At 72.9% G+C, this 56,573-nt stretch carries 51 protein-coding genes (2 of these 51 only partly in view); 28 read left to right on the top strand and 23 right to left on the bottom strand.

The window, feature by feature from the left end:
- The 6 genes in view from IF02_RS0119840 to IF02_RS0119865 are tightly spaced (at most 32 nt apart) and all read left to right on the top strand, a layout consistent with a single transcriptional unit that may run on beyond the window.
- Positions 1–772, top strand: partial view of an efflux RND transporter periplasmic adaptor subunit gene (locus tag IF02_RS0119840; protein WP_030158793.1) — the 3' portion only. Its footprint begins 572 nt before the window's first position; only the last 772 of its 1,344 coding nucleotides appear in the window; its start codon lies off the left edge, out of view; it ends in the stop codon at positions 770–772.
- Positions 769–1,560, top strand: coding sequence for an ABC transporter ATP-binding protein (locus IF02_RS0119845; protein ID WP_037836673.1), 792 nt, complete (start codon positions 769–771; stop codon positions 1,558–1,560). The genes IF02_RS0119840 and IF02_RS0119845 overlap by 4 nt, the downstream gene beginning before the upstream one ends.
- The gene (locus IF02_RS0119850) at positions 1,557–2,804 is read left to right on the top strand and encodes an ABC transporter permease (RefSeq protein ID WP_030158797.1); all 1,248 of its coding nucleotides are present in this window, start codon (positions 1,557–1,559) and stop codon (positions 2,802–2,804) included. Before IF02_RS0119845 ends, IF02_RS0119850 begins: the two co-directional genes overlap by 4 nt.
- A 32-nt stretch (positions 2,805–2,836) precedes the next feature.
- Entirely contained in the window at positions 2,837–3,682 is an 846-nt protein-coding gene (locus IF02_RS0119855; protein WP_051696368.1) for a DUF5666 domain-containing protein, read from the top strand.
- A 19-nt stretch (positions 3,683–3,701) separates the two neighbouring features.
- Positions 3,702–4,427, top strand: a complete 726-nt coding sequence (locus tag IF02_RS0119860; RefSeq protein WP_030158801.1) for a response regulator transcription factor — start codon at positions 3,702–3,704, stop codon at positions 4,425–4,427.
- Positions 4,427–5,899 carry a sensor histidine kinase gene (locus IF02_RS0119865; protein ID WP_030158803.1) on the top strand — a complete coding sequence of 491 codons (1,473 nt, stop codon included), beginning with the start codon at positions 4,427–4,429 and terminating at the stop codon, positions 5,897–5,899. Before IF02_RS0119860 ends, IF02_RS0119865 begins: the two co-directional genes overlap by 1 nt.
- A 78-nt stretch (positions 5,900–5,977) precedes the next feature.
- Here IF02_RS0119865 and IF02_RS0119870 read toward each other — a convergent pair whose 3' ends face one another.
- The 4 genes from IF02_RS0119870 to IF02_RS0119885 form a co-directional block, all read right to left on the bottom strand.
- The gene (locus IF02_RS0119870; RefSeq protein WP_030158804.1) at positions 5,978–7,078 is read right to left on the bottom strand and encodes a substrate-binding domain-containing protein; all 1,101 of its coding nucleotides are present in this window, start codon (positions 7,076–7,078) and stop codon (positions 5,978–5,980) included.
- A 272-nt stretch (positions 7,079–7,350) separates the two neighbouring features.
- A complete protein-coding gene (locus tag IF02_RS0119875; protein ID WP_037836675.1) occupies positions 7,351–7,971 on the bottom strand; it encodes a GNAT family N-acetyltransferase in 621 nt (206 codons plus the stop codon).
- 62 nt (positions 7,972–8,033) lie between these two features.
- Positions 8,034–9,608: a serine/threonine-protein kinase gene (locus IF02_RS0119880; protein WP_158708516.1), complete on the bottom strand. Its 1,575-nt coding sequence runs from the start codon at positions 9,606–9,608 to the stop codon at positions 8,034–8,036.
- Between the two features lie 134 nt (positions 9,609–9,742).
- Entirely contained in the window at positions 9,743–12,310 is a 2,568-nt protein-coding gene (locus tag IF02_RS0119885) for a discoidin domain-containing protein (RefSeq protein ID WP_234318266.1), read from the bottom strand.
- Between the two features lie 197 nt (positions 12,311–12,507).
- Between IF02_RS0119885 and IF02_RS0119890 the strand changes: the two genes are divergently transcribed.
- The 4 genes from IF02_RS0119890 to IF02_RS0119905 all read left to right on the top strand — a co-directional run bounded on the left by IF02_RS0119890 (position 12,508) and on the right by IF02_RS0119905 (position 15,739).
- The gene (locus tag IF02_RS0119890; protein WP_158708517.1) at positions 12,508–13,119 is read left to right on the top strand and encodes a hypothetical protein; all 612 of its coding nucleotides are present in this window, start codon (positions 12,508–12,510) and stop codon (positions 13,117–13,119) included.
- A gap of 172 nt (positions 13,120–13,291) precedes the next feature.
- The gene (locus IF02_RS0119895) at positions 13,292–14,125 is read left to right on the top strand and encodes a hypothetical protein (RefSeq protein ID WP_037836678.1); all 834 of its coding nucleotides are present in this window, start codon (positions 13,292–13,294) and stop codon (positions 14,123–14,125) included.
- Positions 14,122–14,793, top strand: a complete 672-nt coding sequence (locus tag IF02_RS0119900) for a class F sortase (RefSeq protein ID WP_030158814.1) — start codon at positions 14,122–14,124, stop codon at positions 14,791–14,793. Before IF02_RS0119895 ends, IF02_RS0119900 begins: the two co-directional genes overlap by 4 nt.
- Positions 14,794–14,941: 148 nt before the next feature.
- Positions 14,942–15,739, top strand: coding sequence for a hypothetical protein (locus IF02_RS0119905; protein ID WP_037836679.1), 798 nt, complete (start codon positions 14,942–14,944; stop codon positions 15,737–15,739).
- Between the two features lie 83 nt (positions 15,740–15,822).
- Here IF02_RS0119905 and IF02_RS0119910 read toward each other — a convergent pair whose 3' ends face one another.
- Positions 15,823–16,512, bottom strand: a complete 690-nt coding sequence (locus IF02_RS0119910) for a class I SAM-dependent methyltransferase (RefSeq protein ID WP_051696370.1) — start codon at positions 16,510–16,512, stop codon at positions 15,823–15,825.
- Between the two features lie 70 nt (positions 16,513–16,582).
- Here IF02_RS0119910 and thpR point away from each other — a divergent pair, with 70 nt between their 5' ends.
- Positions 16,583–17,179 carry an RNA 2',3'-cyclic phosphodiesterase gene (thpR, locus tag IF02_RS0119915; RefSeq protein ID WP_030158817.1) on the top strand — a complete coding sequence of 199 codons (597 nt, stop codon included), beginning with the start codon at positions 16,583–16,585 and terminating at the stop codon, positions 17,177–17,179.
- Positions 17,180–17,504: 325 nt separating this feature from the next.
- Entirely contained in the window at positions 17,505–17,936 is a 432-nt protein-coding gene (locus IF02_RS0119920; RefSeq protein ID WP_420708184.1) for a C40 family peptidase, read from the top strand.
- 7 nt (positions 17,937–17,943) lie between these two features.
- Here IF02_RS0119920 and IF02_RS0119925 read toward each other — a convergent pair whose 3' ends face one another.
- Positions 17,944–18,789: a DUF3626 domain-containing protein gene (locus IF02_RS0119925; RefSeq protein WP_030158821.1), complete on the bottom strand. Its 846-nt coding sequence runs from the start codon at positions 18,787–18,789 to the stop codon at positions 17,944–17,946.
- Between the two features lie 114 nt (positions 18,790–18,903).
- On the opposite strand from IF02_RS0119925, the gene IF02_RS0119930 reads away from it, so the two are divergent.
- A complete protein-coding gene (locus tag IF02_RS0119930; RefSeq protein ID WP_030158823.1) occupies positions 18,904–19,452 on the top strand; it encodes a DinB family protein in 549 nt (182 codons plus the stop codon).
- A 115-nt stretch (positions 19,453–19,567) separates the two neighbouring features.
- Here the strand turns inward: IF02_RS0119930 and IF02_RS0119935 are convergent, their stop codons facing one another.
- Positions 19,568–20,428 carry an NmrA family NAD(P)-binding protein gene (locus IF02_RS0119935; protein WP_030158825.1) on the bottom strand — a complete coding sequence of 287 codons (861 nt, stop codon included), beginning with the start codon at positions 20,426–20,428 and terminating at the stop codon, positions 19,568–19,570.
- 114 nt (positions 20,429–20,542) lie between these two features.
- Between IF02_RS0119935 and IF02_RS0119940 the strand changes: the two genes are divergently transcribed.
- Entirely contained in the window at positions 20,543–21,505 is a 963-nt protein-coding gene (locus IF02_RS0119940) for an AraC family transcriptional regulator (protein WP_051696371.1), read from the top strand.
- Positions 21,506–21,543: 38 nt separating this feature from the next.
- On the opposite strand, the gene IF02_RS0119945 is transcribed toward IF02_RS0119940, so the two are convergent.
- Both IF02_RS0119945 and IF02_RS0119950 read right to left on the bottom strand, forming a co-directional pair.
- Complete coding sequence (locus tag IF02_RS0119945) at positions 21,544–21,984, bottom strand: SRPBCC family protein (RefSeq protein WP_051696372.1); 441 nt, start codon at positions 21,982–21,984, stop codon at positions 21,544–21,546.
- A complete protein-coding gene (locus IF02_RS0119950) occupies positions 21,978–22,766 on the bottom strand; it encodes an SDR family oxidoreductase (protein WP_030158830.1) in 789 nt (262 codons plus the stop codon). The genes IF02_RS0119945 and IF02_RS0119950 overlap by 7 nt, the downstream gene beginning before the upstream one ends.
- A 225-nt stretch (positions 22,767–22,991) precedes the next feature.
- On the opposite strand from IF02_RS0119950, the gene IF02_RS0119955 reads away from it, so the two are divergent.
- Complete coding sequence (locus tag IF02_RS0119955) at positions 22,992–23,594, top strand: TetR/AcrR family transcriptional regulator (protein WP_037836682.1); 603 nt, start codon at positions 22,992–22,994, stop codon at positions 23,592–23,594.
- Positions 23,595–23,641: 47 nt separating this feature from the next.
- Here IF02_RS0119955 and IF02_RS0119960 read toward each other — a convergent pair whose 3' ends face one another.
- On the bottom strand, positions 23,642–24,985 hold the full coding sequence (locus IF02_RS0119960) for a M14 family metallopeptidase (RefSeq protein WP_051696373.1): 1,344 nt from the start codon (positions 24,983–24,985) through the stop codon (positions 23,642–23,644).
- A gap of 165 nt (positions 24,986–25,150) precedes the next feature.
- On the opposite strand from IF02_RS0119960, the gene IF02_RS0119965 reads away from it, so the two are divergent.
- From IF02_RS0119965 to IF02_RS0119975, 3 genes are all read left to right on the top strand, one after another.
- Positions 25,151–26,773: an FAD-dependent monooxygenase gene (locus tag IF02_RS0119965; protein WP_030158836.1), complete on the top strand. Its 1,623-nt coding sequence runs from the start codon at positions 25,151–25,153 to the stop codon at positions 26,771–26,773.
- 203 nt (positions 26,774–26,976) lie between these two features.
- Positions 26,977–30,885 carry a Pls/PosA family non-ribosomal peptide synthetase gene (locus IF02_RS0119970; RefSeq protein WP_030158838.1) on the top strand — a complete coding sequence of 1,303 codons (3,909 nt, stop codon included), beginning with the start codon at positions 26,977–26,979 and terminating at the stop codon, positions 30,883–30,885.
- A gap of 37 nt (positions 30,886–30,922) precedes the next feature.
- Entirely contained in the window at positions 30,923–32,335 is a 1,413-nt protein-coding gene (locus IF02_RS0119975; protein WP_030158840.1) for a M1 family metallopeptidase, read from the top strand.
- A gap of 18 nt (positions 32,336–32,353) precedes the next feature.
- On the opposite strand, the gene IF02_RS0119980 is transcribed toward IF02_RS0119975, so the two are convergent.
- Positions 32,354–33,415, bottom strand: coding sequence for a saccharopine dehydrogenase family protein (locus IF02_RS0119980; protein WP_030158842.1), 1,062 nt, complete (start codon positions 33,413–33,415; stop codon positions 32,354–32,356).
- A 98-nt stretch (positions 33,416–33,513) separates the two neighbouring features.
- Here IF02_RS0119980 and IF02_RS0119985 point away from each other — a divergent pair, with 98 nt between their 5' ends.
- Positions 33,514–34,461 carry a helix-turn-helix domain-containing protein gene (locus IF02_RS0119985; protein ID WP_030158844.1) on the top strand — a complete coding sequence of 316 codons (948 nt, stop codon included), beginning with the start codon at positions 33,514–33,516 and terminating at the stop codon, positions 34,459–34,461.
- Here IF02_RS0119985 and IF02_RS0119990 read toward each other — a convergent pair.
- The 3 genes from IF02_RS0119990 to argG form a co-directional block, all read right to left on the bottom strand.
- The gene (locus tag IF02_RS0119990) at positions 34,428–35,615 is read right to left on the bottom strand and encodes an epoxide hydrolase family protein (protein ID WP_030158846.1); all 1,188 of its coding nucleotides are present in this window, start codon (positions 35,613–35,615) and stop codon (positions 34,428–34,430) included. The genes IF02_RS0119985 and IF02_RS0119990 overlap by 34 nt on opposite strands.
- A gap of 26 nt (positions 35,616–35,641) precedes the next feature.
- On the bottom strand, positions 35,642–37,366 hold the full coding sequence (locus IF02_RS0119995) for a serine/threonine-protein kinase (RefSeq protein WP_030158847.1): 1,725 nt from the start codon (positions 37,364–37,366) through the stop codon (positions 35,642–35,644).
- A 171-nt stretch (positions 37,367–37,537) separates the two neighbouring features.
- Positions 37,538–38,986 (bottom strand): argininosuccinate synthase, encoded by a 1,449-nt coding sequence (gene argG, locus IF02_RS0120000; protein ID WP_030158849.1) that lies wholly within the window; start codon positions 38,984–38,986, stop codon positions 37,538–37,540.
- A 477-nt stretch (positions 38,987–39,463) separates the two neighbouring features.
- Between argG and IF02_RS0120005 the strand changes: the two genes are divergently transcribed.
- Positions 39,464–40,219 (top strand): TetR/AcrR family transcriptional regulator, encoded by a 756-nt coding sequence (locus tag IF02_RS0120005; RefSeq protein WP_106977317.1) that lies wholly within the window; start codon positions 39,464–39,466, stop codon positions 40,217–40,219.
- A 308-nt stretch (positions 40,220–40,527) separates the two neighbouring features.
- Entirely contained in the window at positions 40,528–40,995 is a 468-nt protein-coding gene (locus tag IF02_RS0120010) for a helix-turn-helix domain-containing protein (protein ID WP_030158853.1), read from the top strand.
- A 24-nt stretch (positions 40,996–41,019) separates the two neighbouring features.
- Here IF02_RS0120010 and IF02_RS0120015 read toward each other — a convergent pair whose 3' ends face one another.
- Positions 41,020–41,961, bottom strand: a complete 942-nt coding sequence (locus tag IF02_RS0120015) for an NAD-dependent epimerase/dehydratase family protein (protein WP_030158855.1) — start codon at positions 41,959–41,961, stop codon at positions 41,020–41,022.
- A 62-nt stretch (positions 41,962–42,023) separates the two neighbouring features.
- Between IF02_RS0120015 and IF02_RS0120020 the strand changes: the two genes are divergently transcribed.
- A complete protein-coding gene (locus tag IF02_RS0120020; RefSeq protein WP_030158857.1) occupies positions 42,024–42,608 on the top strand; it encodes a TetR/AcrR family transcriptional regulator in 585 nt (194 codons plus the stop codon).
- A gap of 46 nt (positions 42,609–42,654) precedes the next feature.
- On the opposite strand, the gene IF02_RS0120025 is transcribed toward IF02_RS0120020, so the two are convergent.
- Entirely contained in the window at positions 42,655–43,461 is an 807-nt protein-coding gene (locus IF02_RS0120025; RefSeq protein WP_078622198.1) for a DUF2993 domain-containing protein, read from the bottom strand.
- Positions 43,458–45,668 (bottom strand): MMPL family transporter, encoded by a 2,211-nt coding sequence (locus IF02_RS0120030; RefSeq protein WP_051696375.1) that lies wholly within the window; start codon positions 45,666–45,668, stop codon positions 43,458–43,460. The genes IF02_RS0120025 and IF02_RS0120030 overlap by 4 nt, the downstream gene beginning before the upstream one ends.
- A gap of 100 nt (positions 45,669–45,768) precedes the next feature.
- Here IF02_RS0120030 and IF02_RS0120035 point away from each other — a divergent pair, with 100 nt between their 5' ends.
- Positions 45,769–46,428 carry a TetR/AcrR family transcriptional regulator gene (locus IF02_RS0120035; protein ID WP_051696376.1) on the top strand — a complete coding sequence of 220 codons (660 nt, stop codon included), beginning with the start codon at positions 45,769–45,771 and terminating at the stop codon, positions 46,426–46,428.
- 5 nt (positions 46,429–46,433) lie between these two features.
- Here the strand turns inward: IF02_RS0120035 and IF02_RS0120040 are convergent, their stop codons facing one another.
- Positions 46,434–46,871 (bottom strand): hypothetical protein, encoded by a 438-nt coding sequence (locus IF02_RS0120040; RefSeq protein WP_030158865.1) that lies wholly within the window; start codon positions 46,869–46,871, stop codon positions 46,434–46,436.
- 169 nt (positions 46,872–47,040) lie between these two features.
- On the opposite strand from IF02_RS0120040, the gene nadE reads away from it, so the two are divergent.
- The 4 genes from nadE (at position 47,041) to IF02_RS0120060 (ending at position 50,647) form a co-directional block, all read left to right on the top strand.
- Positions 47,041–47,871, top strand: a complete 831-nt coding sequence (gene nadE / locus IF02_RS0120045; RefSeq protein ID WP_030158866.1) for an ammonia-dependent NAD(+) synthetase — start codon at positions 47,041–47,043, stop codon at positions 47,869–47,871.
- A gap of 131 nt (positions 47,872–48,002) precedes the next feature.
- Positions 48,003–49,169: a serine hydrolase domain-containing protein gene (locus tag IF02_RS0120050; RefSeq protein ID WP_234318269.1), complete on the top strand. Its 1,167-nt coding sequence runs from the start codon at positions 48,003–48,005 to the stop codon at positions 49,167–49,169.
- Between the two features lie 129 nt (positions 49,170–49,298).
- Positions 49,299–50,018, top strand: a complete 720-nt coding sequence (locus tag IF02_RS0120055) for a hypothetical protein (protein WP_030158868.1) — start codon at positions 49,299–49,301, stop codon at positions 50,016–50,018.
- A 131-nt stretch (positions 50,019–50,149) separates the two neighbouring features.
- Positions 50,150–50,647 carry a hypothetical protein gene (locus tag IF02_RS0120060; protein ID WP_420708181.1) on the top strand — a complete coding sequence of 166 codons (498 nt, stop codon included), beginning with the start codon at positions 50,150–50,152 and terminating at the stop codon, positions 50,645–50,647.
- Here the strand turns inward: IF02_RS0120060 and IF02_RS0120065 are convergent.
- Together IF02_RS0120065 and IF02_RS0120070 are read right to left on the bottom strand one after the other, a co-directional pair.
- Positions 50,641–50,934, bottom strand: coding sequence for a hypothetical protein (locus IF02_RS0120065; protein WP_158708518.1), 294 nt, complete (start codon positions 50,932–50,934; stop codon positions 50,641–50,643). The two genes, IF02_RS0120060 and IF02_RS0120065, sit on opposite strands and share 7 nt — an antisense overlap.
- A gap of 52 nt (positions 50,935–50,986) precedes the next feature.
- Positions 50,987–51,433, bottom strand: coding sequence for a MarR family winged helix-turn-helix transcriptional regulator (locus IF02_RS0120070; protein WP_030158872.1), 447 nt, complete (start codon positions 51,431–51,433; stop codon positions 50,987–50,989).
- Between the two features lie 125 nt (positions 51,434–51,558).
- Between IF02_RS0120070 and IF02_RS0120075 the strand changes: the two genes are divergently transcribed.
- Entirely contained in the window at positions 51,559–53,121 is a 1,563-nt protein-coding gene (locus IF02_RS0120075; RefSeq protein WP_037836686.1) for an MFS transporter, read from the top strand.
- A gap of 55 nt (positions 53,122–53,176) precedes the next feature.
- Here the strand turns inward: IF02_RS0120075 and IF02_RS32510 are convergent, their stop codons facing one another.
- From IF02_RS32510 to IF02_RS0120090, 3 genes are all read right to left on the bottom strand, one after another.
- The gene (locus IF02_RS32510; protein WP_051696377.1) at positions 53,177–53,707 is read right to left on the bottom strand and encodes an LppU/SCO3897 family protein; all 531 of its coding nucleotides are present in this window, start codon (positions 53,705–53,707) and stop codon (positions 53,177–53,179) included.
- A 101-nt stretch (positions 53,708–53,808) separates the two neighbouring features.
- On the bottom strand, positions 53,809–54,348 hold the full coding sequence (locus IF02_RS33210; RefSeq protein ID WP_051696378.1) for a DUF4232 domain-containing protein: 540 nt from the start codon (positions 54,346–54,348) through the stop codon (positions 53,809–53,811).
- 66 nt (positions 54,349–54,414) lie between these two features.
- A protein-coding gene (locus IF02_RS0120090; RefSeq protein WP_158708519.1) for a CHAT domain-containing tetratricopeptide repeat protein crosses the window boundary here: on the bottom strand, positions 54,415–56,573 show its 3' portion. Its footprint extends 1,342 nt past the window's final position; 2,159 of the gene's 3,501 nt are visible here — the last part of the coding sequence; its start codon lies beyond the right edge, outside the window; it ends in the stop codon at positions 54,415–54,417.

A 56,573-nucleotide genomic window follows, 5' to 3' on the forward strand; every position in this document is an offset into this window, starting at 1 on the left:
CGCCGGGACGGTCGCGTCCGTCTCGGCGAAGGTGGGCGACACGGTCTCCGGTACGAACGGCAGCGGCAGCGGCAGCGGCACGGGTGGCGGCAATGGCGGCTCCGGATCCAACTCCGGCTCCTCCGGCGCTGCTTCCCCGGCCTCCCTCTCCGGGTTCGTGGTCCTCACCAACCCGTCCGGCATGCAGGTGACGGCGAACTTCTCGGAGGCCGACGCCCTCAAGCTGAAGCCGGGCCAGCCGGCCACGGTCACCCTCAACGCGATGACCGGCAAGGTCCTCAACGCACAGGTCCTGTCGGTCAGTTCCCTGCCCACCGGCAGCGGTTCCTCCTCCGGCGGCGGCAACTCGGGCGGCGGCGGGAGCGCCGTGCAGTACGCGGCCACCCTCACGATCACGAGCCCCACCGACGACCTGCGCAGCGGCCTCAGCGCCAGCATCCAGGTCGTCATCGGCGAGGCGTCCGGCGCCCTCTCGGTCCCGACCGCCGCCGTGTCCGGGACCGGTGCGAACCGTAGCGTCACCGTCGTCAAGGGGGACGGCACCGCCGTACGGACGCCGGTCACCGTCGGCCTCGAAGGCGACAGCACCGACCAGATCCTCAGCGGGCTGACCGAGGGCGAGCAGGTGCAGCTGGCCGCGGTGTCCTCGACCGGCAGCGGGGGCTTCCCGGGCGGCGCCTTCCCCGGTGGCGCCGGAGCGGGCGCCACCCGCAGTCGCGGGACCGGCGGGGGCGGCTTCCGCACCGGCGGGGGCGGGGGTGGGCGCGGATGACGCCGCCGGTGATCGAGGTGCGCGCGCTGCTCAAGACGTACGGGCACGGCGACGCCGCCGTACGTGCGCTCGGCGGTCCGCGCGATCCCGCCACGGGCCGCCAGCCCGGTGTCGAACTCCTCGTGGAGCAGGGTGACTTCGTAGCCGTCATGGGCAGCTCGGGTTCGGGCAAATCGACGCTGATGAACATCCTCGGCTGTCTGGACGTCCCCACGTCGGGCCGCTACCTCCTCGACGGGATCGACGTGGGCGGCCTGGACGAGCACCAGCTCTCGCTGGTCCGCAACCGCAAGATCGGCTTCGTCTTCCAGTCCTTCAACCTGGTGCCCCGCACGAGCGCCGTCGCCCAGGTGGAACTGCCGCTGGCTTACGCCGGGGTGAAGGCCGCCGAGCGGCGCCGGCGCGCGGTGGCGGCACTCACCCTGGTGGGCCTCGCCGACCGCCTGGACCACCGGCCCAACGAACTCTCCGGCGGCCAGCAGCAGCGCGTGGCCGTGGCCCGCGCGCTCGTCACCGCGCCAGCGATGCTGCTCGCCGACGAACCGACCGGAAATCTGGACAGCCACAGCACAGAGGAGGTCCTGGCCATCGTGGACCGGCTCAACGCGTCGGGCCGTACCGTCGTCCTGATCACCCACGAGGACGAGGTGGCCCGGCACGCCAAGCGCGTGCTGCGCCTGGTGGACGGGCAGATCGTCGAGGACGTCCGGCAGGCGCCCGTAGGCGGTCCCCCTCCCGCGGTGTCCGAGCCGGCGGCGCACGCCGCCGTGGTCGGAGGCCTGCGGTGAACCCGTTCCAGACGCTGCGCTTCGCCTTCGGCGGCCTCGCGGCGAACAAGGTGCGCTCCGCGCTGACGATGCTGGGCGTGCTGATCGGTGTCGCGGCGGTGATCCTCCTCCTGGCCGTAGGCAACGGCTCCTCTCAGGCGGTGAAGGACTCCATCGAGAAGCTCGGCACCAACGCCCTGACCGTCTCCTCCGGCAGCGGATTCGGCGGCTCGCGCTCCGGTTCCGGTTCTGGTTCTGGTTCCGGCAACGGCAACGGAAGCGGCACGAAGCCGCTGACCGTCGAGGACGCGCGGGCGCTCGCCGACCCCTCGGCGGCTCCGCACATCGAGTCGGTCGCGCCCGAGGTCACCACCTCGCAGACCGCCCTCTACGAGGGCACCTCGCACACGGTCGGCCAGGTCGTCGGCACGTACCCGGCGTACTTCAAGGCCTCCAACAGCAAGGTGGCCAAGGGCGACTACTTCAGCGCCGACGACGTACTGGCGTCCCGCAAGGTCGCCGTCATCGGCTCGACGACCGCCGCCGACCTGTTCGGCACCGCCGACCCGGTCGGCCGCAAGATGGTGCTCGGCGGTACGCCGTTCACCGTCGTCGGGGTGCTCGCCGCCAAGGGCGGCACCGGGTTCCAGGACCCGGACGACGTGGTGGTCGCCCCGCTGCCCACCGTGCAGAACGCCTTCACCGGCTTCGGCTCGGTCAGCCAGATCCTCGTCGAGGCCACGTCCGCGGAGGCGACGGCCGGGGCGCAGAGCGAGATCACCACCGTCCTGATGGGGCGGCACGGCATCAAGGACCCGGCCGCCCTCGACTTCCGGGTGTCCAGCCAGGCCTCGCTGCTGACCACGCAGGCGTCGACGAACAAGACGTTCACCGTGCTGCTGGGCGCGGTCGCCGCGATCTCCCTGCTGGTCGGAGGCATCGGGATCACCAACATCATGCTCGTCACGGTGACGGAGCGGACCCGTGAGATCGGCATCCGCAAGGCGATCGGGGCGCCCCGGGGCGTCATCCTCGGCCAGTTCCTCGCCGAGTCGACCCTGCTCTCGCTGATCGGCGGCGGGCTCGGCGTCGCGGCCGGGCTGATCGGCTCGCACTTCACCATCGTCGGCATCAAGCCGGTCGTCATACCGGAGTCGGTCGTCGGCGCCTTCGCCATCGCCGTGGTGATCGGGCTGTTCTTCGGCGGATACCCGGCCAACCGGGCCGCGAGCCTGCGGCCCATCGAAGCACTGCGGCACGAGTGAGCCGGCACACGCGGGAACAGGGAGAAGCTGACATGGCACGACGCCGCACCGAACTGGAGAAGCAGCCCGAGGCCGGCGACGACCGGTACGCGCCGTTCGCCGAGGTGTTCACCGCATCGGCGGCCGGGGAGGACCGCTTCCCGGAGGAGCTGATCGTGGAACACCCCGTCGCGCAGGAACACCCCGTCGCGCCGGGCCCCGGCGGCGATCCCGAGGGGATCCTTTCCGAACCGCCGGACACCCGGGACATCTCGGCGGAGCTCGCCGCTCCGCCCCGGCCTCGGCTGCCCTGGCTGACCCTGCTGCTCTCGGGCGGGGTGGTCGCCGGGCTCGCCTTCACCGGGGGCGCCCTGGTCGAGAAGAGCCACCTCCAGGGTTCGTCCGGGGCCGGATCCGGAGGCCGGAACTTCGCGGCCGGGGCGGGCGGCCAAGGACGTACGGGCTCCGCCCGGGGAGGCAGCGGGGCCGCCGGCCAGGGGCAGGGCGCCACCGGACAGGGCCGCACCGGAGCCGGAACCGGGAGCGGGACCGGGACCGGGAGCGGCCAGAGCGGACCGCGGCAGGGCTTCGGCGGAGCGACGGGCGGCCCGGGCGCCGGGGCCGGAGTGACCACCGGTACGGTGAAGCTCGTCGACGGCACCACCCTCTACGTCACCGACGTCCAGGGCAACGTCGTCAAGGTCACCACCGACACCGACACCCAGATCACCCAGGCCAAGAGCGGCAAGGTGTCCGACCTCCAGCCGGGTCAGACCGTCACCGTGCGCGGCAGCCAGACCCCCGCCGGCGACGTCGCCGCGACGACCGTCGCCCAGGGCGGCGCGGGCGGATTCGCAGGCGGCGGCGGATTCGCAGGCGCGGGCGGCGGCCGGGGCTGAGCACGAGAGGGAGGACCCCATGGACACGGCCACGCCCGAGGCGAGGCTGCTCGTCGTCGACGACGAGCCGAACATCCGGGAGCTGCTCTCCGCCTCGCTGCGGTTCGTGGGCTTCCGGGTCACCTCGGCGGCGAACGGCGCCGACGCCCTGGCGGCGGTCGCCAAGGAGCGGCCCGACCTGGTGGTGCTCGACGTGATGCTGCCCGACATCAGCGGATTCGCCGTCGTACGCCGTCTGCGCGAGGCGGTCGGCAGCGGATCCGGGGCCGACCACCTGCCGGTGCTCTTCCTCACCGCGAAGGACGGCGTGGACGACAAGATCAGCGGACTCACGGCCGGCGGCGACGACTACGTCACCAAGCCGTTCAGCCTGGAGGAGCTGATCGCCCGGATCCGCGCGATCCTGCGCCGCACCGGCGCCCCGACGGGCGAGGGCCGCCTGGTCGCGGGCGACCTCGAACTGGACCCGGTGGGCCACCAGGTGCTGCGCGGCGGCCGGCCCGTCTCCCTCTCCCCCACCGAGTTCAGACTGCTCGCGTACCTGATGACCCACGCCGACCGCGTCGTCTCCAAGATGCAGATCCTGGAGCACGTGTGGGCGTACGACTTCGGCGGCGACCACAGCATCGTCGAGTCGTACATCTCGTACGTGCGCCGCAAGGTGGACTCGGGCGCGGACGGCTCCGTCAAACTCATCCACACCGTGCGCGGCATCGGGTACGTCCTGCGCCGCCCGCAGACCTGATGGCGGCGCGGCTCGCGGGCCTCTCGCTGCGCTCGCGGCTCGTGCTGCTCTCCATCGCGCTGGTCGCGCTCGGACTGACCGTCAGCGACACCGTCGTCCTCGGTTCGGTGCGCGCGCAGCTGGTGGGGCGGGTGGACCAGCAGCTCGAACGGTACGGGAACTCGGTGGCGTACCGGGTCCGGGCCGAGGGCACCCCGCAGCCGCACCTCGGAAGGGCGGGCGGCGCGCCGGGGCGGGCCTGGCTGCCGAGCCAGTACGTGGTGGCGTTCGCCGACGCCGACGGCAGGGTGTCCGACCAGTTCCGGGAGCCCGTCGCCGCCGGGGATCCGGGCCCGCTGTGGCCGGCGATGGACGGGGCGCAGCTGCGGGCCAGGCTCGGGCGGGCGTTCGAGGTCCCGAGCGACCACGGTGACGGCACCTGGTGGGTGCTGATCGTGCCCGTGGGCAGCGACGATCCGGCTCTGCCCGCCGGGGTCGTGGTGGCGGCCCCGCTGGATGACGTCTCCTCCACCCTCGACCACCTGGCCACCGCCTTCGAGCTCATCGGAGTCGCGGTGTCGCTGCTGCTCGCCGCTGCCGGCTGGTTCGCGGTACGGGCCGGGCTGCGCCCGCTGCGGCGGATCGAGGAGACCGCGGCGGAGATCTCGGCCGGGCGCCCGCTCTCGCACCGGATGCCGGACGCCTCGCCGCGTACCGAGACCGGCCGGCTGACCAGCGCGCTCAACGGCATGCTCGCGCAGATCGAGTCGGCGTTCGCGGTGCGCGCGGCGTCGGAGGAGCAGATGCGGCGCTTCGTCGCCGACGCCAGTCACGAACTGCGTACGCCGCTGGCCGGTATCCGGGGCTTCGCGGAGCTGTACCGGATGGGCGCGCTCGCCGACGAGGCGGACGTGAAACGGACCATGGCCCGGATCGAGAGCGAGGCGGTGCGGCTCAGCGGTCTGGTGGAGGACCTGCTGACCCTGGTCCGGATGGACGAGCAGCGTCCGCTGGAGCTGGCCCCGATGGATCTGCGCACCCTCGCGGTGGACGCCCTTCACGACACCCGGGCGCTGGACCCGGCGCGCGAGGTGACGCTGACCGGTCCGGGCGGCGTCGGCCTGCCCGGCCCCGCACCGGTGTACGGCGACGAGGCGCGGCTGCGCCAGGTGATCGCCAACCTGGTCGGCAACGCCGTCGCGCACACGCCGGCGGGTACGCCGGTGCGCATCGGGGTGGGGAGTGCGGGCGGCGGCGAGGTGATCGAGGTGGCCGACTCCGGTCCGGGCCTCACGCCGGAGCAGGCGGCCCGGGTCTTCGAGAGGTTCTACCGGGTGGACGCCTCCCGGAGCCGGCAGGCCGGCGGTGGGGCGGGGCTCGGCCTGGCGATCGCCTCGGCGCTCGTACGGGCGCATGGCGGCGGACTGGAACTGGAGACTTCGCCGGGCGGCGGAGCCGTGTTCCGCGTCCGCCTGGAGTCCGCCGGCCACTGACCGTACGGCCGCGCCGGCCTGCTTCGGGCTGCTACGGGCTGCTACGGGCTGCTACGGGCTATTTCGGCCCGCTTCGTGCTACTTCAGGCCGATCTCTTCGCACGCGGCCCTGTACTTGTCGGTGCAGATCTCGGCGATGGTGTAGACGCCGTCCTCGACCACGGTCGACCTGACGTTGCTCTTGGTCAGCGGAACGCCCGGGACGAGCACGGACGGCACGCCCTTGGTGGTCGGGCTGTCGACGATCTGGTTGATCAGTCCGTCGATCTTCTCGCCCTGGGCGAGGGCGACGGCCATCTCCGCGGCGGCTGCGGCCTCGGGGGCGTAGCGCTTGTAGACGGTCATGTACTGCTCGCCCGCCACGATCCGCTGCACGCCGGCGAGTTCGGCGTCCTGACCGGTGACCGGGGGAAGGGTGGAGACTCCGGCGGCCTTGAGGGCGCTGATGATGCCGCCCGCCATGCCGTCGTTGGCGGAGTAGACGCCGATGATCTTTCCCTTGCCGAGTGCGGAGAGCGCGGCGGCCATGTTGGTGTTGGCGTTCTCCGGCTTCCAGTCGACGGTGTCGTACTCCTTGCCGACGTTCACCTTGCCGTCGAGGACGAAGTGCGCACCGGACTTGAAGCCCTTGGCGTTCGGGTCGGTGACCGAGCCGTTCATCATGACGATCTGGCCGTCCTTGGCCTTGTCGCCGAGCGCCTCCAGCAGGGCCTTGCCCTGGACCTTGCCCACGTCTTCGTTGTCGAAGGAGGTGTAGGCGTCGATCGGACCTTCGGCGAGGCGGTCGTAGGCGATGACCGGAATACCGGCGTCCTTGGCCTTCTTGACCGAGCCGGCTATTGCCTTCGCGTCCACCGCGTCGATGATGAGGACATTCACCTTGCGGGTGATCATCGCTTCGACCTGGGCGTTCTGGGCGGCCGCATCCTGCTTGGCATTGGCATAGACCACTTGGCCCTTACCGCGCGTGAATTTGGCGATTTCCTTCTCGATCAGCGGCTTGTCGAACTTCTCGTAGCGCGCCGTCTGGTCCTCCGGAAGCAGGAGACCGACCTTGATGGCCTCGCTCTTGGCGGAGCCGCCCGCGCCGGCGCCCTCCGTACTGCCGCAGGCGGCGAGCGAGGCGGAAACCGCGGTGGCGGCGACCGCTACGACGACCCGACCGAGATGCGTGTTCACGAGGTAAACCTCCCTGAGCAGGCCGTGTCCTTGCGGCCGAGGTAGACGCAGTCAACTCGGCGCCGACACCCCCGTCAAGAAGTGAATTATTAACGTGATGGCAACGTTGCCATCACGCTCCGCATCGACGCAATTCGGCTATTAGCGCGCCTTTTCCGCACGATTGACCCTGCGGCGGAAGTTCAAGTTATGAAGAGGTTCGGGCGGGCAAATGCCCGGCGTTTGGAGGAGGCGCCGCGTGCGAGCCGTCGGCGCCTCCCGTCACGAAAGCCTCAGGCCTCGGCCGGCCGGCTCACCGGCTCACGGCGCATCGCCCAGAGGGTCGGGCCGCCGCCCGGGAGTCGGACCTCGCCGAGCACGGTGAAGCCGAAGTGCTCGTAGAAGGGGAGGTTGGACGGCTTGGAGGATTCCAGATAGACCGGCAGGCCGGCCGCGTCGGCCTTGGCGAGGCCCGAGCGCAGGAGGGCGGCTCCGTGGCCCTGGCCCTGGGCGGCCGGATCCGCGCCGACCACGGCCAGATACCAGTGCGGCTCCTGGGGCCCCTCCCCTGCGGCCGCCTCCGCGGCCTGCCGGAACAGCGGAGCCCGGTCGCCCAGGATCTCCGACAGCTCCTGGATGGTCTCGGCGTCGGGGACGGCCTTGTCCTGTGCGCCCGGCGGAACCCAGAAGGCGGCTGCCGCGTTGGTGTACTCACAGACTCCGTGGCGCACGTACTGCCGGGTGAAGATCGTGCTGAAGTACCGGCCCAGCCCCGCTTCGCGCGCGGCCTCGTCGGGGAAGAACCAGCGCATCATCGGGTCGTCGTCGAAGGCGAGGGCCAGGGTGCGGCCGATCAGTGACGCGTCGTCAATCGTCGCCGTTTTCGGCGTGTTTGTTATCGACATACGGGTCATTCTGCACCCGATGATCTTCAAGGCCGGAGCCAGGGTCGGGTTCGCCGCCCGGGCGGCCGGGCTCAGCGGTTGCGGGTCAGGGCCGCCGGGGCTCCGGCCGACTGGGCGCCTTCGGATTCGAGCGTCAGCCGGTCCGCGGACTCCATCGTCAGCACGTAGAGGTTGCCCTGGGGGCAGTCGAACGTGGCCGCGCGGTCGGTCGGATGGCTGGTCACCGCCGCGAAGACCGCCGTGTTCCCCTTGATCTGCTGGAGTTTGAGGGCCTCCGTGCAGCCCAGATCGCGCCCGGAGGAGACCTCCTTGACGTTGCTGACCTGCTTGCCGACGATGTCGCCCGCAGCCCCGGCGTTCAGCGTGACGGCGACCGCGAACTCACCTGTCCTCGCCCGGGTGATCCCGTCCGCGTCCGGCGTCCCGGGCCCGGTGCCGGACCACGTGCCGACCCACGACTCCGGCAAGGAACCGGCCGTCGACACCGCGGAGGACGAAGGCGCGGACGGTGAGGGCGAGGTGGCGGAGGATCCACCCCGGCGGCCGTCGTCGCCGTTCGACAGCACGATCGCGAGCGTGACGGCCACCGCGAGTGCAGCGCCGCCGGCGGCCGCGCCGATCACCAGGCGCCGCCGAGGGCCCCGCCCGGGCCCGCTCGCCGAGGGTGCCGGAGCGAACGGCGGTGGCGGCGGGGGAAGCGGCGCGGTGCCGGTCCCCGCCGGGGCTCCGGCCGGCGGCTGCGATGCGGTCAGCAGTCGCCGGAGTTCGGCCTCCCGGCGGCCGGCCTCCGCGACCAGGGCCGGCGGCGCCGCCGCGCCCCAGTCCCCCTCCTGCGCCGCGCCGAGCCGGTCCCGTACCTCCTCGGCCGTCGGCCGTGCGGCCGGGTCCTTGGCCAGGCATTCCCGTACCAACGCGAGGAGCGGTTCCGGTACGCCGTCCAGCACGGGCTCGTCGTGCACGATCCGGTAGAGGAGGGCGGGCAGCGACAGCTCCTCGCCGCCCGTCAGGAAGGGACTGCGGCCGGTCGCCGCGTGGACGAGGACCGCGGCCAGCGAGAACACGTCGGCCGGCGACTGTGCCACGGCGCCGGTCGCCTGCTCCGGCGCGAGGAAGCCGGGCGTGCCGATGACCGCGCCCGTCTGCGTATGGCGAGGGTCGCGGACGGCGCGGGCGATGCCGAAGTCGATGAGGAAGGGCCGCTCGGGACCGAGCAGCACGTTCGCCGGCTTGATGTCACGGTGCACGACACCCGCCGCCCGTACGGTGACCAGCGCGGCCGACAGCTCCCGGGCCAGGCACCACAGGGCCGGTTCCGGCAGCGGCCCGTACCGGTGTACCCAGTCGCCCAGCGACGGCGCGGCGATGTACTCCGTCGCCAGCCACTGCGGCAGCACCCCCGGCGGGCTGAAGTCCACCACCGAGACCGTCCACGGGCTGCGCACGCGGTCGTTGGTGCGTATCTCCCGGGCGAACCGCTCGGCGAAGTCCGGCTCCAGACTCAGCTCCCGGTGCACGGTCTTGAGGGCCAGCGGCCGGCCGGACGGCGTCCGGGCCAGGAACACCTCGCCCATCCCGCCCTCGCCGAGCCGCGCCAGCAGGCGGTACCCGCCGATCTCCGGCAGGTCACCAGGCCGCAAAGACTCCACCGACTCCCCCGTCCCCCACGAACGTTGTGCCGGTCCGCGGTGAACGGACCGTCCGGTGGGCCAACTTATCCGACGGGTCCGTACCGCGAGCGGTGTCCGGTCGGCTCTGCGGCCGCCGGACACCGCTCGCGGGATCAGGAGATGGTGATGAACTTCGCGATGCTCGGGACGCCTTGGGCGTCGAGTGCGAAGAGCATGTAGCTGCCCGGCAGGACCACGCCGGTGTCCGACGGTACGGACACCGTGTACGCGCCGGTTCCCGTGGCCGTGGAGACGAGGGGGACCCGCCGCTGGTCGTTGTCGGTGGAGTGGGTCGCGGCAGCTGCGCGCATCAGGACGAACGACGCCACCGGGGCCTGGGTGCTCACCGTCAGCGACGTGCCGGGCGCAGCCCTGGAGGGCACGCCCGCGGTGATGGCGGGACGCGGCTTCGGCGATCCGTCCGCGTTGAGCAGGTACGGCGGTGTGAAGACGGCTCCGTCGGCGTGGTTGGTCGCGCAGTCACCGCACAGGCCACCGCCGCCCGAGAAGATCCGCCCGTCCGGCAGCAGGTTGGCCACGCTGTGGTAGTTGCGCGGGATGGCCATGGTGGCGAGCGGGGTGAAGCGGCCGGTCGCCGGGTCCCACAGCTCGGGCGCCAGCACCGACGTCGCGTCGCTGAAGGGCACCGGATAGGCCTGCCCGCCGAAGACGGCCACCTTGCCGTCGGGCAGGACGACGCTGTTGCCGAAGGCGCGGGCGTGCTCCATGTCCCCGGTACGGGCGGCCCGCACCTCCTGGCCCCCCGAGATGTCCACGGTGTAGGCGCGCCGGGTGGCCGGGGTCTTCTCGTAGGCGGGCGCGCCGCCGAGGGTGAGCAGTTTGCCGATGTCGTACGCGACCGCGTTGCCGGTCATGGCGTCCTGGCTGTCGGCCCGGGTGCCGGCGGCCGTGATGCTGCCCTGGCCGCCGGTGGAGATCCAGTTCATCTGCTTGCTCGGGCCCAGCTGGAGTACCTTGCCGCCCGAAGTGGCGTACAGCCACATGTGGTTGTCGGCCCGGTACGGTCCGGCCGGGTCGGCGGTCAGCGCCGGGGCGGCCGGGACTCCGGGGAGCTTTCGCCACGTACGGGTGTCCGGCGACCAGGCCTCACCGGCCTTGTCGGTGCTCGCGGTCCCGCTCCAGGATCCGCCCAGGACGAAGGCCTCGCCGGTGGAGAGCAGGGTCATCGCCTGGTAGCCGCGGGCGATGTTCATGCTGGTGGTGGCGGACCACTCGTCGGTGGCCGGATCGTAGATGCTCGCCTTTTCGGCGTTGCTCCCGCCGGTGACGAGCACGCGGCCGTCCGCCAGCATCGCTATGCCGGGACAGAACATGTCGTGGCCGGTGTTGTCGATGCGGCGCTGCGTGACCTTGCCGGTCTTCAGGTCCAGGATCGCGGTCTGGGTGTAGCCGTTGCTGCCCCCGAAGCGGTCGACCGCGTACGCGGACCAGGCGAGCAGTTTGTCGCCGGGCAGGGCGGCGGTGGCGACGGGTACCAGGGGGAAGCCGGTGATCCGGTCCCAGGAGCCGTGGACGGCCGGGCTGGCCGGTCCGCTGAGGCGTATCTCCCCGGCCGAGGTCCACGGGCCGCGGGCGCCGGCCTCGGTGGTCACGGTCAGCCGTATGTAGCGCGCGGTCTCGGTGCGGACGAAGGTGGCGGTCTTGACGGTGTCGTCGTCGCGCCAGGTGCCCGCGGCGACCGGCGCGCCGAAGGCCGTGCCGTCGGTGCTGGTGGTGATGGTGTAGGCACCGGCGCGGCCGTTGGCCCAGTCCAGGCGGGGGTGGTAGACGAGGGCGGAGACGGCCGTCGTGCGGTGCATGTCGATGGTGATGCTGTGCGGCAGGGGGGCGGGGCCGGCCGACCACTTGCTGTGCCAGAGGGTGTTGGCGTTGCCGTCGAGCACGTTGGCCGCGCGGCCGTCCTCGCCGCCGGTCTCCTCGTCGCTGGCCGCGGCCGTCCAGCCGGTCCGGGGGAGGTCGACGGTGGCGGCGGGCGTGCCGGGGTCGCCGAGCAGGTTGATCTCGGCGGCGGAGCTCCAGGGGCCGCGGCCGCCGGCTTCGGTGAGCGCGGTCAGTCGTACGAACCGGGCCCCTTGCGGGGCGAACCCGAGCGTCTTGGCGCTGCCGTCGTCCGCGAGGGTGCCCGTGGCGACGGGGCTCGCCGCCGCCCAGTTCTGTCCGTCCGTGCTGAGGGTGATGCTGTACTCGCCGACGCGCCCGTTGGCTCCGTCGGCGCGGGGGAGGTAGACGAGCGCGGAGACGACGGCGGTGCGGTGCATGTCGATGGTGATGGCGTGGGGCAGGGGGGCGGGGGTGCCGGCCCACTTGCTGTGCCAGAGGGTGCCGGTGTTGCCGTCGAGCACGTTGGCCGCGCGGCCGTTCTCACCGCCGGTCTCCTCGTCACTGGCCGTGGCCGTCCAGCCGGTCCGGTCGAGCACCGGAGCCGTGGGTTCCATGGCGTTGGCGGGCGCGATGCCGTGGTGCGGCGACTGCTGCGCGGTCTGCTGGTCGAACGGAACGGGCGCGGGCCGCGGCCCGGGCGCCCGCCCGGCCGCCGCCGGACCGCCGACCCCGAGCCACGGCATCAGACCGATCAGCAGCGAGCCGAGGCCGAAGGCGATGAGCAGGTGGGAGCGGCGTAACGCGCGGGGAAAGGCGAGGAAGCGTCGCCTGTGCTGCAATCTGACCTCCTGGGGTGAACTGGCGCATACCCCACAGAACATAGGCCAGCGGGGTTATAACTCACCTGAAAGCAGAGAGAGTTGGCGCGAAGCTGCATATTCGGCCGGTGAGTGCTGACATTCATCACTTTCTCCCCCGCCTGCACGGCTCGATGCTGGGTGGTGAACGCCATGAAGCGACGGGGTGGAGGGTGTACGTGACAGCGGTGGAGCGGGTGGAGGGGGACGTGACGTTGCGGCCGGGCCGGACCGGGATCGCTCGCGTGTGGGGCGGGGCGCTGTGGGCGGTGCTGCTACGGCGCCGCCGGCCGGAGCCGGGGCTGCGGCACTCCGCCGAGCTGCGACAACTGGTGCTGGTCCTGGCGGCGACTGAGGCCGTCACGGCCGTCCTGCTCTCCACGATGCTGCCGCCCGTCGTCCGGCCGGTGCACGCGGTGCTGGAACTGCTGCTGATACTGGCCGGGCTGGGCCTGGTGGCCGCGGTGGTTCGGCATCCGCACACGGTGGAGGCGGAACGGGTCGTCCTGCGGACCGGGTTCCTGGGAGACGTGACGCTGCCGCGCTCGTCGGTCCGGTCCGTGGCGCCGGTGGTGCGTACCGTTCCGGGCCGGGGTCCGCGGGGCGTGCCGGGTGAGGCGGGGGCGGTGGCCTGTTCGGTGGGAGGCTCGCTGAACGTGGCCCTGCACCTGGCCCCGCCCGTCCGCCTCGACCTGGGTGCCGCCGGGGTCGTGGACGCTGCGACGGTCTACGCCTCGGCCGACTCCTGGACCGCCTTCGCTGCGGCCCTGCGCGCCGCCCCGCGACGCTAGGCCGTACGGGCCCTCGTGCGGGGTCGCTTCGGCTCTCGCCAGATTTTTCAAAGAGGCACCCATCCATGGGCGTCGGCGCTCCGAAGTAGCAGCGAGACCCTCTCCGGGAGCTCGCTTCACCCCCGTACGATCTGCGGTTCCCTCTCCCGGGAGCCGCGGAACAGGAGCGAATGTGATAGCCAAGCGCACTGGTCGCCTCGTGGTGCTCGCCGCCGGGCCCGCCGCCGTGTTCCTGACCCTCGGGCTCTCCGGCCCGGCTCTCGCCGCGGACGGCGGGAAGGCGTACCAGATCGACCTCGCGCAGCTCAACGACTCAGGATCCCGGGGTACCGCCATGCTGAGCATCAAGGGCAACCAGCTGACCGTGCAGATCCAGTCCGAGGGCATGGTGCCCGGACAGCCCTCCGCGCAGCACCTGCACGGCTCGACCAAGGGGCACGACTTCCAGTGCCCGGACGCCAGTGACGACACCGACCGCGACGGGGTCCTCAGCAACACCGAGGCCACCGTCGACTACGGCGACATCAACATCTCGCTCACCACCTCCGGGGACACCAAGGCGGCCAGCGGTCTCGCCGTGGACCGGATGCCCGTCGCCGACAAGCAGGGCAAGCTCTCGTACAAGCGGACGATCACGGTCGCGCAGGACGTCGTCGACCACATCAAGGACCTGCACATCGTGCAGCACGGCATCGACCGCAACCACAACGGCACCTACGACGTCCAGGGGGCCGGCAAGAGCGAGCTCGACCCGAAGCTCCCCCAGGAGGCGACGGCTCCGACCAACTGCGGAATGGTCATGGGCGCGTCGGTGGGCTCCCTCCCGGTCGGCGGCATCGAGACGGGCGGCGGTATCGACACGGGCGGAGGCGCGCCGGAGAGCGCGACGATGCCGGCCGGGGCGGCCCTCGCCGTGTCCGCGGCGGCCGCCGGTGTGGTGTTCCTCGCACGGCGGCGCACCGCGTCGGCCCGGGTCCGTACGGAAACCAAGGGTGCCGCCGCATGAATGCCCGCCGGACCTCCGCAGGCCCTGCGCGCCGCGCCCTGGCCGCCGCCGCCCTGACCCTCGCCACGCTCGTCCTCGCGGGGTGCGCGGGCCAGGGCCCGGCGGCGCCCGCCGCCCCGGCGCACACCGACGCGGGGAGCGCTCCCGCCCCGGCGGCATCCGCGAGCGGCCACCAAGCGCCGCCGAAGGGCGGGGCGCAGGCCCAGCCCGCCCTGGCCCGGTCGGAACCGCAGAAGATCGCCATCCCGTCCCTCGGCCTCTCCAGCACCCTGGAGACGCTGCGCCAGAACCCCGACGGCACGATGCAGACGCCGAAGAACCCCGGCCTCGCGGGCTGGTACGAGCCGGGCCCCACACCCGGCTCCCAGGGCCCGGCCGTGATCGCCGGCCATGTCACGTGGAACGGAGCGGCGGCCGTGTTCGAGAAGCTGAAGACGATGAAGAGCGGTGACACCATCCAGGTGACCAGGCAGGACAACAAGACGGCCACGTTCACGGTGGAACGCGTCGCCGAGTACCCGAAGGCCGAGTTCCCCACCCTCGAGGTCTACAAGAACCTCGACTACGCGGGTCTGCGCCTGGTCACCTGCGGCGGCGACTTCGACCCGAAGAAGCACTACTACGACAGCAACGTGGTGGTCTTCGCCCGCATGACGAGCACCGCGTAGGCCAACGAGCGGCCGACGTCGCCGGAGAGCCCGCCGCACCCGCCGCACCGCTCGGACGACGGGCTCTCCGATGCCCGGCAGGCTGCCCTCGCCGTCACGGAACCACCACCGAATGGCCCCGTGGGCCGCGCTCGCGCACCCTGGAAGGGTGAAGACCGAAGGGCCCGCCACGGCCCGCGGCGCCGTCGCGGGATTCCTGGAGAATCCCGTCATCGGCATGGCGCCGTGGATCATCTTCTCGCTCGTGGTCGGGCCGGGCAGGTTCGAGATCGCGGTCGTACTCGCCCTGGCGACGACGATCGTGCTGGTCGGGGCCGGGCGGATCGTCAACAGGGGCAGCTCGTGGAAGCTGCTGGAAATCGCCGACCTGGTCTTCTTCACGGTCCTCGCCGTCGTCGGCCTCCTCGCGAGCGACGGCACCCTGCGGTGGCTGGAGACATACGCGGGCGAGGTGTCCAACATCGCCCTCGCCGTGATCGCCTTCGGCTCCATGGCGATCCGCATGCCGTTCACCCTCCAGTACGCGCGGGAGCAGGTCGATCCGGAGTACTGGAACAAGCCCACGTTCCTACGGACCAACTACCTCATCACCGGGGTGTGGGGGCTGGCGTTCCTGGTGGCCGCCGCCGCGGGCGCCTACGGGGACCTGGTGCTGCACAATCCGAACAACATCTGGACCGGATGGATCATCCAGATCCTGGCCATCGTGGCGGCCCTGAAATTCACCGCCTGGTACCCGGACGTCGCACGCGCCCGGGCCCTGCGCGAGGCGGGCCGGCCCGGCCCGGAGCCGCCTCGCCTCGCCGGGATGTTCGTACCCCTGGCCGGACTGCTGGTGCCGATCGGGATCGCCGTCCTGATCTTCGACAGCAACGTGTGGTGGCTCGGCGTGGCGCTGATCGTGGGTGGAGGCATGCTCACGAAGCGCTTGACCGCACACCACTGATCCGAGGCCGTCGGGGGCTCGCGAGACCGGCGCCCGCGTGCGCCGGTGTCGTGAGGCGGGCGCGGGCTTCAGGTACCGGCGCGTCAGACGTGGGCGATCAGCGCGTACCTCTCGTCGGTGACCGGTCCGCCCCACAACTCGGAGGCATCGCCGAGCGGTTCGACGTGCAGGCGGGCGGCGAGGGGACGGACGGCGGCAGCCAGGTCCGCGGCGGTGATGCCGCCGTCCCAGGGCAGTGACCCGGCTCCTGCGACGTACGGTGTGCCGCCCTGTCCGGATTCCCGCCACCGGCCCTCGACCAGGACCAGCCGCCCACCGGGCCGCAGCCGGGCGGCCCATGCGCGCAGCGCGGCCCGGGGGTCGGGCAGGGTCCACAGCAGGTGGCGGGAGAGTACGACGTCGTACTGCTCCTGCCCGGTCGGCGGGGCGCCGGCGTCGCCGACCAGGAACCGGGCCGCGAGACCCGCGGCCGCGAGCTTGGCCTCGGCCTGTGCCACCATCTGCGGCGCCAGGTCCACGCCGGTGACGCGGTGCCCCGCCTCGGCGAGCAGCAGCGCCAGGGACCCGGTGCCGCAGCCGACGTCGAGGACGTCGGCCGGCGCCCGGGGCACCCAGGAGGACAGGAGCCGGGCCCACCCCGCACGGGTGTGTTCCTGGCGCAGGCCGTGGTCCGGTTCCTCGTCGAACGTGGCAGCGGCGGCGTCCCAGTACGCGGCGATGGCGGAGGTGCGGTCGGGCGCGGGATCGGGCGTGGTGTCGGGCACGGCGTTCATCATGCCCGCCGCACGCGGGGGCGGGGGGCGGAAGATGACTGGATCGCCGCGGTGCGGTACGAAGTCCCTCGTGAACGATCAGATCCAGCCCCCGTCCGCCGCCGCGACCGTCCGCGTGTTCATCGCCCTCGCCCCGCCCGACGACGCCAAGGAGGAGCTGGCACGGGAACTGCGGCCCTCCTACCGCGCCTACCCGGGCATGCGGTGGAACCGCATCGAGGACTGGCACATCACGCTGGCCTTCCTCGGCGAACTCCCCGTCGCCTCGGTCCCGCTCCTTCAGCCGCCGCTCGCCGTCCTCGCGGCAGCGCACCGGCCCCTGGAACTGGCGCTGCGCGGCAGCGGGCACTTCGACCAGCGGGTCCTGTGGAGCGGGATCGACGGGGAGGTCGAAGGGCTGCACGTGCTCACTTCCCAGGTCCGTGCGGTCGTCAGGGAATGCGGCATCGCCTTCGAAGACCGGCCGCTGCGCCCGCACTTGACGCTGGCCCGCGCCCGCCGCAGCGATCCGTCCAGCACCTTGGAAGTCGCGGCCACGCTGGCCGAGTTCACCGGCCGCACGTGGCCGGCCGAACGTCTGCACCTGGTCGGCAGCAACATAGGCCGCGGCCCCGGCCCGATCCACTACCGCGACATCCAGTCCTGGGAATTCACCGGCCGGCCTTGAGCCGCGAGCTCCCGAACCCCCGAACCAGGGCTGGACGCCGAGCGCGCCCGTATGGCGTACTCCCCCGCCTGCCGATCCCGTAAATAACTCATGCGTATAAACTCGGACGATTTTACTCAACCGAGATCCTTGAAGGCGTGTCCGATGGCAGCAACTTCGCGCCGATCGGACAAAACTGGTCCGCCATCGGGAGCCAAGACGCAATGTCACCGACGCAGAACCTGAACCGGGACTGTTTCAGCAACACAATGCGGAGGTATCACGATTGAGCTACATCAGGACGGACAACCGAAAACGCTCCGCCGACCAGTTGACGACCCGCCGTATCGCCACAGTGCTCACGTTCTCCGTCATAATCTCCCTGGCCAGCTTCACCGGCCCCGCCGCCGAGGCCCAGGCGGCCTCCCCCTATGGCGCCAAGGCGGTCGCAATCGCCGCGTCCAAGCGGGGTGCGCCCTACGTGTACGGAGCGACGGGGCCCAAGGAATTCGACTGCTCGGGCCTCACGCTCTACGCCTTCCGCAAGGCCGGCCGGGTGCTTCCCCGCACCGCCGACGAGCAGTACGAAAACACGCGCCACATCGGCCGCGTTCAGCGCGTACCGGGTGATCTCGTATTCTTCCCCGCAGGCGCGACCATAGGACACGTGGGAATCTACGCCGGTCACGACAAGATCTGGCACGCCCCAAGGCCGGGCACGCGCGTACGACTCGAACGCATCTGGAGCGGAAACGTGCGCTACACCCGCGCCACCTGAGCGGCAGTCACTGATCCCAGGGCGCTCCGAAACGCGCGAGGCAGTGCCACACCCTCTTGATCGCCTGCGGATCGTGGTCACCCGCCCGAGCGGCATCTCCGAGTATGCGGGGATCAAGGACGCCGTCGACCGCGATCCGGGTGCCCAATTCGACGTACTCCTGGCCCCGGTAGCCGGGACGGAGGCGGAGCTCGTCGACCGTGAGCCGGAATCCGAGGTGCCATTCCAGGGGGCAGTCAAGACGGCCGGCGGCCTCCTCCACGGCCGTGTCCTGGAAACAGGGGTCCAGAACCAGTGCCTCCACATCGCGGTCCAGCCGGACCGGCCCGTGCACCTGCGCCTCGATGTAGTCGTCGAGTGCGTCCTGACTGTCGGCCCGGGCGAGCTCGATCAGCCCCATGCGGTCGGCGACGCCGAAGTCCGACGGTTCGAGGAAGCTGTCCGGGTAGCAGAACGTGGTCCGCATCAGCGTGTCGGCAGTGAGCCGGAAGTGAGCGGAACCGAAACGCGGCGCCGCGCCGACCGCCTTGTCGCGGAAGTTCAACCCCCCGTAGGCGGGACGGGCATGAGCGGGTTCCGCATCGTAGGCACCGTTGAAGATCCTGCTCTCCCAGCGCCACCGGTCTCCGCCGGGGTGGGCCGTCAGGCCGCCGTTGCTCGTTCCGGTGACGAACTGCGAGTGATAGACCTCGTCGTCGACCATGGCGTCCAGCACCGCCCGGCCGTGTGCCACACGGTCGGGGTGGAAGTTGAGGGTCACCCGCAGCGAGGCGTCGGCCGGAGGGCCCGAAGACAACTCCGCGACATGACGAAGGGCTCGGTCCTGTGGCGTCTGGAAGGCTTCGGAACTCATTCGGACAGTGTTTCCCGAACCGATCATCTGCTGCGCTTCATTTTCCCCTCCTGGCGGCCTGGCGGTGGCGCCTCGGCTTTAGACTCGCGCCGTCCTCGATCAGGAAGGCACACGATGAACGGCTCACCCGCCCCCAAGCACTACTCGCCCTTGTGGAGCGGCGACACCCGCCGCACTCCGCCCTTCGTGGGCAGCGAGCGCGAAACGCTGGAAGCCACCCTGGACTGGTACCGGGAGACCTTCGAGCTCAAGTGCGCCGGCCTCTCCCAGGAGCAGCTGTCCGCGAAGGCCGTGCCGCCGTCCACGCTGTCCCTGCACGGACTGGTACGGCACCTGGGCGGCGTCGAGCGCTGGTGGTTCCGGATCCAGTTCGCCGGCGAGGACGTACCGATGCTCTACTACTCCGACGACGACCCCGACCAGGACTTCGAGAGCCTGGACGGTGACGCCGCCGAAGCCTTCGCCGTCTGGCGGGCGGAGTGCGAGCGGTCCCGGCAGATCACCGCCGCCGCGGCGTCGCTGGACGACACGGGGATCCGCAAGAGCACCGGCGACCCGATCTCACTGCGCCGCATCCTGGTGGACATGATCGCGGAGTACGCCCGGCACAACGGGCATGCGGACCTCCTGCGCGAATGCATCGACGGCGCCACGGGGAGGTGACCTGGCCTCGACCCGGGCTCATCCGCGGCGAGCGGCAGGCGCGCCCGGCGGCGACCGCCCGGCCGTGGACCGCGTACGAACGGGCCGAGCGCCTCGTGACCCGGTCGGGCGCCGGTCACGAGGTCCCCGCCGGGAGGCTCCAGGCGTGGGCGTTGCGGTGCGCGAAGTCCGCGAAGCGGGTCGGCGGGGCCCCCGTGACCTTGAGGACGTCGTCGTTGGGGCGCGCGCCGTGGCCGGAGGCGATCGTCCCCGTCAGCCAGCGGAGCATGACGGAGTAGTCGGCGGGGACCGCGCCGGCCGCCACGGCGCCGCCGATCCAGGTGCCGCTGTCGATGTCGACGTGCGTGACCGGTCGGCCGGCGACGCGCGCGACGGCGGCGGCGACCTCGGCCATCGTGAGCGCTTCGGGGCCGGTGGGCTCGTACGTCGCGCCCGCGTGGGCGTCGGGGTCGATCAGCGTCTCGGCGGCGACCGCGGCGATGTCCGCGGCGTCGACGAACGCCTCCGCGCCGCCCGCCGTCGGGACCGTGATCGCGCCGTCCATGACGGGCAGGTGCCCGTCGGCGAAGTTCTGCATGACCCAGGCGGGCCGGATGACCGAGGCGGTCATGGCCCGGCGTCCCATGAGGTCGAGCTCGACGGCCCGGATGTCGACTTCCGGCGGGGCCTGGTCGGCGCCGTACGCGCTCAGGTACGTGACGTGCCGTACCCCCGCCGCCTCGGCGCGGTCCAGGAAGCCGGACACCAGCCGGGCGTACGCGACCCGCAGGACGGGCGTGACGAGGTAGATGCGGTCGACGCCGGCGAGGGCGGGGCCGTGCGTGGCGGTGTCGTCCCAGTCGAACGGCACGTCTGCGCCGCGGCGCGCAGCGGTTCGCGCGTGGTGGCCCCGTTCGGCGAGCTTCTTCGCGAGGAGCGACCCGGTCCGGCCCGTACCGCCCAGTACCAGCGTGGTCTGCCGTGAGGTGTTGGTCATGAATCCCACGATCCAATCAAGGAGGGAGGGAATCAATGCGCACATCGCGCGTCTTCTTTACGCCAGGCGCTCACTTTCTTGACCGCGAAGTCAGCATCGGCAGACACTCGTCCCATGGACCTCCTACAGGATCACCTGACGAGGGCGCGCGCTTCGGGCGGTGTCTTCGCCCGGACGGTGGCCGAGCCCCCGTGGGGGCTGCGGCTGTCGGGCAGCATCCAGCTGGCGCTGCACGCCGTCGTCCAGGGGCGGGCGTGGCTCTGGCTCGACGATCCGCAGGATGCCCTCGAACTGGCCCCCGGCGAGCTGGCACTCGTACGGGGCGGGCTCGATCACCACATCGCCCATGAGCCCGGGGCCGCGTGCCTGGAGCCGGAGGACTTCAAAGCGCGGCACGCCGGCCCCGACTCCGATGACCGGCAGGCGCAGCGGAGCACCGTGTTCCTGTGCGGCGCCTATCAGTTCTCCGGCGACGTCGGGGAAGGCCTGCTCGGGGCATTGCCCCAGGTCCTGCCGCTGTCCGCGGCCGTCGGCGATCCCCTGCACGATGTCATCGGCGTGGTCTCGCGGGAGCTGGCCGCCGCCGAGCCCGGGCAGCAGACCGTACTCGACCGGCTCCTCGACGTCCTGCTGGTCCTCGCGATCCGTACGAGCTTCAGGACGAGCGGCAACGCGCCCCGCTGGTTCCGCGCTTCGGCCGATCCCCGGCTGGGCACGGCGCTGCGGGCCATGCACGACGATGCGGCCCGTCCGTGGACGGTGCCCGAACTGGCGGAGCTCAGCGGGCTGTCGAGGGCGGCGTTCGCGCGGAGCTTCCAGCGGGCACTCGGCCAGGCCCCGATGCAGTACTTGACCGACTGGCGCATGACGGTCGCGCGAGACTGCCTGCGCGCTGGTCAGCCGACGCTCGCGGAGGTCGCCGAACGCACCGGCTACGGCTCCCCGTACGCCTTCGCGGCGGCCTTCCGCCGCCACCACGGGCTGCCGCCCGGGGTGTGGCGCCGACAACAGGAGGAACAGACGGCCCTGTTGGCTGCCGGTACGGGAACGGGCGGCGACGGAGTCCACTTCGTCTGAGGACCCGGGGCCGGAGGGTGAGGCGCGCGCCGCTCGTGCTACCGGGCGAACCGTTCCCGGAGGGCCGCCAGGCCCGTCGCGTACGTGCCGTCGCCGAAGAGCTGCTCGACCTGGGCGACGGCGTCGGCGGATTCCGCCTCGTACGTGCCCCGCCAGCGCACCTCCGCGCCCTCCTCGTGCGGGTGGACGGAGAGCGTCGCTTCGTAACCGCTGATGGGGAAGGCCGGGGCCTCGACGGAGTAGCGGTACGCGTGGGCGGCCGGGTCCTTGGCGAGGAGGCGTTCACGGAGGACGACCTGGCCCTCGTACGTGAAGGCCCGTACCGCGCCGGGGGTTTCGGGGTCGGCGCCGTTCTCGATGGTGGAGGGCAGGAGGTGCGGGTGCCAGTCGGGGAAGGCGCCGAAGTCGCCGATGACCTGCCAGACCTCGGCGGGGGCGGCCGGCACGACGACGGTGCGCAGGAGCGTACGGGTCACCATGTCCCGTCACCCCGCAGCGTGGCGTCGGCGCCGCCGTCGATGAAGACGATCTGACCGGTGACATGGGTGTTCTCGGGGGAACTCAGGAAGTCGAGGAGCGGGGCGACCTGTTCGGCGGCGGCGTGGCCGTGCAGGGGCATGGGCACGGCCGAGTCGAAGACCTCGCGTATGCCGGGGGTGGCGAGCAGGGGCTCGGTCATGGGGGTCAGGACCGTGCCGGGGGCGACGGCATTGAGCGGAATGCCGGCGCCCGCCCATTGTGCGGTGGCGGCGGTGCGGCGGACCCAGCGGGCGAGGGCGTTCTTGGACGAGCCGTAGATGACGTGGCCTTCACCGCGCTCCACGGCGGCCTGCGCGGCGGCGGTCGCGGCGGTCTCGTCGCCGGCGAGGGCCGCGTCCGCGATGGCCGGGTCGTGGGGGTGGATCGCGGTGACCGACGAGATGACGACGGCGCGGGGGTCGGTACCGGCGGCGAGCAGGGGGCGCAGCCCCTCCAAAGTGGCCACTGCGCCGAAGTAGTTGACCTTGACGGTCTGCGGGTCGAAGAGGTGGACGCCCGCGGAGGCGATCACGGAGTCGAGGCGGCCGCCGGTCAGCTCCCGCGCCCGGTCCACGAGCCGCGCACGCCCCTCGGGCGTGGACAGGTCGGCGTCGATGTCCGAGTCGGCGAGGTCGGCGCCGAGCACGGTGTGGCCCTGTGCACGGAGGCGGGCGGCGGTTGCCCCGCCGATGCCGGAGGCGGCTCCGGTGACGAGGTAAGTGCGGGGCCGGGCAGGGGACATGGGCACTCTCCTTGACTCGTATCGCTCGTATCGCTCGTCTGCGATCTGTGATCTGTGATCCAGCGACGCGCGAGGTTTTGATCAACATACATTTATTGGCATGGCGTGCCAAGTAGCGAGTTCGTGCCGCAATGGGTGCCACGGTTGGCTCCCGGCCCCCGGCCAGGCAGCATGGGCCCCTACGAGCGGACGCCTGTGACCAGGGATGCGGAGGGGGACATCGGGATGGCGGCAGAACGAGGCCGGCCGCCTCTGACCGAGCGGCGGCGGCAGGAGACCCGCGTCGAGATCGCGGAAACCGCGGCGGCGCTCTTCGCCGAGCGCGGGTACGAGGCGACGACGGTCGAGGACATCACCGCCGCGGCCGGCGTCTCGCTGCGCACCTTCTACCGCTACTGCTCCTCGAAGGAGGACGCCCTCACACCCCTCGTCACGTCCGGCGTCGGCCAGCTCGTCGACGCGCTGGCCGCCCAGCCGGCGGACGAGCCGCTGATCGCCGCCGTGGAGCGGGTCTTCACGACGCCGATGTCCGAGCGGCGCCTCGCGGACGCGGAGCCCGGCCGCGCCCTCGTCCGCCTCATGGGCGGCGTTCCGGCGCTCCGTTCGCGCTGGCTGGCGGCCGTACAGGAGATGCGCGACCGGCTGCTGCCGGTGCTCGCCGCCCGGACGGGCAGACCTGCGGACAGCCTGGAGGTACGGCTGCTGGCGGGCGCCGTGCTCGACGCGTTCACGGCGGCCGTGGAGCAGTGGGCGGGCCCGGACGAAGCCGAGGACCTGCTCGTCCTCACGCGCCGGGCGCTCGCGTTCCTACGGCTCGACGAGCTGTAGCGGGGCGGACGGGCGGTCGGCCCCGCCTGTGTGTGGCGGGGCGGCTTTCACGGCAGTCGTCCTTCCGCCGCGGCGTGGGCTCGGGCCTCCGCCGTGCACTGCTGCACCGGCTCGCCCTCCGTGAGGCGGTACGGGGCCCGGGCGTCGAGGAGCAGGGGGACCAGGGCGCGCAGGGGTTGGCGTAGCGGGACGAACGCGCCCCCGTCCGAGCGGGTGACCCGTACGCCGTGGAGGGTGAGGCGGCTGCCGACTTCGGTGTACCGGGCCGGTGTGAGGCGGTAGCCGCAGGGCGGGTCGGTGAGGGTTTCACCCTCGGCCGGGGCCTGGTTGTCCGCGCCGCCCAGGAGGACCGGGCCCTGGTCGCGGTAGCCGGTCAGGCGGGCCGACGCGGTCGTCGACGCCAGCGTGCCCGCCCGTTGGGAGACGTACGCGAACAGCCCGCGCAGGCCGGTGAGCTGGGAGTTCACGCGGCGTCGGCGGTTGACGGCGGGGTCGGCCGTTTCCGCTGCGCCGGCCGGCTCGACGCGGCTTTCGATCAGCAGCGTGACGGCGTGTTTGATGCCCGCGGCATTGCGCAGGATGCGCTCCTGGCCCTCGCCCGCGACCTGCTTGACGGGGGCGCCGGTCACGGGGTCGGTCCAGATGCCGTAGGTGCCGGTGGAGTACCCGGCGGCGTGCGCGGCTTTCCGTACGAAGGCTCCGGACAGCGCGCGGGCCTGCGCGTACACGCCGGGGTCGGTGTTGGGGTTGCGCGGCCAGAGGTCGAAGAGGTCCTTGTCGTACGTCCTGGGCGTCGCCCGGTACTCGTGCAGGTCGTAGACGAGGTCCGGCCGCCGGTCGCGCAGTACGGCCGCGACGGCCCGCGCCTCGGGCGAAGTCAGCGCGAGGTGGTCGCGGTTGATGTCGATGCCGGTCGCGTTGACCCGGGTGTCGGCGGCCCGTCCGTCCGGGTTGGCGGTCGGGATGACGAGCACCGTGGCGCGCTCCAGGAGGCGTCGGGTCCCCGGGTCGCGGGCGTGGGCGAGGTCGCGGATGGTGGTCAGACATGCCTCGCGCCCGGCCGGCTCGTCGCCGTGCTGGCTGCAGACCAGCAGGACGGTGACGGGTGCGGGTGCGGAGCGGGTGCCGCTGACGCTCACGAGCCACAGCGGGCGGCCGCCGGTGCTGATGCCGATCGGCTGCCGCCGCAGAGCGGTCCGTTCGCCGCCCCGGTCGACGGCGTCGAGGAAAGCCCGCTCCTCGGACTCCGTGGTCCAGCGCGCGCCGTACGTGGCCTCGAACCCCGTACGGGGCACGCCGTCGGCCGCCCGGGCGGCGCCGGCCGCCCAGGGCACGGCGAGGACGACTCCGGCGGCGGCAGCCACGGCCCGGGCGAGCCGGTGGAAGAACATGGAAGGCCCCAGCACGGTCGAAGGATCACGTCGTGATGTCAACCGCTCCACGACCCGAAAGGCACGCAACCCGCCGACGAGGCCCACCGCCGGGGTTGCGGGCCTCGGCCGCCCTACCGTGGACGGGGCGGTCGACCGATCCGCGGCGAGCAGGAGGAGCAGGGCATGTCCGGAGCAGACGCGGCAGGTGGAGCAGAGGCCGAGGTGGCGGTCCTGATCGTCGGGGGCGGGCCGGTCGGTCTCACCGCCCGGGCGCTGCTGGCACGCTGGGGCGTGTCGACGCTGCTGGTCGAGAAGCACACGGAGCTGTCGCCGTTCCCGCGGTCCCGGCTGGTCAACGTGCGCTCGATGGAGATCTTTCGCCAACTCGGGCTGGCCGCCCAGGTCACGGCCGCCGCGTTCGCGCCCGAGTACGCCCGCGTCCGCTTCCGCGACACCCTGTACGACGAGGACTTCGCCACCGCGGGGATGGTCGGGGTCGACGCGCCGGTACCCGAGAGCCCCGTGATCGGCGTGCTCACCTCGCAGGACCGCCTCGAACCCACCCTCCTCGCCGCCGCCGACGGCGAGGCACCCCTGCGGTTCGGGGTCGAACTCATCGACCTGGCCGAGGGACCCGACGGGGTCGTGGCCGTACTCCTGGACCGCCGGAGCGGTGAGGAGACGCGCGTCCGCGCCCGCTACGTGGTCGCCGCCGACGGCGCCAACTCCACCGTCCGGGAGCGCCTCGCCATCGGCACCACCGGCCCGGGCCCCATGGGCGACTTCACCACCGTCGTCTTCGACGCCGACCTCGGGCCCTGGAGCGCCCATCAGCCTGCCGGGGTCTACTTCACCGCGCACGGATCGTTCGGACCGGTCCACCCCGAAGGGGGCTGGCTCTGGTTCGGCCCCACGCCCGGGGACGCCGCCCGCACCGACTGGTCCGGCCTCGTCTCGCGGGCTCTCGGCCCCGGCGCCGGCGTACGGGCCGACGTGCGGCAGGTGCAGCACTGGGTGATGAACGCCTTCGTCGCCGAACGCTTCCGCCACGGCCGGGTCCTGCTGGCCGGCGACGCCGCGCACGCGATCCCCCCGATCGGCGGCCTGGGCATGAACACCGGCATCGCCGACGTGCACAACCTGTGCTGGAAGCTGGCGGGCGTGCTCCGCGGGTGGGCCGGGCCGGGCCTCCTGGACACGTACGCGGTGGAACGGGAGCCCGTCGCCCATCGGACGCTGCGCCAAGCAGTGGCCAACGCCCAGCTCATGCTCCAGGTGCTGGAACGGCGCCGCGACCAGCTCCAAAGCGGCGCACCAGCGCAGGCAGGGATCCAACTGCCCTGGTCAGAGCGGTACTTCGCCCAGCTGGGCCTCGTACTCGGCACCGCCTACCGCTCCGCCGCCGTCCTCGACGGCGACAGCGACAGCACCCACCCCGAGCCTTCCGACACCGACACCGACACCGACACCGACGCCGATACCGACTACGTCCCCACCCCGGAGCCCGGCCATCGCCTGCCGCACCTCTGGCTCGCGGACGGCCGTTCCACACTCGACACCTGCGGCGAGTGGTTCACCCTGCTCACCCCGGACCCCGCCCACTGGGAGCGCCAGGCCGCCACGCCGTGGCCGGTACGCATCGAGAACCTGCCCGCGGAGCACGCCGACCGCTGCGGCCTCGGCCCGCACGGAGCACTGCTCATCCGCCCCGACGGCCACATCGGCGCCCGCTGGAACGACCCCTCGCCGCACGACTCCACCCTCCGCCACACCGTCACCGCCGTCACCGGCTCGGCACCCTCCTGACCACCCCGCAACCCTCCCGAAGGCCGTGTTCAGCGCGCCCGGCCGGACCGGTCCTTCTCCGCCACGGGCCAAGCCTTCAGCGAGAAAACTCTTGATGCCGCAGTAGAATGGCCGGTTGTTCGACGCCGGTCCGGAACAACCCGGGCAGACCTGGGCTCCGCCGGCGACCCGGATGTCCCCCCGGGAGCGAGACGCGAGGGCCGATGGCAGCCACACCTGAGCGCGGTGACCTGACCCTGCTCGACGACAGCGACGCGCACGAGGAGTCCGGCAAATCCGCCCGGTTCTCCGCGGGGCCCGCCGCCCCCACGCGTACCCTCCTCGACATCTTCGAGGCGTCCGTACGGGCGTACCCCGACGAGCTCGCCCTCGACGACGGCTCCGCCCAGCTGACCTACCGGGCGCTGGCCCTCGAGGTCGAACGCCGCAGGCGCGCGCTCGCGGCGGCCGGCGTGGGACTCGGCGACCGGGTCGGTGTCCGCGTGCCGTCCGGGACCAATGAACTGTATGCGGCCATTCTCGCCGTACTCGCCGCAGGCGCCGCCTACGTCCCGGTCGATGCCGAGGACCCCGACGAGCGGGCCGAGCTGGTCTTCGGCGAGGCCCGCGTACGGGCCGTGCTGGGCGGCGGACAGCGCGTCGACGTCACCGGCCTGCCGGACGTTCCCGTGTCCGCCGCGCGCCCCGGACCCGAGCACGACGCGTGGATCATCTTCACCTCCGGCTCCACCGGCAAGCCCAAGGGCGTCGCCGTCAGCCACCGCAGCGCCGCCGCGTTCGTGGACGCCGAGGCCGCGCTGTTCCTCACCGAAGAGCCCATCGGCCCCGGCGACCGGGTCATGGCCGGCCTGTCCGTCGCCTTCGACGCCTCCTGCGAGGAGATGTGGCTGGCCTGGCGGTACGGCGCCTGCCTCGTGCCCGTCCCCCGCTCCCAGGTCCGCAGCGGCGCCGACCTCGGCCCCTGGCTCGTGGAGCAGGAGATCACCGTGGTCTCCACGGTGCCGACCCTGGCCGCGCTCTGGGAGCCGGAGACCCTCGACGAGGTCCGGCTGCTGATCTTCGGCGGCGAGGCCTGCCCGCCCGAGCTGACCCAGCGCCTGGTCACCGAGGGCCGCGAGGTCTGGAACACGTACGGGCCCACCGAGGCCACCGTCGTCGCCTGCGCCTCGCTCCTGACCGGCGAGGAGCCGATCCGGATCGGTCTCCCGCTGAACGGCTGGGAGCTGGCCGTCGTCGACGAGTCCGGCGAGCCGGTGCCGATGGGCGGCAGCGGCCAGCTCGTGATCGGCGGCGTCGGCCTGGCCCGCTACCTCGACCCGGAAAAGGACGCGGAGAAGTACGCCCCGCTGGAATCCCTCGGCTGGGAGCGCGCCTACCGCAGCGGCGACCTCGTCCGCGCGGAACCGGAAGGCCTGGTCTTCCTCGGCCGCGGCGACGAGCAGATCAAGCTCGGCGGCCGCCGGATCGAGCTGGGCGAGGTGGACGCGGCGCTCCAGGCCCTGCCCGGCGTCGCCGGCGCGGCCGCGGCCGTCCGTACGGCCCGCAGCGGCAACCAGCTGCTGGTCGGCTACCTGGTCGCCCAGGAGGGCTGGGACCACGCGGCGGCGGTCGGGCGGCTGCGCGCCGAGCTGCCCGCGGCCCTCGTGCCGCTGCTCGCGCCCGTCGACGAGCTGCCGACCCGCACCTCCGGCAAGGTGGACCGGGACGCCCTGCCCTGGCCGCTGCCCGAGCTGGAGACCACCGGCCCCACGGAGCAGCTGTACGGCACCGAGGCCTGGCTCGCCGAGCAGTGGACCGAGACCCTCGGGGTGGCCGTCACGGGCGCCGCCGACGACTTCTTCGCGATCGGCGGCAACAGTCTGGCCGCCGCCCAGCTCACCACCCGCCTGCGCACCCGCTACCCGCGTGCGGCCGTCCTCGACATCTACCAGCAGCCCGTCCTGCGCAAGCTGGCCCGGCGCCTGGAGAAGTCCGTACGGGACGACGAGGCGGCCCGGGTCGTCGCACCCGTTCCGCTGCGGTCCAAGGTGGTGCAGTCGCTCCTGCTGCTCCCGCTGTTCACCCTGGTGGGCCTGCGCTGGAGCGTGGCCCTGCTGGCGCTGGGCAACGCGCTGCACTGGTTCGGTGCGTATCCGTGGGCGCCCGCCGCCTCGTGGTGGTTCGTCGTCCCCGGTGCGGCGCTGCTCTTCAGCCCGCCGGGCCGCCTCGCCCTCGCGGCCGGCGGCGCGCGCCTGCTGCTGCGCGGCGTGAAGGCGGGCCGCTACCCGCGCGGCGGAAGCGTGCACCTGAGGCTGTGGACGGCCGAGCGGCTGGCCGAGTACGTGGGCGCGACCTCGCTCACCGGTTCCTGGCTGGAGCGGTACGCGCGGGCTCTCGGCGCCAAGGTCGGCCCCGAGGTGGACCTGCACTCGCTGCCTCCGGTGACGGGCATGCTCAAGCTGGGCCGCGGCTGCGCCGTGGAGTCCGAGGTGGACCTCTGCGGGCACTGGCTGGACGGCGACCGGCTGGTGATCGGCCCGGTCAAGGTCGGCGCGGGCGCGGTGGTGGGCACCCGCAGCCTGCTCTTCCCCGGCGCGCGGGTCGGCAAGCGGGCCGAGGTGGCCCCCGGCTCCGCCGTGGTCGCGACGGTCCCCACCGGACAGCGCTGGGCCGGTGCGCCCGCCGTCAAGCTGGGCAGGGCCAAGCGCAACTGGCCCAAGCAGCGCCCGCCGCGCGGGCTCCTGTGGCGGGCCGCTTACGGGGCGGCCGGCGTCGGCCTCACCGCGCTGCCGGTGCTCGCCACCGTGCCCGCCCTGCTCGTGGTGAGCCGGTTCGTGCCCGCCGACGCCGGACTGGCCGAGGCCCTGCGCGGGGCCCTGATCGCCGTGGTGCCCGGGGCGCTCGCGTACGGGTTCGCGTACGCGGCCCTGCTGCTGGTCTCCGTACGCCTGCTCAGCCTGGGCCTGCGCACCGGAACCCATCCGACGCACAGCAGGGTCGGCTGGCAGGCCTGGACGGTCACCCAGCTGATGGACCTGGCGCGCGAGACGCTCTTCCCGCTGTACGCCGGCCTGATCACCCCGGTGTGGCTGCGGCTGCTCGGCATGAAGATCGGCCGGGGTGCGGAGGTCTCCACCGTGCTCGCGCTGCCGAGCCTCACCACCGTCGGCGAGGGCGCGTTCCTCGCCGACGACACCCTGACCGCCCCGTACGAGCTGGGCGGCGGCTGGATGCACATCGGGCACTCCCAGATCGGCCGCCGGGCGTTCCTCGGCAACTCCGGCATGACCGCGCCCGGCCGCAGCGTGCCGGACGGCGGGCTGGTCGGCGTCCTGTCGGCGACCCCGAAGAAGGCCAAGAAGGGCAGCTCCTACCTGGGCCTGCCGCCGGTCCGGCTGCCCCGGTCCGCCGAGAGCTCCGACCAGAGCCGGACGTACGATCCGCCGGCGCGGCTGCTGTGGGCGCGCGGGCTGGTGGAGCTGTGCCGGCTCCTGCCGGTGTTCTGCTCGGCCGCGCTGGCCGTGCTGATGGTGGCGGCGCTGTGCGCGCTGGCCACGGCGGGCGGCGGCCCGGGGGTGTGGGGCACCGCGCTGCTGTCCGGGGCGGTCCTGCTCGCCGCCGGGGTGGCCGCGGGCGCGGTCTCGGTGGTCGCGAAGTGGCTGCTGGTGGGCCGGCACCGGGCGGGAGAGCACCCGCTGTGGAGCGGCTTCGTGTGGCGCAACGAGCTGGCCGACACCTTCGTCGAGGTTCTGGCCGTGCCGTGGCTGGCCGGATCGGTGCCCGGTACCCCGCTGCTGAACCTGTGGCTGCGCGGGCTGGGGGCCCGGATCGGCCGGGGCGTGTGGTGCGAGAGCTACTGGCTGCCCGAGTCGGACCTGGTGGAGCTGGGTGACGGGGTCACCGTGAACCGCGGGTGCGTGTTGCAGACTCACCTCTTCCACGACCGGATCTTGAGGACGGATACTGTGGTCCTCCGCGAGGGTGCCACGCTGGGCCCGGGCGGCATCGTCCTGCCCGGAAGTTCGGTCGGGGCCCACAGCACACTGGGGCCCGCCTCTCTCGTGATGGCCGGGGAATCCGTCCCCGCCGACACCCGTTGGCTGGGCAACCCGATCGAGGCATGGCGGACCTGACGAGGGCCCGGGCACAGCGCAGGGAGCGGAAGCGGCAATGAACGGCCAGAGAACAGCGGCATCGGACCCGTACTTCCCCGACAACGGAGACTCCCGTTACCGCGTGCACCGGTACGAACTCGCTCTGGAGTACCGGCCCGGCCCCAACCGGCTGGCCGGTACCGCCCGGATCAGCGCGATCGCCGGGCGGGCGCCGCTCGCCGAGTTCCACCTGAACCTGGCCGATTTCAAAATAGGCCGGGTCATGGTGAACGGCCGTGCCCCGCACTACACCCACCGGGGCGGCAAGCTCCGCATCCGCCCGGCCAAGCCGCTGTCCGCCGGCGCCGCCTTCACCGTGGAGGTGCACTGGGCGGGCAATCCCAAGCCGGTGCGCAGCCCCTGGGGCGGGCTCGGCTGGGAGGAGCTGACCGACGGCGCGCTGGTGGCCAGCCAGCCGGTCGGCGCGCCCTCCTGGTACCCGTGCAACGACCGGCCCGCCGACAAGGCCTCGTACCAGATCTCGGTCAACACGCCGTCCTCGTACACGGTGGTCGCGGGCGGGCGGCTGCTCACCAGGACGACCAAGGCGTCCACGACGACCTGGGTGTACGAGCAGCCCGCACCCACCTCCAGCTACCTGGTCGGCCTGTCCATCGGCGTGTACCAGACGGTGCTGCTCGGCGACCCCGGGCTCGGCGGGGTGCCGATGAGCGCCCACGTACCGGCGCACCTGTTGCCGCAGTTCTCCCGCGACTTCGCCCGGCAGCCCGCCATGATGCAGCTGTTCGAGGACCTGTTCGGGCCCTATCCCTTCGGGGAGTACGCGGTGGTCGTCGCCGACGAGGAACTGGACGTTCCGGTGGAGGCCCAGGGCCTCTCCCTGTTCGGTGCCAACCACGTCGACGGCGCCCGCGGGTCGGAGCGGCTCGTCGCCCACGAGCTGGCGCACCAGTGGTTCGGCAACAGCGTGACCATCACCGACTGGCGGCACATCTGGCTGAACGAGGGCTTCGCGAAGTACGCCGAGTGGCTGTGGTCGGAGCGCTCCGGCGGCCGCACCGCGCACGAGCAGGCGGCCGCCGCGCACCGGCTGCTGGCCTCGCAGCCGCAGGACCTGCGGCTGGTCGACCCGGGCCGCAAGCTGATGTTCGACGACCGGCTGTACCAGCGCGGGGGGCTCGCGGTGCACGCGATCCGCTGCGCCCTGGGCGACGGCGCGTTCTTCCGCATGCTGCGCGACTGGACGACGGTGCACCGGCACGGCGTGGTGAGCACCGCCGCCTTCACCACGCACGTGGCCCGGTACGCGGCCGATCCGGTGGACGAGGTGTTCTCGGCCTGGCTGTACGAGACCTCCCTGCCGCCGCTGCCGGTGCCCCCGCCCGTACGGCCGACGGCTTCGACGCCGGCGAAGCCCGCGTACCCGCCGACCAACGGCCGGCCGAGCCGGGGCCGCACGTCCGCCTGAGGCGGGCCGGGGCCGCGGTCAGCCGCGCGTCTCGGCGGCGCCGAGCTCGTACGAGAGGTGGTGCGGGGCCAGCGCGGTCAGGAAGGCGTGCGCGTCGAAGATCTCGCCGGGCGCGGCGACGAGGCCGACCGTCTTGACCCGTCCCGTGAGGATCCGGCTGACCGCTTCGACGACGAGCGGCGCGGTGACGGCGTAGATGTCCTGCCCGCGGGCCACGGCACGGCGCCGGGTGAAGCCCGTGCGGACGGTGACGTCGACGAGGAAGGTCTGCGCCGACCGGCCCCGCTCGTCGACCGGCTTCGGTGCCACGGCGTCCGGGGCCAGCACGTCCTTGACCGCCTCGACCGTCATGAAGGTCCGGATGTCCGGGGCGGACAGGTGGTGTGCGATGGTCACGCTGTCCGTGGTGGTGAACTCGCCGATCACGGCCTGGTCTCCGACCGGCGCCGGGAAGGACCACCGCCCGGTGGGCGCCGCGTCGGTACGCAGCTCCAGTCGGCCGTTCGCGTAGACGAGCCGGCGGCCCTCGCGCCGGCGTCGCGAGACCTGGCTCGACCCGCGGGTCCCGGCGGTGGGCTGCCAGCTGCTGAGGGCGAACGCGATGTCGATCCCGTCGGCCGCCGGGGCGTCGCCCAGCGCGGCGGTGGCGAGCAGGTCGCCGAGGCCCCCGTAGAACGCCATCGCGGGCATGACCACGATCCCGGCGTCGCGGGCCCGGTCCGCGAAATCGGCGAAGGTGTCGGCGGCGGCCTCCACTTCGCCCGCGACGTCGAGGTAGGCGATCCGTGCGCGCAGGGCCGCCTCGATCACCGGCGCGGAGGTCTCGGCGAAGGGCCCGGCGCAGTTGATCACGGCGGCCGCTCCGGCCAGTGCGCGGTCGAGCGCCTCCGGATCGTCGGCGGATGCCGGCCGGACGTCGAGTCCGGGGAATTCGGCGGCCAGTGCGCGGAGCTTGTCGGCGTCGCGGCCGGACAGGACCGGGGTCAGCCCCCGGTCCAGCAGTTCGGAGACGACGAAGCGTCCGGTGTGCCCGTACGCGCCGAAGACCGTTACCGCCGCCGCCACTCGATTCGATTCCATCAGGCTCCCCCGTTCGAACGATCACTTGGATGCCATCGTGCCCGCGCAGGCCGTCGGCCGGGAGTAGCGGTAATGCCACGCCCCGTACACTTTCGGACATGAGCCTTGTCGCGCTGGCCGTCACGCCCGGGGTACCCCACTTCGAACTCGCCGCGGCCTGCGATGTGTTCGGCGTCGACCGGTCCGATCTTGCGGACCCCTGGTACGAGTTCGCCCTGTGCGGCCCGGACTCCGTGCCCGTCGGCGGCCGCTTCCGGGTCGAACCCGACGCGGGACTGGACCGGTTGGTGCACGCGGACACCGTGATCGTCCCGGCTATCGCCGACCTCGACACGGATCCGCCCGCGGAACTGGTCGCCGCGGTACGCGCGGCCCACGAGGCGGGTGCCCGGGTGGCCTCCCTGTGCACGGGGGCGTTCGTACTGGCGGCAGCGGGTCTGCTGGACGGGCGCCGGGCCACCACGCACTGGCTGCACGCCGCCGCGCTGGCCGCCAAGTACCCCCGGGTGGAGGTCGATCCGGGCGTGCTCTACGTGGACGACGGCAGTGTGCTCACCTCGGCCGGGAAGGCCGCCGCGATGGACCTGTGCCTGCACCTGGTCCGCCTCGACCACGGCTCGGCCGTCGCCAACCAGGTCGCGCGCCGCCTGGTCGTACCGCCGCACCGGGCCGGCGGCCAGGCCCAGTTCGTCGCCACTCCCGTGCCCGAACCGCGCGATCACCCCCTGGGCGCACTGTTGTCCTGGACGATGGAACGGCTCGACCGGCCGCTGACCGTGGAGGACCTGGCCCGCCGGGCGAACATGAGCTCGCGCCATCTGGCGCGGGTGTTCACCGATCTCACCGGCACCACTCCCCTGCGCTGGCTGCTGACCCAGCGCATCCACCGCGCCCAGGAGCTCCTGGAGACCACCGACGACACCATCGGTTCGATCGCCACGGCCACCGGCATGGGTACCGACGCCACGCTGCGCCGCCATTTCAACCGTACGGTCGGCGTCCCGCCGGACGCCTACCGGCGCACGTTCCGCGCAGCCGCCCGGTAGGGGCGGAAGAACGCGCGGAGTTCCTCCGCGTACAGCTCGGGTTCCTCGAAGGGTGCGAAGTGGCCGCCGCGCGGGGGCTCGGTCGCGTACACGACGTTCGCCGTGCGCTCCAGCCAGGCCCGCGGCGGGCGGACCACGTCGCCCTGGAAGATCGAGAAGCCGGACGGCACCTCGACCCGGCGGGCGTGCTGCGCGGGCGGGATCGCGGCGTTCGCGCGGTACATGCGCAGGGAGGATCCGATCGTCCCCGTGAGCCAGTAGAGCGTGACGTTCGTGAGGATCTCGTCCTTCGTGAAGCTCCGCTCGATGTCGCCGTCGCAGTCGCTCCACGCCCGGAGCTTCTCGACGATCCACGCGGCGAGTCCGGCCGGCGAATCGGTGAGCCCGAAGGCGACGGTCTGGGGTTTCGTACGCTGCATGGCGGCGTACCCGCCCTCGGTCGCGCCCCACGCCGCGGCGCCCTCCAGCCAGGCGCGCTCCTCGGGGGCGAGCTCCGCCGGGTCGCCGGTGAAGAGCGGCAGGCCCGCGTCCGTACGGTGGACGGCCACGACCCGGTCGGGGTGGTCGAGCGCGAGGTAGCGGCTGACGTGGCTGCCGACGTCCCCGCCCGCCGCGCCGAACCGCTCGTACCCGAGCACCCCCATGAGCTCGGCCCACAGCCCGGCGACGGCGATGGTGTCGAGGGGCGGGCCGGTGGGGCGCTCGGAGTACCCGTAGCCCGGCATGTCGGGGACGACCACGTCGAAGGCGTCGGCGGGATCGGCGCCGTGCGCCGCGGGGTCGGTCAGGAGCGGGACGACCTTCGAGTAGCGCCAGAACGAGTCCGGCCAGCCGTGGCCGAGGACCAGCGGCAGTACCGGCGCCCCGGCCGGTGCGACGGCGCGGGCGTGCACGTAGTGGATCCCGAGGCCGCGGAGCGGCACGCGGAAGTGGGGCAGGCGGGCGAGCGCCGCCTCCTGTGCCGGCCAGTCGAACCCGTCCGCCCAGTAGGCGACGAGCTCGCGCAGATAGGCGAGGTCGGTGCCGAGGGACCAGCCGGCGCCCTCGGGCGCGTCCGGCCACCGCGTGGCGCGCAGCCGCGCGCGCAGGTCGTCGAGCGCCGCCGGGTCGGTGTGCGGGGTGAACGGCTCGGGGCGGGGGGAGGCGTCCGGCATGGGGCGCATCCTAGTGCCGGCAGCGGTCAGCAGCGGCTCGACGACCCGTTCTGGCGGGTGAGGTTGTCGTTGGACATCCAGCCGGACGCGTTCGTGTCGGTCGCGCGGACGTAGGTCCACTTGTTGCCGTACGCGTTGACGACGTAGCACTGGTACATGAGCTTCGTACCGGACTTGGCCACCGCCACGGCGGGGCATTCCTGGTAGGGCCCGGTGGTGATGTGGTAGGTGCCGGACATGTAGCCGTGGGTTCCCGGGTTCCGGTCCTGATGGCTCCAGCCGGTGCAGCTCGTCGACACGGGAGTGGGCTCGGCGGGCGGCGGGGCCGATGCCTTCGGGGTCGCGACGCCGCTCTTGCCGCCCGGGGTGGGCGTCGGTGACTTGCCGGGCTTGGCGGAGTCCTTGGACGGCTTCGGGGACCGGGAGTTGCGGCTCTGCGCGGCGGAAGGGCTGCGGGTGGTCTGCGGGGGCGCGGCGTGGGCCTGCGCCGCGCCGCCCTTGCCGCCGTGGTCGCCCATCGCGGCGTACGTGACGCCGCCTCCGGCCAGGACGACGGCGACGGCCGCCGCGATGACGACCCGCCCGCGGGCCGCTCCTGCCGTGCCGGAGCCTTGGGGCGCGATCGGCGCGCCCGTCGCGGCGAAGGGCCCCGGCTGCCCGGGGGCAGGGACCGGGGTCGGACGGCCGGCGTACGGCGGTTGCGGGGCCGGCCGGGGGTACGGGACCGGGGCGGGGCCGTAGCCGGGCGGCGGTGTCGGTACGGCGGCGGGACGTACGGCAGAGAACGGAGCCGCGGCGGGCGGGGCCGCGGCGGGCTGGGCTGCGGCGGGCTGGGCGGTCGCAGGCGGCGCCATCGGCGGGCCGGGCGCCGCCGGAGCCGCGCCGGGCGCGCTCCTGCCCTCGGCCACCGCCTCCAGCATCTCGCGGGCCCGGCCGGCGGTGGGCCGGCTCCCCGGCTCCTTCGCCATCAGGGCGCGCAGTACGGGCGTGAGCGCTCCCGCCCGGCGGGGCTCCGGCAGCGGCTCGGTGACGATCGCCGACAGCGTGGACCAGGCGGACGTACGGCGGAACGGATACGTGCCCTCGACCGCGGCGTACAGCGTCATGCCGAGCGACCAGATGTCCGACGCGGGGCCGGGTTCGCGGCCCTGTGCGCGCTCCGGCGGGAGGTAGTCGAGGGAGCCGATGATGTCGCCGCCGCGGGTCAGCTTGGCCATGTCCTCGTCGCCCGAGGCCTGCACGGTGGCTATGCCGAAGTCGGTGAGCACGACGCGGCCGTCGCGCTCCAGCAGCACGTTGGCCGGCTTGACGTCGCGGTGCAGGACCCCGGCCCGGTGCGCGGCGTCGAGCGCGTCCATCAGCTTGGCGCCGATCGCCGCCGCCTCGCGCGGTTCGAGCGGGCCCCGCCGCTCCAGTACGTCGTCGAGCGAGGGCCCGTCGACGAGTTCCATCACGATGACCGGGAGGCCCTCCTCCTCGGTGACATCGTGCACGGTGACCACACCGCCGTGCCGGATGCGGGCGGCGGCCTGGGCCTCGCGCCGCATCCGCGCGCGGAGATCGGCCAGTTCGACCGCGGAGGCGTCGGTGTAGACCCGCATGACCTTGACGGCGACTTCCCGGCCCAGCAGTTCGTCCACGGCGCGGGCGACCACGCCCATGCCGCCGCGTCCGATCATCGCGGTCACCCGGTACCGCCCGCCGAGCACCTTGCCGACCAGCTCCGCGCCGTTCGCCTCCCCCGCCGTCACCCCACGCCCCGTCCATAGCCGTTCGTCAACTCGCGTACCGAGCACGGCCAGCGTAGTGGTACGCACATTCGGATCGGCGCAGGACACGGAGAAGGCCTCGGGCGGTCCGCACGTCGTCGGCGTGCGGACCGCCCGAGGCCGGGGAGGGCCCACCGGTCGGTCGGTGACCGGTCAGTCGGTGCCGAACTCCATCGCCGCGCGGTCCAGCAGCTCGTCGTCCTCGGAGACCTCGCCACGGGAGGCGATGGCCTCGGCGCCGCCCTCGGGCATGGCGCCGATCAGGCCGGTCGCCGCCGCCTGCGCGGCGCCGATCAGCTCGGGGTGCGCGGTGCCGACGATGCCGAGGCCCGCGTACTGCTCGAGCCGGGCGCGCGAGTCGGCGATGTCGAGGTTGCGCATGGTGAGCTGGCCGATCCGGTCCACCGGGCCGAACGCCGAGTCCTCGGTGCGCTCCATCGAGAGCTTGTCCGGGTGGTAGCTGAAGGCCGGGCCGGTGGTGTCGAGGATCGAGTAGTCCTCACCGCGCCGCAGCCGCAGGGTGACCTCGCCGGTGACCGCCGAGCCGACCCAGCGCTGGAGCGACTCGCGCACCATCAGGGCCTGCGGGTCCAGCCAGCGGCCCTCGTACATCAGCCGGCCGAGGCGCCGTCCCTCGTTGTGGTAGTGCGCGAGGGTGTCCTCGTTGTGGATCGCGTTGACGAGACGCTCGTACGCGGCGTGCAGGAGCGCCATGCCGGGCGCCTCGTAGATGCCGCGGCTCTTGGCCTCGATGATCCGGTTCTCGATCTGGTCCGACATGCCCATGCCGTGGCGGCCGCCGATGGCGTTGGCCTCCATCACCAGGTCGACCGGGGAGTGGAACTCCTTGCCGTTGATCGACACCGGGCGGCCCTGGTCGAAGCCGATGGTCACGTCCTCGGCGGCGATCTCGACCGACGGGTCCCAGAACCGCACGCCCATGATCGGCTGCACGGTCTCCACGCCGGTGTCGAGGTGCTCCAGGGTCTTGGCCTCGTGGGTGGCGCCCCAGATGTTGGCGTCGGTGGAGTACGCCTTCTCCGTGCTGTCGCGGTACGGCAGCCCGTGGGCGACGAGCCACTCGGACATCTCCTTGCGGCCGCCGAGCTCGTGGACGAAGTCGGCGTCGAGCCACGGCTTGTAGATGCGCAGGTGGGGGTTGGCGAGCAGGCCGTAGCGGTAGAACCGCTCGATGTCGTTGCCCTTGAAGGTCGAGCCGTCGCCCCAGATCTGTACGTCGTCCTCGAGCATCGCCCGGACCAGCAGGGTGCCGGTGACGGCGCGGCCGAGCGGCGTGGTGTTGAAGTACGCACGACCGCCCGAGCGGATGTGGAACGCGCCGCAGGCGAGTGCGGCCAGGCCCTCCTCGACCAGCGCCGCCCGGCAGTCGACCAGGCGCGCGATCTCGGCACCGTAGGTCTTGGCACGGCCGGGCACCGACGCGATGTCGGGCTCGTCGTACTGGCCGATGTCGGCGGTGTAGGTGCAGGGGACGGCACCCTTGTCGCGCATCCACGCGACCGCGACGGAGGTGTCGAGGCCGCCCGAGAAGGCGATGCCGACGCGCTCGCCGGTGGGCAGGGAGGTGAGAACCTTTGACATGGGAAGAGTATGCACTTAAACGCATGGCTATGCAAACGCGCTCGGGTCCGGGGCCGCCGGCCGCCGATCGGCCATCCGGCCCGTGGCCCGACTCCTTCGTACGGGTGCACTCCCCTGCTCCGTAGCTGCGCGGACCCCTGCGGCGGCCGGGCCGGAAGCATGATCACCGCGATGTCTCGGGCACTCGGTCCGGCGGCCGGCCCCTACCGGCCGGGCGGTGACGGCTTCGGCGAGCTGTCGGTGCCGGACAACCTGCGCCACGCCCACGTGCTGCCGGCCGGCATCGTGGCCTGCGCGACGGCGGGAGACGTACGGGCGGCGGCCGCTGCGGCGGTGTCGGCGTCGCCGGGCTGGCCCTGGGCGGGGGTCTCGGCTTCAACGACCGCAAGTGGGGCATGGCATGACCTGCGACCGGCTGCGGGAACGATGTCCGAGAACCGATGGGGGCTCCGGCAGCCGACGGGTACGGTTTGGCCCATGTATGTTTCCACAAGTGCCGAGGATGAGAACACCGCGCGGCCGGAGGCCATCAAGGCCGTCGCGCGCCAACTGCTCGTGAAGCTGGGGGCCGCCGGGCTGTCCTTGGAAGCCGTCGCCGAGGGCGGCGGTCTTGCCGTCGCCGACGTGGAGGGTGTCTTCCCGCACCGGGACGACCTGTTGACCGCGCTCGTGATCGACGCCTACGACGGTTCCGCCGCCGCGATGGAGAAGGCCGACCGGAGCGCCGGCGCCGCCGGTGCGCCGGCCGGGGCGCGGCTCCTCGCGGTGACGCGGGCACTGCGGGCGTGGTCCTTCGACAACTCCGCGGAATTCACGCTGATCTACGGCTCCCCGGTGCCCGGCTACCACGCCCCGCAGGACACGGTTGCGGCCGCATCGCGCACTCCCGCGGTACTGGCCGGCATCGTGCGTTCCGCGCTGGCGGCCGGTGAACTCACCCCGCCGCGGCGGGCGGTGCCGGGGCCGCCGCTGCTCCTGCCGGAGGCCGTGCAGCTCTTCGGCGGCACGCCCGAGGCCCCGTTCTCGGACCTCGTCGAGCGCGGCATGGTGCTGTGGAGCAATCTGATCGGGCTGCTGGTGTTCCAGGTGTTCAGCCGTACGCACGACAGCGTCCGGGACGAGTCCGCGTACTTCGACTTCGCCATTGCCGTGGCGGCCGAAAGCATCGGACTGGACGTTCCCCTGGACGGAACGCAGGCCACGAACGCGTCCGTCTCACGTAAGATCAGTTAAGCGGGTCGAGAGCTCCCGCCCGGTCTGCCCCCCGTCAGGCCGGGCGGGTTTCCCCGCCGTCGGCCCGCGCCCCGTGACTTCCCCGGTGCGTACCGGCCGGACCGGCCCCCATCCCCCGAGGGCCGGACCGAGCCGGGTCGATGCGACCGGCAACTCACTCGGCTACCCCCGTGAAGCAAAGTCAGCTGTCAGCTATCGACGGGGTCCACGGTGGCGGACTCAAGCCAGATTGTCAACTGACCGCTAATCTGCAAAACTGGAAATTAGCTGAGAGCAATACCGGGGAGGCGGCGGGAGGGAGATGCGCAGTGTCCGAGACTGACGACCGGCCCGCACTGGCAGTGCGCCTGGACGACCTCTTCAAGACGGTTCGCCCCAAGGGCAGGCGCTGGACCAATGCCGAGGTGGCCGAGGAGCTGAAGCGGGTCAACCCCGAGATCAAGGCCGGCGGCGTGTACCTGTCGCAGTTGCGGACGGGCAAGCGGTCCAACCCCTCACCGGACCTGCTGGCCGCCCTCGCCCGTTTCTTCGGCGTATCGGTCGCCTACTTCTTCGACGACGAAGCCGCCGAGTCGGCGCTCGGCGAGATCGCCGCCATCGAGGCCCTGCGGCAGGCAGGAGTGCGCTCCGTGGCGATGCGCGCGGCCGGCATGAAGAAGGAGAACCTCGAAGCCATCATGGCCATCATGGACCAGTACCGGCAGCTTCAGGGCCTTCCTCCCGTCAACGACCCCGCAGAGCCCACGGGATCCGCGGGCTCCTCGGATCCGGAGTGAGGGACCGCCCTTCCGACGCGGGCGTCACCCGGTGGCGGCCGATCGCCCTCGCCACCAGTCCACCGTGGCCTTGACCTGCTCGTCGACGGGAGTGGCGCGTGCGGCGAACTCGGCTTCGTACGCCGTCGAATCGACGATGAACGGGCGGTCGAACTGGTAGCGGACCTCCTTCAGTTCGCGGAGCAGCGGCGAGAAGAGCGAGGCCGCGCCCAGTACGGCGGACGGCAGCCGGCGCACTGCGACCGGTCCCGTTCCGGCTTGGGCGGCGAGCCGGTCCACCATCTCCCGGACGGACAGCGCGGGTCCCGTCGGGGCGTGCCAGGCGCGTCCCCAGGCCCGCTCCTCGCCCGCGACCCCGACCAGGGCCCGGGCCACGTCGGGGAGGTAGCTCCAGCTGTGCGGGGCGTCCGGGTCACCGAGGGTGGACACGGGCTTGCCGCGCAGCAGCGGCGGCATGACCCGCCCGGCCAGGTGCCCGCCGTCGGTCACGCCGGGCCCGAAGAAGTCCGAGGCCCGCACCTCGACCGCCCTGATGCTGCCCTCCTCGTGCAGCTTGAGCGCCGCTGCCCAACCGGCGGCGCGCACCCGGCCCTTGGTCCCGGCGGCCGCCAGGGGCAGCCCCTCGGTCAGGGGGCCGTCTACGGGTCCGTAGCCGTAGAGGTTGCCCAGCATGACCAGGACGGCTCCGCTCTCCTCCGCCGCGGCACAGACCGCCGAGACCAGCGAGGGCCAATCGCTCGCCCAGCGGTGGTAGGGCGGGGCGGCGCAGTGGTGGATCGCGGCCGCGCCCCGCGCCGCTTCGGCCAGCCGCCCGCCGTCCGTGGCGTCCAGCGCGACGTGCTCGATGCCGGGCTCCGCGCCACGGCCCGACCTGGTCACGACCCGTACCGAATGCCCCTCCTCCGCCAGGAGTCGAGCGGTGGCGGCCCCTGCGGGCCCGAATCCGATGACGACATGAAGACTCACAAGCGCACACTAGCGCGACGACCGGACATGATACGGATGAGCCATCCAGTTACCATGTCCGCATGACGACGACGCCACTGCGCAAGGACGCGGCCCGCAACTGGGACCGGATCATCGCCGTCGCCCGGGCCCTGGTCGACCAGGGCTCGCCGCTGCAGCTCAACGACGTCGCCCGCCGCGCCGGACTCGGCGTCGGCACCGTCTACCGGCACTTCGCGACGCCCGAGGCACTGCTGGAGACCGTCGCCACCCCCTGCCTGGAGGCCCTGACCGCCCACGGCGAGCAGGCACTGTCCGACCCCGACCCCTGGCACGCGCTGGAGGGCTTCCTGACCCGAACCCTCGAAGCGCAGGTCACCGACGCCTCCCTGGCCCCGGTCACGGCCGCACCCGAAGACGCCCTGCCGCGCACCACGGAACTCAAGTCGGCGCTGTGGTCGACCGGCCGGGTACTGCTCGGCCGGGCCCGCGAGGCGGGAGTCGTCCGCCCCGACCTGGCCTCGGGCGATCTCGTCCCGCTCATGTGCGGCATCTCCTACGCCGTGGACGTCCACGGCGGCGACCCCGCCGACCGCGTCGACACCGCCCACCGCTACCTGGCCACCCTGCTCGGAGGCCTGCGCGCCGCCACACCCCCGAGCGCGTGATCACCTGAGCTCGCCGGTTTCGCGGGGCAGGGCCACGCCGCTTCTCTCATGCCTCGCCGGGGAGACCGGGGAGCCTGACGTCCTTCGCCTCGCCGTGCACCGTGACGGCGCCGGAGTCGACGGAGATCCCGGACGGGACGAGGCCGAGCGGCAGGGCCGGTATTTTGCGTTCCGCCGCCTTGAGCGCCGCCACGATCTGCGGATTGGCCGGGTCGAGGGGACGCCCGGCCAAGGACGCCGCCGTCGGTTCGAGCGTGACGGTGTCACCGGTGAGCGTGAGCGCGGCGGTCACGACCAGCGGTACCCCCATGACGGACCGGGTGATCTCCAGCCGCCCGTCGTGCCCGCTCAGCCTGACGCCGGGACCGCGCTTGGCGCCGAGTGCGTCGAGGGGGACCTTGAACTCCGCCCGCGCCCCGGCCGCCGAGTAGCCTCCCGCCGTTGCGGACACGTCGTGCAGGTCGACGGAGGCGGTGACGGGCAGCCCGTCCTCCGTCCGCGCCCGGCCGTCGACCTCCACCTCCGGGTAGGTTCCCGACGCCGCGTTCCACAGGAACGGGAAGCCTCCGATCGAGACGCTCGGCGCCGCCACCAGGGCGCTCTGCCGCGCCGCGATCCGGTCGGCCATCCGGCCCTCGGCGACACCGGCGGCGACGCGGTCGGCGAGTACGAGGCCGGCGAGCAGCGCGCATGCGCCGGCCAGCGCCCACCGCCGGGCACGGCGCGGGCGGCCCGGGCGACCTAGACGGCCCGGGCGGCGCGCGGCAGTGCCGCGTACGGCAGTGCCGGGGGCAGCAGTCCCCCGTACGACGGCCTGTGCGCGGGCGTCGGCTCGGGCGGTGCGGTGATTCATGTGTTCCTCACGGGTTCGGGGACGGAGGAGGTACGGACGACCTCCTCTTCGCCGCCTTCGATGTGCATCTGCGGCAGCAGCCGGTCGAGCCAGGGCGGGAGCCACCAGTTGGCCTTGCCGAGCAGGACCATCGTGGTGGGGACGAGGAGCCCGCGGACGACCGTGGCGTCGAGCGCGACCGCGGTGGCGAGGCCGATCCCGAACATCTTCACGACGGGGTCGTCCCACAGGAGATAGCCGAGGAAGACGCACACCATGATCAGCGCGGCGGAGGTGATGATCCGTCCGGTCCTCGCCAGCCCGGTGATCACCGCGCCGCGGTTGTCGCCGCCGGCCAGCCATGCCTCGCGGACGGCGCTCAGGAGGAAGACCTCGTAGTCCATGGAGAGCCCGAACAGGACCGCGAACATGAGCAGCGGTACGTACCCCGGGATCGGCACGGGTCCGCCGAGCCCGAGCGGTGCCGCTCCCCAGCCCCACTGGAACAGCGCGGTGAGCACGCCGTAGGCGGCGGCCACCGAGAGGAGGTTGAGCACGGCCGCCTTGGCGGCGACCAGCGGGGAGCGGAAGGCCAGCAGGAGGAGCAGCCCGGCGATGGCGAGGACGACCCCGATGACGGCGGGCAGGCGCTGCGCGAGCCGTTCGTTGAGGTCCAGCTGGGTCGCCGGGATGCCGCCGACGTGGGCTTGCCCGCCGGTGTCCTTCGTGACGGGCGGCAGGGTGCTGTCGCGCAGGCGGTGCACCAGGGCGGCGGTGCGCGGATCGCCGGGCGCGGTGGTGGGGGTGACCTGCCAGCGCACGGTCCGGCCGTCGGGGCTCAGTTGGGCGGGTCCGACCGCGGCGACGCCGCCGGTGTCCTTCAGCGCTCCGCCGACGGCCGTGACGGCCGGGTCCGCCGGTCCTGACGCCGGCTTCGGCAGCGTGCCGGTCACCTGGAGCGGTCCGTTGACGCCCGGGCCGAACGCGGACGCGAGCCGGTCGTAGGCCGTACGGCCGGCCGTGCCCGGGGACTTGTCGCCGCCGTCGAGCTGCCCGAAGGACAGCTGGGCCGCGGCGAGCGCCGGCAGGGCGAAGAAGGCGAGGCCGGCGAGCAGGTACCGCCACGGCCGGTCGGCGACGTGCCGGGCGATGCGCGCCCAGCCGCGGGCGGGCGGCGGGGAGGTCTGCGGCCGGTCCGCGGCGTCGGGGGCGGGAGCGGGAGCGGGGGCGAGGCGCCGTCCCAGGAGACTGAGCAGCGCGGGGAGGAGGGTGAGGGTGGCCGCCATGGCGACCAGGACGGCGATGCCGGGGGCGAGCGCCAGCGCGCGGAGCAACGGCAGGCCTCCGAGGGCCAGGCTGGCGAGCGCCGCGATGACCGCGGTGCCGGCGAAGGCCACCGCCTTGCCCGATGCGCCGATCGTGAGGGCGGCGGCGTCCTCGATCTGCCGGCCGGTGGCGAGGAGTTCGCGGAAGCGGGTGAGGCAGAAGAGGCTGTAGTCGATGCCCACGCCGAGGCCGATCATCGCCGCGATGGTGGCGCCGGAGGACGGCATGTCCGTCAAGTGGCCCGTCAGGCCGATGACTTCGAGCGAGATCCCGAGTCCCACGACGGCCGTGGCCAGCGGTACGGCGGCCGCGATCGGCTTGCGGAACCCGAGGTAGAGGACGGCGAAGGCCGCGGCGAGCCCGATGACCTCGCTGCGCCGGGTGGACTTCTTGTCGGCGGCTTCTGCGAGGTTGCCGCCGGGGGTGACCTCGATCCCGGCCGCTTCGGCCGGTTCGGCCGCGTCCATGAGGTCGTGGACGACCTCGGCGGTGATGTCCCGGCCCGCCAGGTCCAGTTCGACGGCGAGGTAGGCGGTGTGTCCGTCGGGGGCGAGGGCCGCGCTTCCGGCCGGTTCGTACGGTGTGGTCACGGCGAGGACGTGGTCGCGGGCGGCGAGGGCGCGGGCCGTCTCCTGGACGGCGCCGCGTGCGCGGTCCGAGGTGAGGGGCGGGCCGTCGGGGGGCGTGTGCAGGACGAGGGGCTGGCGGCCGGAGGCGGAGTCGGCGAACGCACGGGCGGCGTCATGGGCGGCCTGGCTGTCGCTGCCGGGTATGGAGACCGTCTCGGTGGTGGCGCTGCCCAGCACGCCCACCGCCGCGGCGAGGCCCACCAGCAGCAGGAGCCAGGCGGCGACGACCCGCTTCGGCCGTCGGGCGCACCAGCGCCCCAGAGTGGCGAACATGCGTACGGGATCCCCCTCGTCAGGCGCGGCTTGTCCGGTCATGATTGCACTCGTGGTGCAATTAAATCAACGCGCGCCCCATTTGCGACAATGGCGACGAGTGAGACCGGGAGGGGTCAACGTGCAGCAGTCGGCCGGGCAGTCAGAGGAACGGCTCACGGACGGCCGCGCCGAGCGCAGCCGCCAGTCCCGCGTGAAGATCGCGGACGCGGTGCTGTCCCTGCTCGACGAGGGCGAGTCGCACTTCCCCGCGGACCGCGTCGCCGAGCGCGCGGGAGTCTCCCGCCGCCTGGTCTTCCACCACTACGCCGACATGTCCCAGCTGGTGGAGACGGCGATCGCGCGGCGCCTGGAGCAGCTCATGGAGCAGACCAGGCCCCTGCCGACCGACGGCCCGAGAGCCGCACGGGTCGCGGCGCTCACGGAACAGCGCTCACGGATCCTGGAGTGGATCACTCCGGCCCAGCTCGCGCTGATGCGGCTGGAGCAGAACGGGGACCGGATCAGGGAGGTCACCCGGCAGGTCCTGGACTTCGCCCGGGGCCGGCTGGCCGACATCTTCGCCGAGGAGCTCGACCGGCTGCCCGCAGAGCGCAGGACCGAGGTGCTCCACGGGCTGGACGCGGTGACCACGTGGGGCGCCTGGTACCACTGGCGCAGCAGTGGCCTGAGCGTCGAGGCGGCCTCCCGGACGATGGAGACGTCCGTACACGCCCTACTGGCCAGTACGGATCCGGCCGGGCCGGCCCGGCGGCCGTAAGGCACCTACTGCGCGTCGGCCCCGGTCAGGACCCGGGGATCCGAGGGCGCGGGCCGCCGCAGGCCCCTCATACCCCTTCCTTCCCGCGCGAGCCGCCGGTGCAGGGCGGGGCCGCCCGCCGCGATGGCCACGAACAGGACGGCCGCGGTGATCAGGCTCGGCTCGGAGACCCACAGGCCGAGCAGCTGGTCCAGCAGCAGGGCCGCCGCGACCAGCAGCACCTTGCCGAGCAGCAGTCCGGAGTGCAGGCGGCGGCGGACCGGCCGGCCGAGGCGCGCCCGGCGGCGGTGCGCCAGCGTCATCGCGGCTCCGGCGCACGCGACGAGCGCGAGGAGGCGCAGCGCGTGTTCCCAGGCGGGGGTGCCCGATCCCCACGCCCAGACCACACCCATGACGGCCCCCGCGACTACGTAGACGACGACGTGGATCCGGCGCTCCGGCATGACTGCCTCCTGACCCTCCAGGGTCATACGACACAAACAACTTGCACTTCGAGTGTCATAACTTCGGGCGCATCCGTCAAGCCCGGCCGCTTTCGAGGCTCCGGAGGGGTTCGACTAGGGTCGGCAGGGCAGCGCACCCATGAATCACCATCGACCACGAGGAGCAGCCGTGAGCCGGCCGGCGTCCACCGTTCTGCAGCAGGAGATCGCCCGGGAACTCCAGGTGTCGGAGACCTTCGACGCCCACCGGGAGATCGAGCGCCGGGTGGCCTTCCTGGCCGAGCGGCTCACCTCCACCGGCCTGCGCTCGCTGGTCCTCGGCATCAGCGGCGGGGTGGACTCCACCACGGCCGGACGGCTGTGCCAGCTCGCCGTGGAGCGGGCCCGCGAGGCCGGCCACGAGGCGACGTTCTACGCGATGCGGCTGCCGTACGGGGTCCAGGCCGACGAGAAGGACGCCCAGCTGGCCCTCGGCTTCATCAAGGCGGACCGGGTGCTGACGGTGGACGTGAAGCCCGCCAGCGACGCCGCGCTGGAGGCCGCCCTCGCCGGCGGCACCGCCTTCCGGGACGCCCACCACCAGGACTTCGTGCAGGGCAACATCAAGGCCCGCCAGCGCATGATCGCCCAGTACGCGGTGGCCGGCGCCCACGACGGCCTGGTCGTCGGCACCGACCACGCGGCCGAGGCGGTCTCCGGCTTCTTCACGAAGTTCGGCGACGGCGCGGCCGATCTGGTCCCGCTGACCGGCCTCACCAAGCGCCGGGTGCGTGCCGTGGCCGACGTCCTGGGCGCCCCCGCGGAGCTGGTCTGGAAGACCCCCACGGCGGACCTGGAGACCCTGGACCCCGGCAAGGCCGACGAGGACGCGCTGGGCGTCACGTACGACGACATCGACGACTTCCTGGAGGGCAAGCCGGTCGACGAGCGCGCCTTCGACACGATCGTCCGCCGCTACCGCCTGACCGAGCACAAGCGCCAACTCCCGATCGCGCCGTAACGGCCGCCCCCGGGGCGCGGGGAATCGCGGCGGGTCGGGGGCGCTCCTACGATGAGGGGGAGCGCCTCGGGGGCTTCGGGGTATGTCGTCGAGCCTGGCAGGGGTGACCGGTCATGGGCGGGTGCCGTCCGTTGCGTGGGCGCCGGGTCCGGCGGGCGGGCGTGCCCGCCGCGGTGGCGCTGCTGCTGGCCGCGCTGTGCGCGGGTACCGGCCCCGCCGCCGTACGCGAGGACTTCGATCCCGCCACCGTGCAGAAGCTGGACGCGGCGATCACGAAGATCATGAAGCAGACCGGCATGCCGGGCCTCAACGTCGGCCTGTGGATGCCTGGCCGCGGCGTGTACGAGAAGTCCTTCGGCATCGCGGACCAGCAGACCGGCACGCCCATGAAGTCCGACCTCTACTCGCGGATCGGCAGCGTCACCAAGACCTTCACCGTCACCGGCGTCCTCCAACTGGTCGACCAGGGCAAGGCCGGCCTCGACGACCCCGTCTCGCGGTACGTCTCCGGCGTCCCCGGCGGGAACTCGGTCACGCTGCGCCAGCTGGCAGAGATGCGCAGCGGCCTCTTCGACTACACGACGGACGAGAAGTGGCTGGCCGGCGTGCGCGCCGACCCGCACCGCACCTACACCCCGCGCCAACTCGTGGACGTGGCCTTCCGCCATCCCCCGAACTTCGAGCCCGGCGCCAAGTGGCAGTACAGCAACACGAACACCGTCCTGCTCGGGATGCTGATCGAGGAGGTCAGCGGGCAGAGCCTCGCCGACTACCTCCGGGAGCACGTGTTCGCGCCGCTGGAGCTGAACGACACCTCCCTGCCCGGCGACAGCGCCATGCCCGACCCGCACGCCCACGGGTACACCGACTTCACGCCGAAGGGCACCGTCGCCGACGCCACGAACTGGAACCCCTCCTGGGCCTGGGCCGCAGGCGGGGTCATCTCCGACCTCGACGACCTGCACACCTGGGCCCCCGCGCTGGCGGACGGCCGGTTGCTGACCCGCGAGACGCAGGCCGAGCGGCTCCGGACGCTCCCGATCGAGGGCGTCCCCGGCGCCTCGTACGGCCTGGGCATCCTCGACTTCAACGGCTGGCTCGGCCACAACGGGGAACTGCCCGGCTACGAGACCATCGCCGCCCGGCTCCCCGCCGAGAAGGCCACCCTGGTGGTGCTCGTCAACAGCGACATCGACTACCGGGGCAAGAACCTGTCCGGCATGATCGGGAACGCGGTCACCTCCATCGTGACCCCCGGCCACCTCTGGCCCGCGCCGGTGGCCACCGAGGCGAAGTAGCCCCCGGACGCGGCCCGCAGGCGCCGGCACGGGGGCTCGCGCGAGGGGCGGCGGGGGGCCATGTGACCATGGCCTCCTTTGGCACATCCGCATTTCGGCATTTCAATTTCCGCATTTCATGGGGGGACCATGCGCACCCGTACCACCACCGTCTCCGCCGGCCTCGCCGCCGCGCTCGCGGCGGTGCTCCTGCTGGCCGGCTGCACCGCGTCCGGCGGCACCCCGAAGGGCAAGGGCGGCGGCAGCAGCGCCGCGGCGCCCGCTCCCGTCACCCCGGGCGGCGGCTCCGCGTTCGAGGGACCCCGCCCCCAGGACCAGAACCTCCTCGCCTGGACGGGCGACCCCAACGACGCGGGGCACGTGACCGCCCAGTCCGCCGCCGGGGTCGCCGGGCGGGTCACCCTCGTACGGATCGTGCTGCGCGAGCAGATCACCTGGTCCAACATCTGGCTCGGGCTCGCCGGCATCGACCCGGGCGCCCAGCTCTCCCAGAACTACCTCGGCGTCTACGACGCGAACGGCACCCTGCGCGCGTCCACCGCGGACATCTCCCCGCTGCTGATGACCGACGCGATCGCCAAGCCGTTCCCCCTCGCCAAGCCCTTCACCGCCGCCCCCGGCACCTACTTCATCGCCCTCCTCCTCAACGGCACCTGGGCCACCAACGCCCTCACCCTCAAGTCCACGGGCGCCGGGATCTCGGTGAACGCGGGCCTGACCCCGCCGAACCTCCGCTACAGCACCCTCCTGACGGGCCAGACCTCCCTGCCGGCCACCGTGAACCTGGGCGAGCAGTCCACCAGCACCATCAACACCGGCTGGGCCAGCCAGTGGTACGCCATCTCCTGAGCCGGGGCGCCCGGCCGGGCCGCCGCGGCCGAGGCCCAGCGGGTGCGGGGTTCGGCCGGATGAGCGAAGCTGGGGAAGGTCGTAGCCACGAGGCGGCGCCGGAGCCGGCCCGCCGATGCGAGGAGGGCCGCGTGGACGCATCACGAGTCGGTGGGCCCGCACCCGCGACCCGAGCCCGGGTACGGGTGCGGGTACGGGTGCGGACGGCCACCCTGCTGTGCGCGGCCGCGGCCCTCGCGGCAAGCGCCGTACCCGCTTCGGCACAGGCGCCCCGGGCCGTCATGGATCCGAGTCCGGTCGTGGTCGTCGACTGCTTCTCCCAGGCCCAGGTGCGCCCGCACGAGTACCTGCTGGCCTGCGGCGACGGGAACAACCGCCTCGTCGGGCTGCGCTGGGACAGGTGGGGGCAGCGGACCGCGACGGCCACCGGCACCGACATGGTGAACGACTGCACCCCGTACTGCGCGGCGGGCCGCTTCCGGGCTTACCCGGTCAAGGTGACCCTGAGCCACCCGCGGCCCTGGCCCGACCACCCCGACGTGCAGCGCTACACCACCATCCGGCTCCTCTACACCGACACCGCTCCGCCCCCGGTCGCCAAGGACGTGACGTACAAGCTCGTCTACTGACCGGTGCGATCGGCCTGTCCGCCGAGGCGGGCGCTGATCAGGTAGTCGGCCTCCTCCGACAGCCGGGCCCGCCGCTCGTCCTCCCGGGCGCGTTCGAGCTCTCCCCGCAGCGCCAGCTCGGTGCGCAGTACGGTCGCCCGCGGCACCGGGATCCGCTGTCCGGGTTTCTCCGTGAACGGCTGGAGCTCCGCCGCCGAGACCTGGGCGTCCTGCGACGAGCCGCGGCGGAGCGAGAGGAACACCCGGGCCAGCCAGTCGGCCGGGATCTGGACCATCAGATCAGTCATATCCGGGAAACGACGGGCCGCCCCCGCCGTGACTGCCGCTCCCCCGGCCGGCTCAGTGGCCCTCCCCCGTCGCCTGGCAGGCGGTGGAGATCGACGACATCCACGCGAGGACCGCATCGCGCTGGTCCGGGGCCAGTCCCGCCTCCAGCTCCGCCTCCCGCCGCTGTACGGCCGGGAGCGCGTCCGCGTAGCGGGCGGCTCCGAGGTCGGTGAGGTGGAGCTGGTGCGTCCTGCGGTCGGTGGGGTGCGGGGAGCGGGTGATCAGGCCCTCGCGTTCGAGCGTCGCGAGCATCTCGTTGGCGGCCTGGCGGGTGCTGCCGACGGAGCGGGCCAGCTGGGCGACCGACTTGCCCGGGGACTCCTTGACCATCATCAGGGTCGCGAACTGCGGCACGGTGAGCCCGAACTCCTCCAACTCGGCGCCGATCGCCGCCCGCATGCTGAGCCAGGTGTGGCGGACCAGGAAACTCAGCACTCGGTCGTGGCTCTTCTCGCCCACGAGGCGACCTCCGAACTCTTATTGATTGACAGGAACTTGACGAGTTTGCCAGGATGACGCCGCGCTGGATCGTCAGGTCCCTGTCGATTCTAGCGCCAACTCCTCCTGATCGAAGGTAGTCACGTATGTCATCCGCCACGCCACCGAGAGCCCGCCAACGGCTCATCCTGGGCGTTCTCATTTTCGCCCAAGTCCTCATCTGGCTCGACGGCACGATCCTGTCCACCGCCTTCGAGACGCTGACCGACCCCGTCCGCGGCCTGGGTGCCACGCCCGGCCAACTCCAGTGGGCCACGGGCGCGTACACACTGGCCTTCGCCGGGCTGATGTTCACCGGGGGCGCGCTCGGCGACCGGTTCGGGCACCGCAACACGCTGCTGGCGGGCATGGCCCTGTTCGGCGCCGCCTCGGGCTTCGCCGCGTACGCCTCCACTCCCGGCCAGCTCATCGCGGCGCGAGCGGTGATGGGCGTCGGGGCCGCCTTACTCGTCCCTGCCACCATGGCGGTGGTCAGCTGGACCTTCGAGCCCGAGCAACGGCCCGCCGCCTTCGGTACGTTGTCCTCGTTCGCCGGGGTCGGGATCGCCGCGGGGCCGATCCTGGCCGGCGGGCTGCTCTCCCGTTTCTGGTGGGGCTCGGTGTTCCTCGTCAACGTACCGGTGGTCGTGCTCGGCCTCGGCTTCATCGCGCGGTACGTGCCGAACTTCCGCAGTCCGCAGGTCCGTCGCCTCGACCCGGCCGGGCTGCTCCTGTCGACCGGCGGCCTCGGGCTGCTCGCGTACGGCCTGATCCGCGCGGGCCAGGAGGCCTCGTTCACGGAGCCGGGCGTCTGGGGCAGCACCGCCGCGGGCATCGCGCTGATCGCCGCGTTCGTCGTCACCGAACTGCGGATCGCCGAGCCGAGTTTCGACCCCCGGCTGCTGACGCAGCGCCGCTTCGCCGCCGGGAACGTCGCCCTGATGACGGTGTTCCTGGCGATGACGGCGGGCTCCTTCTACCTCGCCTTCTACCTGCAAGGGGCGCGCCAGTACTCGGCGCTGGACGCCTCGCTCCTCGGGCTGCCGGGCGCGCTCGGCGTGGTCGTCGGCTCGCCGATCGCGGTGCGGCTGACCGGCAGGACCTCGGTCCGGCGTGTCGGCGCGATCGCGCTGACCGCCGCGGCCCTGGCCATGGGGGCGGTGGCGCTGTTCGACGCGAGCACGCCGATCGCCTGGTACCCGGTGGTCATGCTGGTGCAGGGGACGTCGATCGGCATGGTGATCGCTCCCGTCACCGGCGCCGTACTGGGTTCCCTGCCCCTGGAGCGGGCCGGCGCGGGAAGCGCGGTCAACAGCACCCTGCGCCAGACCGGCAGCGTGCTGGGGATCGCCGCGGGCGGCACGATCACGTCGATCGTCTACCGGCACGCGATCGAGGGCTCGCTGACGGGCCTTCCGGATCCGGTCCGGGACCAGGCCCGGGTCTCGGCGGAGCTCGCCCGCCATGTCGCGGCCGCGACGCACGACCCCGGACTCGCCCGGGCGGCCGACGCCGCCTTCATCCACGCCATGCACGTGGGCGCCCTCTGGACGGCGGGATTCGCCCTGATCGGCGTGGTGGTCCTGCTCATCGGATTCCGCCCGGTCCGCCGCCAGAACCCCGCCGAGGAGGCCCGCCCGAGCCCGGCGACGAGTTCGACCGGGTCATGAGGGCGAACCCGAGCCGCGGCCCTTCGGTGGGCCGCGGCGCGGGGGTGGGGTGGGGTCAGGGCTTCTTGAGCTCGTCTATGCAGAGCACGAACTGCTTGCCCGAGCTGCGCCGGGAGCCGCGCATCTGCTCCTCGTAGCCGATGTCCGACACGCCCTTGCACTGGTTCGTGTCGAGGGAGTCGGGGATCACCTTGACCACCTTGTACTGGGCGGTCGCGCCACCGCACTTCACCACCTGGAGGTCGGGGCTCACGGTGTTGCCCTTGTTCGTCAGGCAGTCTCCGACCTTCGCCTTGTCGGCGTCGTCGCGGCTGGCGTAATAGCCCACCGCGGCCGCGATGACCACGACCACGGCGACGATGATCTTCAGGATCTTCATGACCCCCATGCGCTTGCGCGGCGGCGCGGGCGGGGCGGCGAACTGCTGCGGGTAGGGGTACTGCTGCGGCGGGGCGCCGTACGGCGGCTGGCCCGGCTGCTGGGGCTGTCCGTATCCCGGCTGGGGCGGGTAGCCCTGCGGCGGCTGCTGGGCGTGCGGGGCGGGCTGGCCGTACGGGCCGGGGCCCGGCTGGGGCGGGTAGGTCATGCGGGAATCCCCCGAGAGCGTGTGCACTGTGCGTTGTTTGACGTGCGCACGCTATAACAATGCACTGACACGAGCCGCATCGCGCTCAGGCGGCCGGAGCCCTACCCGCGGAAGGCGGTCGCGCGAACAGTGGTGCCGCAGAGTGCGAACTCACCGCCGTCGCTGGGCGCCAGCTGGTAGCGGCCGCCCGCCACACCCACCACCATCGACGGCGCGACGAAGGGATCCGCGCCGGAGGCGCAGTAGCCGTCCGCCTCGCCGAGCACGGGCGTGAAGGTGAGCTGCGCCGAGGCGCGGCCGCCGGCCGCCAGTTGCACCGGCCCCGACTTGCCGACGCGGATCACCTGGAGCGGCTTGTTCTTGTCCGGCGAGCCCTGACCCGCGAGCGCCACGGTCGGGAAGCCGTTCAGCACGCACGGCTTCGTCCCCTTGTTGGTCACCGTGATCCGTACCTGGGCGGACCCGGTCGGCTGTGCGCTGTTCGCGACGACCTGGGTGCTCGTGCACGGGGCCGGCGCCCGGCGCGGCTCGTCCGCGGTGGCGGCGGTCCCGGAACCGGCCACCAGCGTTCCGGACGCGAAGCCCGCCAGCAGGAGTACGGACGAAGCCTTGATCGCGACGCATCGCGTTGCGCGTTTCATGGGTTGTCCTCCACGGTTCGCCCCTCCCCCAGCGTCCCACCAACCCGCGCCGTCGGCGCGGGCGGCTCACGCCCCCGCGTGGAGGTGGGCGGCCCACAGGAGCGGGGCGCGCCTGCGGTCATAGCCGGGCGGCAGGTCGTGGCCGTCCCGGACCTGGCGCACTGCGGCGTGCAGGGCGCGGGCGGCCCGGTCGGGGTCGATCGCCCCCGAATCCGTCCGGAGGCCGTCGTAGAAGGCCCGGGCGATGCGGACGGCGGTCTGGTCGTCGATCTCCCACAGTGTGCCGATGACATGGGGGAAGCCGGCGAGCTGGAAAGCGGACGTGAGGTGGATGGCCTCGTCGAGCAGGCCGACGGTGTCGATGGCCGCCGTACGGCAGGCGGACAGGTAGGCCAGCCTGGCGTGGTCGAGGGCGACCGGGTCCAGGCTCTTGACGGTGAACGGGTCCTGCGCGTGGTCGCGGAGCAGCAGCCTGCTCCGCGAGGGGTCGGCGGGATCGCTCGTTCCGTGGCAGGCGAAGTGCGCGATCGCGCAGTGGGGCAGGTGCGCCAGTACGTTGGCCTTCGTGGGGGCGGTGCCGCCCTCCGCCCGGTCCTGCTCCCTGAGGACGACGCGGTGCGGAAAGCGGGCCTCCAGCATGTCGGCCTCGGCGTCGACGAAGCGCAACCGGCCTGCCCCGGGCAGGCCGGGCGTGGTGGGCATGGCGACGATCAGCGCACGGTCGCCGGCGGCGGTCGCAGCGGCGGTGGCAGTGGTACCGGCGCCCGCGCCCGGGGGCCGACCGCGTTCGCGGGCGTGGCGCAGCGCGCGTACGGTCGGGGTGTAGGAGGAGACGACCCGGTCCATCACGGTGCGCCGGTACGGGTCGTCCGGCGCGTCGGCGTGATGACCGGCGGCATGCAGCGGCAGGAGTCCCAGCAGTCCGCCCGGCGCCCACCACACACGGGGCAGGGCCTCGGCGCCCTCCGCGTCGGGCGCAGGCGGACCCTTGTGCCCCAGGGCCTCCAGTACGGGGCCGGCGGCGGCGTCCCACAGCCATTCGAGGACGTCGACGAGTACGGCCTGCGCCTCCTCCCGCTCGGCAGGGTCCGCCCCCGAGAGCGCCGAGTACTGCGCCCGCCGGAAGGCGTTGATCCGGTCGACCACGGTGGCCTGGCCGAGCCCGGGGAGCGCGAGGCTGGTGAGCCCCTCGGCCGTGAGGAGCAGCGCGTCGCTGCGGTGGCCGCTGACGTTGAACACCACGATCGGGCCGTGGGACGCCTCGGCCCTGAGTTCGTCGACGGTGGGCGGCAGGGCGAAGGAGGTGAAACCCTCCAGGTCGCGGATCTCGGTGAGGAGGGCGGTGAACTCCTCCGCCAGTCGGTGCCGGTCGTACGTCGCCGTTTCCGCGGGCTGGTCGAGAGCGTCGCGCAACTCGGTGAATCTGAGCGCCAGTTCAGGGTGGCGGCCGCGCAGGTCGGTCAGGTCGCCGCGGCTCTCCAGTGCCTGGCCGAGCATGACGGCGCGGCCCACCTCCAGCAGGGCCAAGGCGCGCTCCGCCCGCCCGGTCGCGGTCCCGCCCGGGGCTGCGAGCGCGAGCGCGGCTGCGGTACCGGCCAGGCCCGCCACGTCGCCGATCGCGTCCTGCCGGTCCTGGCGTTCCAGCCGGCGCCCGGCCATCTGCGGCATCAGGCGCACGGCCGCGTCCGCCGCCCGCGCCGCGCGTTCCGCCGCACCGGACTTCGCCAGCAGACGGGCTGCGGACAGCCCCGCGTGGATCCGGACGGACACCGTTGACAGCACGGTCGTCGACGCCGCGGTCCAGGCCGCCACCGCCGCGTCCCGGTCCGCCTCGTCCGCGTCCTGGTCGAACCGTGCGAGCAGCGCGTCTGCGAGGTTGTTCAGGTAGACGGCACGCTCGGGGTGGTCGGCGGGAGCCGCCTCGACCGCCTGCCGGCCGACGGCGACCGCCTCGTCCAGGTCCGAGCGGACACCGGTCCGGCCGAAGCGGAACCTCAACGCCGGGCCGAGGTTGGACAGGTACCGCGGGCGCTGCGGATGGCCGGGCGGAACGGCATCCACCGACTGCCGATGGCGGTCGATCGCCGCGTCCAGGTCCCCGAGGACGCCGAGCCGCCCGAACCGGACCTGGAGTGCTCCCCCGAGGTTCGACAGGAACATCGCGCGATCGAGATGGGTGGTCGGCGCCGTGCCGACCGCCTGCCGCCCCACCTCGATGGCGGCGT

Source organism: Streptomyces sp. NRRL S-244 (assembly GCF_000717915.1).
Taxonomy (GTDB): Bacteria; Actinomycetota; Actinomycetes; order Streptomycetales; family Streptomycetaceae; genus Streptomyces.

Excerpts from the sequence above, each read along its gene's own strand:
- IF02_RS0120005 (WP_106977317.1), top strand. The coding sequence starts at position 39,464 with ATGTATGTTTCCACAAGTGCCGAGGATGAGAACACCGCGCGGCCGGAG.
- IF02_RS0119845 (WP_037836673.1), top strand. The coding sequence starts at position 769 with ATGACGCCGCCGGTGATCGAGGTGCGCGCGCTGCTCAAGACGTACGGG.
- IF02_RS0119960 (WP_051696373.1), bottom strand. The coding sequence starts at position 24,985 with ATGTTCTTCCACCGGCTCGCCCGGGCCGTGGCTGCCGCCGCCGGAGTC.
- IF02_RS0120030 (WP_051696375.1), bottom strand. The coding sequence starts at position 45,668 with ATGTTCGCCACTCTGGGGCGCTGGTGCGCCCGACGGCCGAAGCGGGTC.
- IF02_RS0119980 (WP_030158842.1), bottom strand. The coding sequence starts at position 33,415 with ATGGAATCGAATCGAGTGGCGGCGGCGGTAACGGTCTTCGGCGCGTAC.
- IF02_RS0119975 (WP_030158840.1), top strand. The coding sequence starts at position 30,923 with ATGAACGGCCAGAGAACAGCGGCATCGGACCCGTACTTCCCCGACAAC.
- IF02_RS0120020 (WP_030158857.1), top strand. The coding sequence starts at position 42,024 with ATGACGACGACGCCACTGCGCAAGGACGCGGCCCGCAACTGGGACCGG.
- IF02_RS0120075 (WP_037836686.1), top strand. The coding sequence starts at position 51,559 with ATGTCATCCGCCACGCCACCGAGAGCCCGCCAACGGCTCATCCTGGGC.
- IF02_RS0119950 (WP_030158830.1), bottom strand. The coding sequence starts at position 22,766 with ATGTCCCCTGCCCGGCCCCGCACTTACCTCGTCACCGGAGCCGCCTCC.
- IF02_RS0119860 (WP_030158801.1), top strand. The coding sequence starts at position 3,702 with ATGGACACGGCCACGCCCGAGGCGAGGCTGCTCGTCGTCGACGACGAG.
- IF02_RS0119965 (WP_030158836.1), top strand. The coding sequence starts at position 25,151 with ATGTCCGGAGCAGACGCGGCAGGTGGAGCAGAGGCCGAGGTGGCGGTC.
- IF02_RS0119865 (WP_030158803.1), top strand. The coding sequence starts at position 4,427 with ATGGCGGCGCGGCTCGCGGGCCTCTCGCTGCGCTCGCGGCTCGTGCTG.
- IF02_RS33210 (WP_051696378.1), bottom strand. The coding sequence starts at position 54,348 with ATGAAACGCGCAACGCGATGCGTCGCGATCAAGGCTTCGTCCGTACTC.
- IF02_RS0120065 (WP_158708518.1), bottom strand. The coding sequence starts at position 50,934 with ATGACTGATCTGATGGTCCAGATCCCGGCCGACTGGCTGGCCCGGGTG.
- IF02_RS0120040 (WP_030158865.1), bottom strand. The coding sequence starts at position 46,871 with ATGCCGGAGCGCCGGATCCACGTCGTCGTCTACGTAGTCGCGGGGGCC.
- IF02_RS0119925 (WP_030158821.1), bottom strand. The coding sequence starts at position 18,789 with ATGAGTTCCGAAGCCTTCCAGACGCCACAGGACCGAGCCCTTCGTCAT.
- IF02_RS32510 (WP_051696377.1), bottom strand. The coding sequence starts at position 53,707 with ATGACCTACCCGCCCCAGCCGGGCCCCGGCCCGTACGGCCAGCCCGCC.
- IF02_RS0119985 (WP_030158844.1), top strand. The coding sequence starts at position 33,514 with ATGAGCCTTGTCGCGCTGGCCGTCACGCCCGGGGTACCCCACTTCGAA.
- IF02_RS0119940 (WP_051696371.1), top strand. The coding sequence starts at position 20,543 with ATGGACCTCCTACAGGATCACCTGACGAGGGCGCGCGCTTCGGGCGGT.
- IF02_RS0119910 (WP_051696370.1), bottom strand. The coding sequence starts at position 16,512 with ATGAACGCCGTGCCCGACACCACGCCCGATCCCGCGCCCGACCGCACC.
- argG (WP_030158849.1), bottom strand. The coding sequence starts at position 38,986 with ATGTCAAAGGTTCTCACCTCCCTGCCCACCGGCGAGCGCGTCGGCATC.
- IF02_RS0119930 (WP_030158823.1), top strand. The coding sequence starts at position 18,904 with ATGAACGGCTCACCCGCCCCCAAGCACTACTCGCCCTTGTGGAGCGGC.
- IF02_RS0119855 (WP_051696368.1), top strand. The coding sequence starts at position 2,837 with ATGGCACGACGCCGCACCGAACTGGAGAAGCAGCCCGAGGCCGGCGAC.
- IF02_RS0120055 (WP_030158868.1), top strand. The coding sequence starts at position 49,299 with ATGCGCACCCGTACCACCACCGTCTCCGCCGGCCTCGCCGCCGCGCTC.
- IF02_RS0120025 (WP_078622198.1), bottom strand. The coding sequence starts at position 43,461 with ATGAATCACCGCACCGCCCGAGCCGACGCCCGCGCACAGGCCGTCGTA.
- IF02_RS0119875 (WP_037836675.1), bottom strand. The coding sequence starts at position 7,971 with ATGACCCGTATGTCGATAACAAACACGCCGAAAACGGCGACGATTGAC.
- IF02_RS0119955 (WP_037836682.1), top strand. The coding sequence starts at position 22,992 with ATGGCGGCAGAACGAGGCCGGCCGCCTCTGACCGAGCGGCGGCGGCAG.
- IF02_RS0119900 (WP_030158814.1), top strand. The coding sequence starts at position 14,122 with ATGAATGCCCGCCGGACCTCCGCAGGCCCTGCGCGCCGCGCCCTGGCC.
- IF02_RS0119970 (WP_030158838.1), top strand. The coding sequence starts at position 26,977 with ATGGCAGCCACACCTGAGCGCGGTGACCTGACCCTGCTCGACGACAGC.
- IF02_RS0119935 (WP_030158825.1), bottom strand. The coding sequence starts at position 20,428 with ATGACCAACACCTCACGGCAGACCACGCTGGTACTGGGCGGTACGGGC.
- IF02_RS0119945 (WP_051696372.1), bottom strand. The coding sequence starts at position 21,984 with ATGGTGACCCGTACGCTCCTGCGCACCGTCGTCGTGCCGGCCGCCCCC.
- IF02_RS0119990 (WP_030158846.1), bottom strand. The coding sequence starts at position 35,615 with ATGCCGGACGCCTCCCCCCGCCCCGAGCCGTTCACCCCGCACACCGAC.